Source organism: Buttiauxella sp. BIGb0552 (genome assembly GCF_004366275.1).
GTDB classification, from domain to species: Bacteria; Pseudomonadota; Gammaproteobacteria; order Enterobacterales; family Enterobacteriaceae; genus Buttiauxella; species Buttiauxella gaviniae.
Map to the genome: position 1 here is coordinate 518,579 of NZ_SODY01000001.1, position 57,671 is coordinate 576,249.

The 57,671-nt window shown below is 50.7% G+C and carries 50 protein-coding genes and 1 pseudogene (2 of these 51 running past the window's edge); 18 read left to right on the plus strand and 33 right to left on the minus strand.

The genetic code is table 11. The features are described from left to right. The 3 genes in view from EDF88_RS02450 to EDF88_RS02460 are tightly spaced (each overlapping or abutting the next) and all read right to left on the minus strand, a layout consistent with a single transcriptional unit that may run on beyond the window. A protein-coding gene (locus EDF88_RS02450) for an ABC transporter ATP-binding protein (RefSeq protein ID WP_134182656.1) crosses the window boundary here: on the minus strand, nucleotides 1-735 show its 5' portion. 18 nt of this gene lie to the left of the window's left edge; only the first 735 of its 753 coding nucleotides appear in the window; its start codon is at nucleotides 733-735; its stop codon lies off the left edge, out of view. After that, nucleotides 732-1,736, minus strand: a complete 1,005-nt coding sequence (locus tag EDF88_RS02455) for an iron ABC transporter permease (protein ID WP_134182658.1) — start codon at nucleotides 1,734-1,736, stop codon at nucleotides 732-734. Before EDF88_RS02455 ends, EDF88_RS02450 begins: the two co-directional genes overlap by 4 nt. Beyond that, complete coding sequence (locus EDF88_RS02460; RefSeq protein WP_166671940.1) at nucleotides 1,726-2,778, minus strand: ABC transporter substrate-binding protein; 1,053 nt, start codon at nucleotides 2,776-2,778, stop codon at nucleotides 1,726-1,728. Before EDF88_RS02460 ends, EDF88_RS02455 begins: the two co-directional genes overlap by 11 nt. A gap of 143 nt (nucleotides 2,779-2,921) precedes the next feature. On the opposite strand from EDF88_RS02460, the gene EDF88_RS02465 reads away from it, so the two are divergent. The 3 genes from EDF88_RS02465 to EDF88_RS02475 all read left to right on the plus strand — a co-directional run bounded on the left by EDF88_RS02465 (nucleotide 2,922) and on the right by EDF88_RS02475 (nucleotide 5,906). After that, entirely contained in the window at nucleotides 2,922-3,713 is a 792-nt protein-coding gene (locus EDF88_RS02465; RefSeq protein WP_134182662.1) for an ABC transporter ATP-binding protein, read from the plus strand. 232 nt (nucleotides 3,714-3,945) lie between these two features. Continuing rightward, complete coding sequence (locus EDF88_RS02470; RefSeq protein ID WP_134182664.1) at nucleotides 3,946-4,902, plus strand: ABC transporter substrate-binding protein; 957 nt, start codon at nucleotides 3,946-3,948, stop codon at nucleotides 4,900-4,902. Continuing rightward, complete coding sequence (locus EDF88_RS02475) at nucleotides 4,902-5,906, plus strand: iron ABC transporter permease (protein ID WP_064518840.1); 1,005 nt, start codon at nucleotides 4,902-4,904, stop codon at nucleotides 5,904-5,906. Before EDF88_RS02470 ends, EDF88_RS02475 begins: the two co-directional genes overlap by 1 nt. Nucleotides 5,907-5,909: 3 nt before the next feature. Here EDF88_RS02475 and EDF88_RS02480 read toward each other — a convergent pair whose 3' ends face one another. Further along, nucleotides 5,910-6,419, minus strand: a complete 510-nt coding sequence (locus tag EDF88_RS02480; RefSeq protein ID WP_034455602.1) for an Rrf2 family transcriptional regulator — start codon at nucleotides 6,417-6,419, stop codon at nucleotides 5,910-5,912. A gap of 224 nt (nucleotides 6,420-6,643) precedes the next feature. Between EDF88_RS02480 and EDF88_RS02485 the strand changes: the two genes are divergently transcribed. Then, nucleotides 6,644-7,843, plus strand: a complete 1,200-nt coding sequence (locus tag EDF88_RS02485; RefSeq protein ID WP_134182666.1) for an FAD-dependent oxidoreductase — start codon at nucleotides 6,644-6,646, stop codon at nucleotides 7,841-7,843. Here the strand turns inward: EDF88_RS02485 and EDF88_RS02490 are convergent. Both EDF88_RS02490 and EDF88_RS02495 read right to left on the minus strand, forming a co-directional pair. Next, nucleotides 7,840-8,628 carry a phosphotransferase gene (locus tag EDF88_RS02490; RefSeq protein ID WP_134182668.1) on the minus strand — a complete coding sequence of 263 codons (789 nt, stop codon included), beginning with the start codon at nucleotides 8,626-8,628 and terminating at the stop codon, nucleotides 7,840-7,842. The genes EDF88_RS02485 and EDF88_RS02490 overlap by 4 nt on opposite strands. Nucleotides 8,629-8,650: 22 nt before the next feature. After that, complete coding sequence (locus EDF88_RS02495) at nucleotides 8,651-8,941, minus strand: VF530 family protein (protein ID WP_134182670.1); 291 nt, start codon at nucleotides 8,939-8,941, stop codon at nucleotides 8,651-8,653. Nucleotides 8,942-9,086: 145 nt separating this feature from the next. Between EDF88_RS02495 and dsbG the strand changes: the two genes are divergently transcribed. Further along, a complete protein-coding gene (dsbG, locus tag EDF88_RS02500) occupies nucleotides 9,087-9,851 on the plus strand; it encodes a thiol:disulfide interchange protein DsbG (RefSeq protein WP_134182672.1) in 765 nt (254 codons plus the stop codon). Nucleotides 9,852-9,982: 131 nt separating this feature from the next. On the opposite strand, the gene EDF88_RS02505 is transcribed toward dsbG, so the two are convergent. The 5 genes from EDF88_RS02505 to EDF88_RS02525 form a co-directional block, all read right to left on the minus strand. After that, entirely contained in the window at nucleotides 9,983-11,434 is a 1,452-nt protein-coding gene (locus EDF88_RS02505) for a tagaturonate reductase (protein WP_134182674.1), read from the minus strand. A gap of 155 nt (nucleotides 11,435-11,589) precedes the next feature. Further along, entirely contained in the window at nucleotides 11,590-13,029 is a 1,440-nt protein-coding gene (locus EDF88_RS02510; protein ID WP_134182676.1) for a GGDEF domain-containing protein, read from the minus strand. A gap of 171 nt (nucleotides 13,030-13,200) precedes the next feature. After that, the gene (gene glsB / locus EDF88_RS02515) at nucleotides 13,201-14,127 is read right to left on the minus strand and encodes a glutaminase B (protein ID WP_134182678.1); all 927 of its coding nucleotides are present in this window, start codon (nucleotides 14,125-14,127) and stop codon (nucleotides 13,201-13,203) included. Between the two features lie 118 nt (nucleotides 14,128-14,245). Further along, nucleotides 14,246-15,040: a PhzF family phenazine biosynthesis protein gene (locus tag EDF88_RS02520; RefSeq protein WP_134182680.1), complete on the minus strand. Its 795-nt coding sequence runs from the start codon at nucleotides 15,038-15,040 to the stop codon at nucleotides 14,246-14,248. A 38-nt stretch (nucleotides 15,041-15,078) separates the two neighbouring features. Next, nucleotides 15,079-15,888: a PhzF family phenazine biosynthesis protein gene (locus tag EDF88_RS02525; RefSeq protein WP_134182682.1), complete on the minus strand. Its 810-nt coding sequence runs from the start codon at nucleotides 15,886-15,888 to the stop codon at nucleotides 15,079-15,081. A gap of 166 nt (nucleotides 15,889-16,054) precedes the next feature. Here EDF88_RS02525 and EDF88_RS02530 point away from each other — a divergent pair, with 166 nt between their 5' ends. Further along, nucleotides 16,055-17,248: a sugar transporter gene (locus tag EDF88_RS02530; RefSeq protein ID WP_064518830.1), complete on the plus strand. Its 1,194-nt coding sequence runs from the start codon at nucleotides 16,055-16,057 to the stop codon at nucleotides 17,246-17,248. 43 nt (nucleotides 17,249-17,291) lie between these two features. Here EDF88_RS02530 and EDF88_RS02535 read toward each other — a convergent pair whose 3' ends face one another. Beyond that, on the minus strand, nucleotides 17,292-17,963 hold the full coding sequence (locus EDF88_RS02535) for a MarC family NAAT transporter (RefSeq protein WP_134182684.1): 672 nt from the start codon (nucleotides 17,961-17,963) through the stop codon (nucleotides 17,292-17,294). 200 nt (nucleotides 17,964-18,163) lie between these two features. Between EDF88_RS02535 and marR the strand changes: the two genes are divergently transcribed. From marR to marB, 3 genes are read left to right on the plus strand one after another with little or no spacing between them, the layout of a single operon-like run. Continuing rightward, a complete protein-coding gene (marR, locus tag EDF88_RS02540; protein WP_064518793.1) occupies nucleotides 18,164-18,598 on the plus strand; it encodes a multiple antibiotic resistance transcriptional regulator MarR in 435 nt (144 codons plus the stop codon). Between the two features lie 21 nt (nucleotides 18,599-18,619). After that, entirely contained in the window at nucleotides 18,620-18,994 is a 375-nt protein-coding gene (marA, locus tag EDF88_RS02545) for an MDR efflux pump AcrAB transcriptional activator MarA (RefSeq protein WP_064518792.1), read from the plus strand. 52 nt (nucleotides 18,995-19,046) lie between these two features. Continuing rightward, nucleotides 19,047-19,262 (plus strand): multiple antibiotic resistance regulatory protein MarB, encoded by a 216-nt coding sequence (gene marB / locus EDF88_RS02550; protein WP_064518791.1) that lies wholly within the window; start codon nucleotides 19,047-19,049, stop codon nucleotides 19,260-19,262. A gap of 45 nt (nucleotides 19,263-19,307) precedes the next feature. On the opposite strand, the gene eamA is transcribed toward marB, so the two are convergent. Beyond that, on the minus strand, nucleotides 19,308-20,201 hold the full coding sequence (gene eamA, locus EDF88_RS02555; protein ID WP_134182686.1) for an O-acetylserine/cysteine exporter: 894 nt from the start codon (nucleotides 20,199-20,201) through the stop codon (nucleotides 19,308-19,310). 188 nt (nucleotides 20,202-20,389) lie between these two features. On the opposite strand from eamA, the gene ydeE reads away from it, so the two are divergent. Beyond that, nucleotides 20,390-21,592, plus strand: a complete 1,203-nt coding sequence (ydeE, locus tag EDF88_RS02560; protein ID WP_134183242.1) for an efflux MFS transporter YdeE — start codon at nucleotides 20,390-20,392, stop codon at nucleotides 21,590-21,592. A gap of 40 nt (nucleotides 21,593-21,632) precedes the next feature. On the opposite strand, the gene EDF88_RS02565 is transcribed toward ydeE, so the two are convergent. The 9 genes from EDF88_RS02565 to atzF form a co-directional block, all read right to left on the minus strand. Further along, on the minus strand, nucleotides 21,633-22,802 hold the full coding sequence (locus EDF88_RS02565) for a GNAT family N-acetyltransferase (RefSeq protein ID WP_243839568.1): 1,170 nt from the start codon (nucleotides 22,800-22,802) through the stop codon (nucleotides 21,633-21,635). A gap of 103 nt (nucleotides 22,803-22,905) precedes the next feature. Beyond that, nucleotides 22,906-23,604 (minus strand): urea ABC transporter ATP-binding subunit UrtE, encoded by a 699-nt coding sequence (gene urtE, locus EDF88_RS02570; RefSeq protein WP_134182690.1) that lies wholly within the window; start codon nucleotides 23,602-23,604, stop codon nucleotides 22,906-22,908. A gap of 1 nt (nucleotide 23,605) precedes the next feature. Beyond that, nucleotides 23,606-24,403, minus strand: a complete 798-nt coding sequence (gene urtD / locus EDF88_RS02575; protein WP_064518787.1) for an urea ABC transporter ATP-binding protein UrtD — start codon at nucleotides 24,401-24,403, stop codon at nucleotides 23,606-23,608. After that, nucleotides 24,403-25,476, minus strand: a complete 1,074-nt coding sequence (urtC, locus tag EDF88_RS02580; RefSeq protein WP_064518786.1) for an urea ABC transporter permease subunit UrtC — start codon at nucleotides 25,474-25,476, stop codon at nucleotides 24,403-24,405. The genes urtD and urtC overlap by 1 nt, the downstream gene beginning before the upstream one ends. Further along, nucleotides 25,476-27,041 carry an urea ABC transporter permease subunit UrtB gene (gene urtB / locus EDF88_RS02585; RefSeq protein ID WP_134182692.1) on the minus strand — a complete coding sequence of 522 codons (1,566 nt, stop codon included), beginning with the start codon at nucleotides 27,039-27,041 and terminating at the stop codon, nucleotides 25,476-25,478. The genes urtC and urtB overlap by 1 nt, the downstream gene beginning before the upstream one ends. A 104-nt stretch (nucleotides 27,042-27,145) precedes the next feature. Then, nucleotides 27,146-28,417, minus strand: a complete 1,272-nt coding sequence (urtA, locus tag EDF88_RS02590) for an urea ABC transporter substrate-binding protein (protein ID WP_064518784.1) — start codon at nucleotides 28,415-28,417, stop codon at nucleotides 27,146-27,148. A 28-nt stretch (nucleotides 28,418-28,445) separates the two neighbouring features. Next, nucleotides 28,446-29,126, minus strand: a complete 681-nt coding sequence (locus EDF88_RS02595) for a GntR family transcriptional regulator (RefSeq protein WP_134182694.1) — start codon at nucleotides 29,124-29,126, stop codon at nucleotides 28,446-28,448. Next, nucleotides 29,123-32,743, minus strand: coding sequence for an urea carboxylase (uca, locus tag EDF88_RS02600; RefSeq protein WP_134182696.1), 3,621 nt, complete (start codon nucleotides 32,741-32,743; stop codon nucleotides 29,123-29,125). The genes EDF88_RS02595 and uca overlap by 4 nt, the downstream gene beginning before the upstream one ends. A 10-nt stretch (nucleotides 32,744-32,753) precedes the next feature. Next, nucleotides 32,754-34,550 (minus strand): allophanate hydrolase, encoded by a 1,797-nt coding sequence (gene atzF / locus EDF88_RS02605; RefSeq protein WP_134182698.1) that lies wholly within the window; start codon nucleotides 34,548-34,550, stop codon nucleotides 32,754-32,756. A gap of 449 nt (nucleotides 34,551-34,999) precedes the next feature. Between atzF and dtpB the strand changes: the two genes are divergently transcribed. After that, complete coding sequence (gene dtpB, locus EDF88_RS02610) at nucleotides 35,000-36,478, plus strand: dipeptide/tripeptide permease DtpB (RefSeq protein WP_064546835.1); 1,479 nt, start codon at nucleotides 35,000-35,002, stop codon at nucleotides 36,476-36,478. 68 nt (nucleotides 36,479-36,546) lie between these two features. Here the strand turns inward: dtpB and EDF88_RS02615 are convergent, their stop codons facing one another. From EDF88_RS02615 to EDF88_RS02635, 5 genes are all read right to left on the minus strand, one after another. Beyond that, on the minus strand, nucleotides 36,547-36,780 hold the full coding sequence (locus tag EDF88_RS02615; protein WP_064518779.1) for a DUF2526 family protein: 234 nt from the start codon (nucleotides 36,778-36,780) through the stop codon (nucleotides 36,547-36,549). 122 nt (nucleotides 36,781-36,902) lie between these two features. After that, on the minus strand, nucleotides 36,903-37,658 hold the full coding sequence (locus EDF88_RS02620; protein WP_134182700.1) for an alpha/beta hydrolase: 756 nt from the start codon (nucleotides 37,656-37,658) through the stop codon (nucleotides 36,903-36,905). A gap of 4 nt (nucleotides 37,659-37,662) precedes the next feature. Further along, nucleotides 37,663-38,163: a GNAT family N-acetyltransferase gene (locus EDF88_RS02625; RefSeq protein WP_134182702.1), complete on the minus strand. Its 501-nt coding sequence runs from the start codon at nucleotides 38,161-38,163 to the stop codon at nucleotides 37,663-37,665. Between the two features lie 72 nt (nucleotides 38,164-38,235). Further along, entirely contained in the window at nucleotides 38,236-39,834 is a 1,599-nt protein-coding gene (locus EDF88_RS02630; RefSeq protein WP_134182704.1) for an ABC transporter substrate-binding protein, read from the minus strand. A 172-nt stretch (nucleotides 39,835-40,006) separates the two neighbouring features. Next, nucleotides 40,007-40,720, minus strand: coding sequence for a glutamine amidotransferase (locus EDF88_RS02635; protein WP_134182706.1), 714 nt, complete (start codon nucleotides 40,718-40,720; stop codon nucleotides 40,007-40,009). Between the two features lie 197 nt (nucleotides 40,721-40,917). Between EDF88_RS02635 and EDF88_RS02640 the strand changes: the two genes are divergently transcribed. Genes EDF88_RS02640 through EDF88_RS02650 form a run of 3 tightly spaced genes read left to right on the plus strand, consistent with a single transcriptional unit; the run spans nucleotide 40,918 to nucleotide 47,354 of the window. Beyond that, nucleotides 40,918-42,246: an SrfA family protein gene (locus EDF88_RS02640; protein WP_134182707.1), complete on the plus strand. Its 1,329-nt coding sequence runs from the start codon at nucleotides 40,918-40,920 to the stop codon at nucleotides 42,244-42,246. Nucleotides 42,247-42,249: 3 nt separating this feature from the next. Next, the gene (locus EDF88_RS02645) at nucleotides 42,250-45,222 is read left to right on the plus strand and encodes a virulence factor SrfB (RefSeq protein WP_134182709.1); all 2,973 of its coding nucleotides are present in this window, start codon (nucleotides 42,250-42,252) and stop codon (nucleotides 45,220-45,222) included. Beyond that, nucleotides 45,219-47,354 (plus strand): virulence factor SrfC family protein, encoded by a 2,136-nt coding sequence (locus EDF88_RS02650; protein WP_134182711.1) that lies wholly within the window; start codon nucleotides 45,219-45,221, stop codon nucleotides 47,352-47,354. The genes EDF88_RS02645 and EDF88_RS02650 overlap by 4 nt, the downstream gene beginning before the upstream one ends. A gap of 48 nt (nucleotides 47,355-47,402) precedes the next feature. Here EDF88_RS02650 and EDF88_RS02655 read toward each other — a convergent pair whose 3' ends face one another. Further along, nucleotides 47,403-47,786 carry a tautomerase family protein gene (locus tag EDF88_RS02655; RefSeq protein WP_064518771.1) on the minus strand — a complete coding sequence of 128 codons (384 nt, stop codon included), beginning with the start codon at nucleotides 47,784-47,786 and terminating at the stop codon, nucleotides 47,403-47,405. After that, on the minus strand, nucleotides 47,786-48,094 hold the full coding sequence (locus EDF88_RS02660) for a carboxymuconolactone decarboxylase family protein (protein ID WP_134182713.1): 309 nt from the start codon (nucleotides 48,092-48,094) through the stop codon (nucleotides 47,786-47,788). Before EDF88_RS02660 ends, EDF88_RS02655 begins: the two co-directional genes overlap by 1 nt. Nucleotides 48,095-48,194: 100 nt before the next feature. Here EDF88_RS02660 and EDF88_RS02665 point away from each other — a divergent pair, with 100 nt between their 5' ends. After that, a complete protein-coding gene (locus EDF88_RS02665) occupies nucleotides 48,195-49,082 on the plus strand; it encodes a LysR substrate-binding domain-containing protein (RefSeq protein WP_134182715.1) in 888 nt (295 codons plus the stop codon). Here EDF88_RS02665 and EDF88_RS02670 read toward each other — a convergent pair. Beyond that, nucleotides 49,072-50,037 carry an NmrA/HSCARG family protein gene (locus EDF88_RS02670; protein ID WP_134182717.1) on the minus strand — a complete coding sequence of 322 codons (966 nt, stop codon included), beginning with the start codon at nucleotides 50,035-50,037 and terminating at the stop codon, nucleotides 49,072-49,074. The two genes, EDF88_RS02665 and EDF88_RS02670, sit on opposite strands and share 11 nt — an antisense overlap. A gap of 97 nt (nucleotides 50,038-50,134) precedes the next feature. Here EDF88_RS02670 and EDF88_RS02675 point away from each other — a divergent pair, with 97 nt between their 5' ends. Beyond that, nucleotides 50,135-51,037 (plus strand): LysR family transcriptional regulator, encoded by a 903-nt coding sequence (locus tag EDF88_RS02675; protein ID WP_134182719.1) that lies wholly within the window; start codon nucleotides 50,135-50,137, stop codon nucleotides 51,035-51,037. A gap of 83 nt (nucleotides 51,038-51,120) precedes the next feature. Next, nucleotides 51,121-52,587 (plus strand): aldehyde dehydrogenase, encoded by a 1,467-nt coding sequence (locus EDF88_RS02680; protein ID WP_134182721.1) that lies wholly within the window; start codon nucleotides 51,121-51,123, stop codon nucleotides 52,585-52,587. Nucleotides 52,588-52,615: 28 nt separating this feature from the next. Here EDF88_RS02680 and EDF88_RS02685 read toward each other — a convergent pair. Further along, a pseudogene (locus EDF88_RS02685) lies at nucleotides 52,616-52,768 on the minus strand (helix-turn-helix domain-containing protein); the annotation flags it as partial. Between the two features lie 32 nt (nucleotides 52,769-52,800). Further along, nucleotides 52,801-54,057, minus strand: a complete 1,257-nt coding sequence (locus EDF88_RS02690) for a putative acyl-CoA thioester hydrolase (RefSeq protein WP_134182723.1) — start codon at nucleotides 54,055-54,057, stop codon at nucleotides 52,801-52,803. 395 nt (nucleotides 54,058-54,452) lie between these two features. Between EDF88_RS02690 and EDF88_RS02695 the strand changes: the two genes are divergently transcribed. After that, nucleotides 54,453-56,183 carry an ABC-F family ATP-binding cassette domain-containing protein gene (locus EDF88_RS02695; protein WP_134182725.1) on the plus strand — a complete coding sequence of 577 codons (1,731 nt, stop codon included), beginning with the start codon at nucleotides 54,453-54,455 and terminating at the stop codon, nucleotides 56,181-56,183. A gap of 225 nt (nucleotides 56,184-56,408) precedes the next feature. On the opposite strand, the gene EDF88_RS02700 is transcribed toward EDF88_RS02695, so the two are convergent. After that, a protein-coding gene (locus tag EDF88_RS02700; RefSeq protein ID WP_134182727.1) for a methyl-accepting chemotaxis protein crosses the window boundary here: on the minus strand, nucleotides 56,409-57,671 show its 3' portion. The gene runs 429 nt beyond the window's last position; only the last 1,263 of its 1,692 coding nucleotides appear in the window; its start codon lies beyond the right edge, outside the window — the gene reads right to left on this strand; its stop codon occupies nucleotides 56,409-56,411.

Genomic DNA, 57,671 nt, shown 5'->3' on the forward strand with positions numbered 1-57,671 from the left:
GAGTGGCGCAACAAACGGGGTGGCATAGTTGTCCATCCTGATTTTCCGCAACGTTAAACCATAAGCTTGAGACAGATTCTCTTCAGAAGCGATGGTATCGGTCGCGCCGGCCAACCATTTCCCTCCAGGCAAAAGCAGCAGCGTATGGGTTGCAACCTGCAATGCATGAACTGGATCATGGGTGGTAAAAATGATGCCGCGATGCTGGCGGTGAGCCAGATCGCTAATCAGTTGTAACACCACCTGTTGGTTGGCTAAATCCAACGCTGAACAAGGTTCATCCAACAATAAGATTTGGCTGGCAGTCACAAGCGCGCGGGCAATCATCACTAATTGCTGCTGCCCGCCAGAGAGAGAAGTAAAAGGTGTTGAAACCAACTGTGCAATATTTAACTGCTCCAGCGCCTCGATAACTTTCTGCTTATCCGCACTGCCCGGTTGTGAAAATAGCTTCACATGCTGCGCCCTTCCCATCAGCACCACATCGCTTACCGAGTACGGAAAGGGCAAGTGCGAATGTTGCGCAACAATACCAATGCCACCCTCATTTTCTATATTCCCAGCGAGGGGTTTTAATGTACCTGTCAGCGTGTCTAGCAAAGTGCTTTTCCCCAAACCGTTGCGTCCGAGAACTGCCCAAACCTCCCCTTGCTGGCAGTGAAAGCTGAGCGGTTCAAACAACGGCTCTTTATGTCCGTATAACAGTTGCTGAACACGTAATTCACCCGTTTTCATCGACGGCCTCTACGGCTTGAGTGTATTAGCAAAAAGGTAAACAGCGGTGCACCCAATAAAGCGGTGATGATTCCCAATGGAATTTCGGCTTGCATTAACGTGCGGGCAATATCATCAACGACAATCATAAAGCCGCCCCCCATCCAGAATGCTGTCGGGAGTAAACGGCGATGGTCAACCCCCACCAGAAGACGCGCCAGATGAGGAATGACTAATCCCACCCATGCGATACTGCCACTGACAGCGACCTGTGCTGCGACCAAAAATGCACAGCAAACCAATACGCTGCGTCGAAGTGGTACCACGGAAATACCCAACGCCTGCGCGTCTTTATCGTTAAGTGACAATAGGTTAATGCGCCAACGTAACTGGAACAAAATCGCGGTAGAAATCATGACCGGAACAGTCAGCATCAAAACTTTATGCCAGTTGGCGGTTGCGAAACTCCCCAACAACCAAAAAACGATGTTAGGTAAAACTTCTTCTGTATCGGCCTGATATTGAATAAGGCTTACCAGGGCTGCAAAAAAACCACTCAGAATGATACCGGAGAGAATCAGCACCAATGCGTTTTCTCGCCCCTGCAAAGCGGCAATCGCATAGACCAGAATCAATGCGCTCAGTCCGAAGAAAAATGTCGACCCCATCATCATTAATGGTTCAAGACCAAGCAGAATCGCCAGCGTGCCACCAAAGGCTGCGCCTGACGTCACACCGATGATATGTGGATCAACCAGCGGGTTATGGAAAACCCCTTGCAGTGTTGCTCCACATAAACCCAGCGCACCACCGGCAAGCAAAGCCATCAGAATACGCGGTAGTCTTACCGTCCAGATGACCTGGTTGGCAATGTTTTGCGTATCGGAGAAATGAGTTAGCTGATGGAGAACTTCACTTAGCGTAAGTGAATATTGACCTAAGCAAAGTGAAGCAACTCCCAGCAACAGCACTGAGATAATCAGTACCAGTTGCTGGGGAATAAATGACTCACTACTTAGCATCGGGCTGCCAGTTCACACGATAAAAGTTCTGGTAGTAATCTTGCGCCTGGGCATCGACATCGACGTTTTTATAGGCATCCGGATAGAGTTTTTTCGCCATCCACAACTCGCCAATCGCCATGGCTTCCGGCATTGGGTAACCCCAGGCTTTCGCATATTCCGGCATTAACCAGACACGATGGTTTTTCACGGCATCAATACCCTGCCAGTTCGGGTCATTCAGAATTTCAGTCACCACCTGCGGATAGCGATCCTGCACGAAGATAACTTGTGGATTCCACTGTAATACCTGTTCCAGAGAAACCTGGCGCGCGCCTTTTACGCTGGCTGCGGCGACGTTCAACGCACCTGCATGCTTCATCATAAGCCCAGTGTATTTACCTGAGCCATAAGTCATCAAATCAGGGTTCGCCATGTAGACACGCACTTTCTGCGTATCAGGGATATTTGCAACCGGAGCGTTAAATTTCTCACGCGCCGTAAAGGTATACTTGATGAGTGCTTCACCCTCAGGTTTGCGCCCCACCACATCTGCAATGAGACGGATACCTTGTTTTAGCCCTTCGTTGTAGGCCAGCTCTTCATCCGCCATCGTCGGATTCATTTTATCCTGTTGCCCGTCAGCATCCTTTCTCAAAGAGACTGCCACGACAGGGATTCCAGCACTCTGAATCTGCTGAATCATCTCAGGGGGTGCATAGTTGGCGACGAATACCACTTGCGGGTGAATGGCCAACAAGCTTTCGATATTTACCGAGGTGAGATCACCCGGAGTCGGCAGCGAGGTAATCTTAGGCATAAAGCGTGAAAACTCAGGGCCAAGCTGTTTTTTCCAGCTGGTCATCACACCTGCTATTTCATTTTGTGCATTAAGCTGAACCAATAGATTCAAGGTCTGATGCTGTAACACCACCACTTTTTCAACATGATCAGGAATAGTGACCTGGTGACCAAGTTGGTCAGCGATGATTCTGTCTGCCTGAGCGTTCAATGCGAAAAACATACTGGCAAGAACCAGTACGATATTACGAAGGATTAACATAGTTGCCATCTGGGAAAGGAGTAAATTCGATATATATTAAATTATATAGCGATGGCATTAGCAACTGATTATCGATCCTTACTGCTTGCCTGGCAAAACATGGCTGCTATCCTAAGCGCCATTTTCAGCTAATGATATTGCCAATGAACGCGCCTGAAAGCCTACTATCTGTTCGTGACCTAACCCACTGCTTTGCCGGTAAAACACCACAGGTGAATGCGGTGTCATTTGATATTTATCCCGGTGAATTTGTTTCGATAATAGGGCCAAATGGTAGCGGGAAATCGACTGTGTTACGGCTTATCATCAGCGAGCTGCTACCCGCTCACGGCGAGATTGTGATTCAGGGTAAAGCGTTAAGCACCATGAAACCCATTGAACGCGCGCGCTCTGTCGCTCTACTGACCCAGCATGACAATGCAGATTTACGTCTAACAGTGCGTGAATATGTGGCATTGGGGCGCATTCCTTGGCAGGCCGAATATCCAAATGTTGAACATGAAAACGCCATTACCGAGGCGATTAACGATGTTGGCATCACGCATCTACAACAGGTTTCGTTGGGGAAATTATCCGGTGGTGAGCGTCAGCGAGCAGGTTTAGCCCGTGTTCTGGCCCAACAACCCGCTTTGCTGTTGTTGGATGAACCGACCAATCATCTCGATCCACTCGCCCGTCATCAGTTGCTTAGCCTCGTCAGACACAAAAACATCACCACCATTGCGGTGTTGCATGATCTTGAATTGATTCAACCTTTTTCAGACCAGGTTCTGATGATGAACCAGGGGCAACTGATTTGCCGAGGTACGCCGGCGCAGGTTCTGGACTCACCCTGGCTTGCAAAAATATTCGGTATGCAGAGCCTGCATGTTACACATCCCAACAGTGGCAAAACACTACGCATCTTCGAAGCCCTGCCATCACAATTTGATTGAAATACAAATAACTAAGCATTGTTTGATCTGACCAGACCTATTCACCCAATCAATTCCTGTATGGTGCGGCGGTTTATCAGGAAGCGAGAGTTTCGCTTTCGGTTCTGCCGTTTTAGCGCACGTCGCTATCCGGGATAGTGTGCTCAGGTGAGGTTCCATTCTGGACACCCTGTCCCCGCTATTCATGTCCGCAAGGTCAATCATTTGCGGCAATAGTGAATCAGGAGTATGTGTGAAAAAATTAATTCTAGCGGCGTTACTGACCGTGATTTCTGGCGGCGCGGTTGCCTCTGGCTTCCCGGTCACCGTCGATAACTGTGGTAAACCAATGACGTTTACCGAGGCGCCTAAGCGCATGGTCGTTCATGACATCAATATGTCTGAAATGGCCTTCGCTCTACATCTGCAACCAAAAATCGTAGGCGTCAGTGGCATTTCTGGCTGGTATAAAAATATCCCGGCATTTACTCGTTTGCAGGGTTCTATCCCGGAAATTGCGCCGAAATACCCGTCGATGGAAACGTTACTGGCGGCAAAGCCCGACCTGTTCTTCGCCGGCTGGAACTATGGTTTACGTGGCGATGTCACGCCCCATGCACTGGCGAAATTTAATATAAAAACGCTGGTCCTGACCGAAAGCTGTATTCATGTAGATAGCCATCGCCCACGCGCCAGTATGGATTTGCTGTATAGCGATATGATGCGACTGGGTAAAGTATTCGGCAAAGAAGAAGATGCCGTTAAGTTGGTCGATAGCTGGAAAAGACACGTTGCGAACTTAACCCAAAAGATTGCCGGGCATAAACCAGTGCGCGTTTTCCTCTACGATTCTGGCGAAGATAAGCCTTTCACCAGCGGTGCGTATGCCATGCCAACGGCAATTATCGAAGCTGCCGGCGGTAAAAACGTCATGGATACGATGGATAAAAGCTGGGCCGCGACCAATTGGGAAAGTGTTGCCGCCGCGGAGCCTGAGTTTATTATTCTGATGGACTATCAGTCTGACTATAACGGTGGTGCTGATGGGTTACGGCGTTTCCTGGAACAACATCCGTTGATGAAGAATACGCCAGCGGTGCTTCATCATCGCTATCTGAAACTGAAGTATCAGGAACTGACACCAGGGCCTGCCAATATCACAGCGATTACTAAACTTGCCCGCGCGTTTTATCCGGCAGCATTTAACTAATGTTCGCTAACAAGCGTTTTTTGCTGGTGTGGCTAGTCGCCCCGCTGTTGCTTGCGGGGCTCGCTCTGGCAAGTGTTGCGAATGGCAGCGTAGCACTCTCTTTTTCACAAGTGTTGACCTCCCTCGGCCTGGTGCATGGTGAGGTTGCCCCGATGATAAAAAGCATCGTGCTCGAATTACGGTTGCCGCGCACGATACTGGGCATAATTGCCGGTGCCGGGTTGGCCCTGGTCGGTTCCTTGCTGCAAACCACCACGCGCAACGATTTAGCCGACCCCTTTTTATTCGGCCTATCTTCGGGTGCTTCTGCAGGCGTGGTGCTGGTGATAACCCGTCTTGGCGATAGTCTGGGTTCGTGGACATTGCCCATAGCCGCATTTGTCGGTGGGATGCTGTCTGCCGCTGCCGTGATGATTATCTTTATGTCTCAATCACATAAAGGAACTGAAAAGCTGATTATATGCGGGCTGGCGGTGTCATTTTTATTTGGGGCGTTGACCAACTTCCTGATTTTTTCCGGCGATCAGCGGGCCGCCAGCAATGCACTTTTTTGGGCGCTTGGCGGTTTAGGTTTTGCACGCTGGGAAAATCTCGGATTTGCCGCGACCGCACTGATCATTCTCATTGTGCTTATATCCCGACGCTGGCGAGCCCTCGATGCCCTGTTGGCAGGCGAGCAAACCGCCTGGTCACTGGGTATTAACGTCAATCGCTTACGAACCGAGGTTTTCCTCTGCTGTTCTATGGCCACCGCAATCCTGGTTTCACTAACCGGGGTGATTGGTTTTGTTGGGTTGATGGTGCCCCATCTGGCGCGACCATTTGCTGGTGTGCGTCACCGGAAATTATTGCCACTAGTGGGAATAATGGGGGCAATACTTCTCTCTGCGGGCGACATTCTTAGTAGAACACTCACCGCCCCTCAGGAGCTGCCAATTGGGATTATCACAGCCGGTGTGGGCGGCGTGTTTGTTCTGGTGATACTGCTACGCCGCGTCAGCTAAATACTAAGCGTCGCTACGGCGACGGCCTATCCACTCTTCAATTTGGATAGGCAGCGCTTCCGGCGCTTTTCTAAACATTCTGCGCGCCAAATCCAGCACGGTGTGCTGAGCAAGAGCTTCTTCCATACGTTGCTGCGCAACCTGCATCACATGGCGCACACCACACACGCCTTCACATGCCCATGCGGGAGCTGGCTCATCAAAGATAGCCATGCGCTGGCGAATTTCTTTACAGTCAAAAATCGATTTTTCACCATCGATAGCCGCGACTATATCCAGCACTGTTATCTGATCGGCAGGTTTCGCCAGGCGAAATCCCCCACCTTTTCCTTCGGTACTTTCAACCAACTGAGCTTTGGAGAGCTTGGTAAAAATCTTCGCCAGATAGTCGTACGGAACGTTTTGTAGCTCAGCAATTTCCCGCACGCTCATCTCGCGGCCATCACCTTTGCTATCAACCAGACACATCAGGCTATGGATACCGTACTCCACGCCAGAACTGTAAAATGCCATAAATGCTCCGCTCCGTTTATTCTGAGTTAAATAATAAATCCTTCCTTGTTTTGAAGCAATTCCTGTCAGTTACCATTATTAATTTGTTTTTAAATATCAATTAATTTCAAATGATTAAGACGTAAATCATTTCTGACCACCCTAAAGCCCTTGAAAATCTTAACTACGACAAATATGATCGTAGTTAAGATTTTCAATGACCGCAGAAAAACCAGGGATAAATTATGAAACAACAAATTCTTATTTTAGGCGCAGGGTTTGCCGGAATGTGGGCAGCGTTGAGCGCTGCACGTTTAACCGATCTTCACGATCGCAACGATATTGAGATAACAGTCCTCGCACCGCAACCAGAGCTCCGTATTCGCCCACGCTTTTATGAGGCGGGAGTTGAAAATTTTGCAGCGCCTCTATTACCGCTGTTTGCTGCTACAGGAGTGAAGTTTATTGCCGGGTCCGCCAGTGAGATTGACGTCGCGAGCAAACAAGTGTGGTATCACACCGCGCAAGACCAGTTGGCGGCGCTTCACTATGACCGCCTGGTATTAGCCACCGGCAGTCAAATCAACCCAATTTTCCCTGGCGCAAATGAGCATGCTTTTGATGTCGATAAACTTGAAAGCGCGGCTCATCTTGAAAAACACCTTCACCAGTTAGCGGAGCAACCCGATAGCCATGCGCGTAATACTGTTGTGGTTTGTGGCGGTGGTTTCACGGGCATTGAACTGGCAACCGAGCTCCCTGCTCGTTTACGTACGATTTTGGGAAATGAAACTCCGGTGCGTGTGATTATTGCAGACCGAAGCCAAGTAGTTGGCGGCCGTTACAGCGAAGAGTTGTGTGAGGTTATCAAACAAGCAAGCGACGAACTTGGCATTGAATGGAGGCTTGAAGCAGAAATTACTGCTATCAATGAACATGGCGTTAAGTTTAAGAACGGTGATTTTATTGCTTCCAACACAGTGATTATGACTATGGGCGTACAGGCCAGCCCACTTACCGCGCAAATTCCAGCCACGCGCGATGCACAAGGTCGCCTGCATGTAGATCAAAACCTGAAAGTAGTTGGTCATGAAGATATTTATGCGACCGGTGATGTGGCTTATGCCCGTACCGATGATACAGGCAACACTGCCCTGATGACCTGCCAGCACGCGATCATGCTCGGACGTTTTGTGGGCAACAACGTTGCAGCAGACATCATCGGCGTGGCTCCCCATCCTTATAGCCAGGTCAACTACGTCACCTGCCTGGATTTAGGTGAATGGGGTGCGGTTTACACCGAGGGATGGGATCAGGTGGTGAAATCTACCCGCGCGGATGGCAAGAAAATTAAAATCGCTATCACTAGCGAACTGATTTATCCGCCTAAACCGGAGAAAGAAATCGCCTTTGCGGCAGCCGACCCATTAGCGCCGTTTGTTTAACCTAAGAATTGCCGTATCTGAGTTAGCCATGTTGGCAAATGGCTGCGATACCAATCGATATATTTGCTGAGATCGGCCTTATGGTTGCGAGAAAGAATATCGAGGACTTCGGTGACTATCCATAATTTGCAGATAGCAATCTCCTGAGCCAGCGCAGCGGCATCAGTGGATGGTGAAACTTCCTGATATCGTTTTGCGATATGAATGTAATCAGAGATGTTTCCCATTCCTTTAATTAAGGGGGCGAGGTCAATTGCCGGGCTGCCGGTACTGAATCGCTCCCAGTCATATAACACCACATCTCCCTGTTCTCTTATTCCCCAATTACCTGCATTGGTATCACCAGAGATAAGCGTTTGTGGGCTAAACAGACATGAGCCATATTTTTCAATATCGAGAACAATCGCAACAGACTCACTCGGTAACTTCAGTAGATCAAGCGCGTTTGTAGTTTTGTTCTGCATCCAATGGTGGTTTTTAAAAGCCCATTGCTTATCGACGGGATATTGATGAATACGTGTAATTGTCGTCAACACGTCGCGGCGCTCCGCTGACTCATGTTGACTCATAGCGTGGGGAATATATTCCAGCGTTAATGTCTGGGTTTCGGCATCACATGCTAACAACTCGGGGATAGCGATACCAGCGGAGCGAAATACCGGAGCAACATATTGATAGAATTGAAACTCGACTGTACTGCTCGGGCTTTTTTCAATGCATTCGATACCATGGAATGACGTTCGACGAACACGGGCAGCCCCCATTTTTGCCAGACAATCACTCATCACTTCACCCCGCTATTGGTTACTACTCCTGGTCTTTCTTGCTCTGCCAGTTGGCCCACGGGCTATCAGCTGGAAGGTCTTGTGACGCCTCGTTTGTGGTCTCTACCATATCGATATACAGATCTTCGACTTCTTTACGTGCCCATGGCGTGCGGCGCAAAAATTTGAGGCTGGACTTCACGCTTGGGTCGCTTTTGAAACAATTGATATTGATAAGTTTTGCTAGTTTTTCCCAGCCGAAATGTGCAACTAACGCATTCACAATAGTTTCAAGCGTCACACCGTGCAGAGGGTCTTTTGATGAGTGGGTCATAATGCGTCCAGTAGATCTAAATAATTGCGCATAAGATAACAAAATAACGCGGCCTCATCTTTCTAAACGAGAACTTTCCTTACAAGCGTACGACATGTAGCCTACCCGGGCATACATTCATCAAGAGAATGATAAGGAATACGTAATGAAACATGCAGTATGGACCCTGTCGCTTGCCCTGCTAACCAGCACTTCCGCGCTGGCAACTGAGGCTAAACTCCCTGCCCCAATTACCGCCTTACAGCAGCAAGGATTTGAACTCAAAGGTGAATTTAAAGGCCCCGGCGACCTACCAGGCTACGTGATGCAATTCCAGGGGCAAGGCACAACAGTGTTCCTGACCCCGGATAAACAGCATGCAATTATGGGTAATCTGGTTGATGCCACCGGGAAAAACCTCAGCGATGCGCAAGTCGAGAAATGGGTTTATGCGCCCATGGCCAAAGAGATGTGGCAGAAACTTGAGAAAAATCACTGGATAGCAGCAGGAAAAGCAGATGCCCCGCAAATTGTCTACGCGTTTGCCGACCCATACTGCCCGTACTGCACTCAATTTTGGCAGAATGCGCAACCCTGGCTGAATTCAGGAAAGGTACAGCTACGCGTCTTAATGGTTGGGATGTTACGCCCGGACAGTGGGCAAAAAGCCGCAGCCATCATGATGGCTGACGATCCGGCTAAAACATTGGCTGAATATGAGAGTAGCAAAGGGAAATTGGCATTAAAAATCCCGGCAACCATCAAACCAGAAATCACGAAAGCGCTGGAAGATAACCTGGCGTTAATGGATGAACTGGGCGGGACGGCCACTCCTTCTATTTATTACCTCAATAAAGATGGGCGTCTGCAACAACATCAGGGCCTGCCAGATGAAGAGACCATGAAAACGATCATGGGTGGCGATAAGTAACCATTTATGGGTGACGTTGTCACGTAACATCGCCAAAACTGGCGGAACCAGAGTGCATAATTGTGCATAAAAAAAGTGCCTCTAAGCTAAGCCTGGAGGCACTATATCAAGGTTTTCTACCGGTTTGGCACTTAGCAGTAACGAGCTACTGCGGCACGCATACCCTGAGTCAGAATAACCTGCAAATCTTCGCTAACTTTAGCAACCAGACCTGGAACCTGAGTCAAATCCTGGCCCCAATGGTCGCTATCGCACAGTACCGCTTCAACCAACTGCTGCTCGGTGATCTGTTTGTCGCCAAGTGAAGTCCACAGTTGCTGATAACGTACCAACCAATGCTCGTCATCCTGTAACGGATAGCTTTCGTTGTTACGCTCGCCTTTGTAGAAGGCAATCAGTGCTGCCAGTGCGAAAGTCAGACGCGCAGGTAAAGTACCGTTAGCCTGCTGGCCTGCCAGCAATTGCGGCAAAATACGGGTACGGAACTTGGTCATGCCGTTCAACGCGATAGACAGCAGTTGGTGCTGAATATACGGGTTCTGGAAACGGCTGGTTACCGCTTGTGCGAATGACTGTAATTCGTCACGTGGCAGATCCAGTACTGGGATGATTTCTTCAGCGATGGTCTTTTCTACGAAGCCACAAACTTCGGCATCGTTCATCGACTCGCCAACAGTGTTCAAACCAGCCAGATAAGCAACCGGAACTAACGCAGTGTGAGCACCGTTCAGGATTGCAACCTTACGTTCTTTATAAGGTTTGATGTCATCAACGATCAGCACGTTAAGCGGATATTTATCCAGACGCAGTTCTTGTGCCAGTGACGCAGGCCCCTGAATAACAAACAGGTAGAAGTGCTCGGCAGCGGCCAGGAAGCTATCTTTGTAGCCCAAAGATTTTTCAATGTCGGCAGCTTCGTCACGCGGATAACCAGTAACGATACGGTCCACCAGCGTAGAACAGAATGTGTTAGCGTCGTTCAGCCATTGGATGAATGCTGCAGGCAGCTCCCACTCTTGTGCATAACGCAGAACCAGTTCTTGCAGTGCGTCACCGTTGTAGTCGATCAATTCGCAAGGAATGATAACCCAACCTTTATCCGCAGCACCGTTGAAGTGGGTAAAGCGTTCGAACAGCAAACGGGTCAGTTTAGCCGGGTAGCTTACCGCTGGCGCATCTTCAAACTTATCGCCTGCGTGGTAGCTAATGCCCGCTTCGGTGGTGTTAGAGAATACGAAACGCATGTCTGGGTTATGTGCCAGTTTCAGGTAAGTTTCATATTCTTGATAGACGTTGATTTCACGGGTAACGGAGCGAATCAGACGCGAGTCACTTACCGCTTCGCCCTGCTCGTTCAGACCACGGATAACCGTAGTATATAGCCCATCCTGGGTAGATAACGACGGCGGGAATGCGCTGTCGATAGGACGTACGATAACAACGCCCGCATTTAAGTCCGTGTGTTCATTAAGAAGATCGACTTGCCAGTCGATGAAAGCACGCAGGAAGTTGCCTTCACCAAACTGGATAATACGTTCAGGGTATTGGGCGCCAGGGAATTCTTGACGATTAAGTGTTTTCACTATGTTGTTCCTTGGTGTGTACAGGATGAGCGACCATAAAAATCCTGTCCAAATTACCAGAACTCAACGAAGTGAAACCCCGTTTTGATCAAGTTAGAGTTGTTATACCAATTATTTTTACACCCATTTTTGGTAGAACAACTCTCTATCTGTGACTAACTATTGATAGCCAGTTCTTTAAAGGTGGCGGTGCTTGTTTGGTTGCGGCCATTGCGCTTGGATAAATAGAGGTATTTATCTGCCTCTGCCAACAGCGAGTTAAACACATCAAGCAGCGGCTCATTTTTAGGTGTTGCGACAGCAAGGCCAATACTGACAGTAATAAACAGAGTTTGTTGCTGATAACGAAACGCCATGAGTTCTACGCTCTGGCGAATCTTCTCCGCAATCTTATATCCTTCATCTTCGTAGTTAGTGCTACAAGCCACTACAAACTCCTCGCCGCCCAGACGGGCCACCAGCCCCTCTTCACCCACAACCTTTCTTAATTGCCCGGCAAACGCGCTTAATACGACATCCCCACATTCATGACCATAGTTGTCATTAATACGTTTGAAATAATCGATATCCAGCAGCATCACAGACAATTTTTGCCCGGGTTTATGCATTAACGGCGCGTTGATTTTCAGCGCTTCATAAAGACCTGAACGAGAATGCACACCGGTAAGATAGTCATAATCGGCCCGCAGCGAGGTCTGTTTAATCAGGCGGTTAATGGCATCTACACTCACCGACACAATCAGCGGGCAAATCGCCATAGTGGCAATACCCAGACGTGCAGAGAACATCTCATTCACCACCAGCGGCTGGCTATGGTGAAAGACCACTATTGAGTTGGCAACCAGAACAATCTCCATACCGCCCGTTAAAAACGTAACCAACGCAGTAATCGGCAATGGGTAGCGGATCGCACACCAGATAAGGGCTGGCAGCGGGAACGCAAGACTCCCTGCACCTCCAATCACTACTGAGGCAATCACCGAAATGATAACGCCCAGCAGCGGGTAGAGTTTCGAAAAATGAAAAGCGGGCATCTTCCCCCACTGCGGCCATTTAGCCATAAGCAAAAATGGCATCATCAGAACCCCGGTAGAGAATTGCTCACTAAACCAATCGCCAAACAATGGAAGAAGCTGACGATAGTCTGATGAAGGGCCAAGGGAGCCCAAAGATCCTAATAAAGAACTGAGCAGCGAACCAATAAGGCAAAAATAGAAAAGTTTAAAGGCATTAATGGCCCAATTATTTTCATCTTCATCTCGGGAATAACGGAGTAATAGCAGGGCTACAATGATAATAAACACCATATTGGAGAGATTTATTATCGCTGATTGCCAACCCCAATGCGTGGTAAAAGCGTCGTAAACCACCATCGCGCTATAACAGAGGAAATAATATACAGGGCGATTCAGGAACGGGTTGCGCACAAACACGGCAGCCAGCACGGCATTCAGCGGCCAGAACAAAGACAGCTCATCAATCAGGCGAAGTGAAGCCCCAAAGAAGTAAAACAATGTAGTAATAAAAAATATATTTATGGCGTTAGCCAGCCATTTTTCAGGCGAAAAGATCTTAAATTTATTTTGATTAGACATGCTGTTTTAACTCATATTTATGCATGCACTGCTTAATAAAATAATACAACGAGATGAGTGCAAAAAATGAATTTTAGCTTAGCATATTTTATCTGGTACGACCTGCGGCCAACGAGATAAAACTTATAAGCCTGATCCATTAGGCTCTAATATGCCTGGCTTACGAAAATCTTAGAAAATTGAGCGGCCAATTCGCTGCGCCAGAATCTCAAGTGCTGCCGTTCCCGCAAGCGAGTTCCCCGAAGCATCCAATTCCGGGCACCAGACAGCAATCGACATCTCATGCGGCACAACGGCAATGATTCCCCCGCCGACACCCGACTTACCCGGCATCCCGACACGATAGGCAAACTCACCGGCACCATCATACATTCCGCTGGTGACCATCAATGCATTAATCTGCCGGGCTTGTTGAGCCGTAATAACGGGATCAGCAAGATGCAATGCGCGCCCCTGGTTTGCCAAAAACAGGAAGGTTTTTGCCAACTCAGTACAGCTCATTTTCAACGCGCAGTAGTGGAAGTAATTTTGCAGGACGGTTATGACGTCATTGTCGAAATTGCCGAATGATTTCATAAGCCAGGCAATAGCCGCGTTACGGGCAGAATGTTCAAACTCAGATTTCGCTACGCGTGAGTCATAAGCCAGGTCGGGTTGCTCCGCAAGCAAACGCACCACTTCCAGCATACGTTGCTTCGGCGCACTCAAGCGAGTCTGCAACATATCGCATACCACTAACGCGCCGGCATTAATAAACGGATTACGGGGTTTACCTTGTTCAAGCTCCAACTGGAGTAAGGAATTGAATGGTTGCCCTGATGGCTCTTTACCCACGCGTTGCCAGATTTCGTGCTCGTCATAGCGCGCCATTGCCAATGCCAGACTCAGTACTTTAGAGATCGACTGAATGGAGAAGCGCTCTGTCGCATCCCCTGCGCTAAATACCTCACCGTCTACAGTGCAAACTGCAATCCCGAGCTTATCTCCTGGAATTTCCGCCAGTGCAGGAATGTAATCCGCCACTTTACCGCGACCAATTAATGGCCGTACCTGTGTGAGAATATCTTCCAGCAATTGATTATCTAACAGACCTGGCACTGCAAACTCCTGATTGGCGGGTATTTTACGCCCGCCATTATATCAGACCACCGCCACGTCAGGCAGATGAAAACGCGCAACAGCGCTTTCCAGCCGATGCGTTTCAAGTGAAAATAACTCAGCTGCGCAGGAATACTTTCCCAATCAAATAAGTTGCTGCTTTACCCGCTATAAGCACTCTGTCGCCAACGAGTTGACATCGCAAATCACCACCACGTTGGGATACCTGGCGAGCGAGCATCTGCGTTTTACCTAAGCGGTCCGCCCAGTATGGAATGAGCATGCTATGTGTTGAACCTGTCACCGGATCTTCCGGTACCGATTCACCTGGGCAGAAGAAGCGGCTGACAAAATCATATTCGCCGTCACCCGGGGCAGTAATACAGACCATTTTTTCGAGCGGTATCATCGCATTGATATTTGGACAAACAGCCTCTACCTGTTGCTGATTCTCCAGCACAACCATGTAGTCCCGTGCGACACGCACTTCCTGGCATTGCGTAATACCTAACGTTTCCAGTAGCAACGGAAGCGCCATAACGGGTTCAGATTCCCAGGCCGGGAAATCAAGCGTCAACCAATCCCCGTTACGTGTCACCGACAACGGGCCAACAAAGCGTGTATCGAAGTGAATCGTGGTTTCCGGGTGATTGAGATATTCAAAAATCACATGTGCCGCTGCAAGGGTTGCATGGCCACAGAGATTAATCTCCCCTTGCGTGGTGAACCAACGTAACTCGTAACCACTATCGGTGGTAATAAAAAAGGCCGTTTCGGATTGATTATGCTGGCGAGACATTGCCAGCAGAGTTTCATCAGGCAGCCATTCAGTAAGCGGGCATACTGCTGCCGCATTGCCGCCAAAAGTGGTATCGCTAAACGCATCTACCATATAAAAATCAATTTGTTGCATAGCCTCTCCTCCCGGATAACTCAATAATGCGCGTTAAATCATAACGTTGGCTGGCTGCGCAGTAATACTTTGCCGACCAGATAAGTCACCGCCTTGCCCGACATCAACACCCTATCACCGACCAGTTGGCAGCGAATATCGCCTCCACGGCTGGAAACCTGACGAGCCAACATCTGTGTTTTGCCTAAGCGGGCCGCCCAGTAAGGAATCAACATGGTGTGAGTTGACCCGGTAACCGGATCTTCGGTAATTGCCGCAGCAGGTGAGAAGAAACGGCTGACAAAATCGTAACCTTCAATTTCGGCAGGTGCCGTGATGCAGACCTTTTGGTTGAGCTTGAGCATCAATTGAATATCAGGATTTACCGCTTCAACCTGCCGTTGATTCTCAAGCAGCACGGTATATGTGCGCCCAAGTCTGACTTCCTGGTAATCACTAATCGCCAGGCAATCGAGCAGTAATTGTGGCGGCTCAACAGGCTCGCTGTCGGTTGCCGGGAAATCCAGCGTTAACCAGTCACCATTACGCGTAACAGTCAGTGGGCCAACGAAACGGGTTGTAAAGTGGATTGTGGCCTCAGGGTAATTGAGAGACTCAAAAATCACATGCGCCGTTGCAAGCGTTGCGTGGCCACAGAGATTAATTTCCCCCTGCGTGGTGAACCAGCGCAATTCAAAGCCATCATCTGTAGTAATAAAAAAAGCTGTTTCTGACTGGTTATGCTGGCGAGCCATTGCCAGCAGGGCTTCATCAGGTAACCACTCAGTAAGCGGACACACCGCCGCTGCGTTGCCACCAAAAGTGGTATCGGTAAAGGCATCTACCATATAAAAATCAATTTGCTGCATCGCTTTCACTCCACCACATATCCCAATTACATACCATGCCATGAGAGTCAGGTTTAACAGCACAATTAAATGAGACTTAAATCACAAAATGGGTTGTATGGCTGGATCGATGGTTTTATGATCACCGCCTCTCCTAACAGTTCATTTATCAGCGCGAAACCAATCTATGACAATAAGTAATGTCTCACGTAAAACGGCATGGTTACGCGTCGTAACACTCGCGGTTGCGGCCTTCATTTTTAACACCACTGAATTTGTTCCCGTCGGTTTGCTTTCCGATATCGCCAGTAGTTTTGGAATGCAAACTGCAGAAGTCGGGATCATGCTCACTATCTACGCATGGGTCGTTGCGCTGATGTCACTGCCATTTATGTTATTGACCAGCCAGGTTGAGCGTAAACGGCTACTGATTGGCATCTTTACCTTGTTTATCGCAAGCCATGTGCTGTCTTTCGTGGCCTGGAACTTCACCGTGCTGGTAATAAGCCGCATTGGTATCGCGTTTGCTCACGCTATTTTCTGGTCGATAACCGCATCTCTGGCGATACGCATGGCACCTGCGGGTAAAAAAGCCCAGGCTCTGAGTTTGATTGCAACCGGCACAGCGCTGGCGATGGTTCTAGGTTTGCCGCTTGGGCGCGTGGTCGGTCAGTATTTCGGCTGGCGCACCACCTTCTTCGCCATCGGCGTGATAGCCGCCCTGACACTATTTTGCGTTATCAAGCTGCTGCCTAAATTACCAAGCGAACATTCTGGCTCACTGAAAAGTTTGCCACTGCTGTTCAAACGCCCGGCGTTAATGAGTCTGTATGTGCTGGTAGCCGTAGTCGTAACCGCGCATTACACCGCCTATAGCTACATTGAGCCGTTTGTACAAACGGTGGCAGGCCTTAGCGCCAACGTGGCCACCTTCTTGTTGTTGGTTCTTGGTGGTGCCGGGATTATTGGTAGTGTTATGTTTGGCAAGTTGGGCAACCGCCATTCATCAATGCTGGTTAGCGGCTCAATCGGCTTGTTAGTTCTTTGCCTTGCATTGCTCTTACCCGCAGCACAAAGCACAGTGAACCTGACGATATTAAGCCTGTTCTGGGGCATCGCTATTATGATTATTACGCTGGGTATGCAGGTGAAAGTATTGGCGCTGGCTCCGGATGCAACAGACGTCTCGATGGCGCTATTCTCAGGGATTTTTAATCTTGGGATTGGTGCGGGCGCGTTGGTTGGAAACCAGGTCAGCCTGCATTTTGATATGTCGAGTATCGGGTTGGTCGGTGCGGTTCCAGCCCTGGCAGCACTTATCTGGTCGGTGTTGATATTCCGTCGCTGGCCCGTGTCGCTGGAAGAACAGCAAAGCCACTAAGTGAGTTAAGGGCAACGGTCTGCTACCGCGGCCCTTATTAAACTTACTGCGCCGGGAAGTGGGTAATAATTTCCAGCACGCCGTTAATAATAAATTGCACACCCATACAAACCAGCAAGAAGCCCATCAGACGGGAAATTGCCTCAATACCGCTTTTGCCTACCAGACGCATAATCGCGCCAGAACTGCGCAAACTGCCCCATAAAATTATTCCCACCAGCGCAAAAATTATCGGTGGCGCCACCAACACAACCCAATTAGAGAAATTGACGCCGTGTTCAATCGTTGACGATGAACTGATAATCATCGCAATGGTACCAGGACCTGCGGTGCTTGGCATCGCAAGCGGCACAAACGCGATATTGGTATCCGGCTCTTGTTCCAGTTCCTCAGCTTTCGAGTGTGCTTCGGGGGACTCATGTGCCTTTTGTTGCGGAAATAGCATCCTGAAGCCAATAAACGCAACAATCAAACCACCCGCAATACGCAGACCGGGTATCGAAATACCGAACGTATTCATCACAACTTGCCCAGCGTAATACGCAACCATCATGATGATGAAGACGTTGACTGACGCCATCAACGCGGTTTTATCACGCGCTTTTTTGTTCATATCTCCGGCAAGGCCGAGGAACAATGCCACAGTGGTCAATGGGTTAGCCAGCGGCAGTAGCACCACTAATCCAAACCCTATGGCCTTAACCAATTCCATCATCTTTTACCCTTTCATTCGGTTGCTTTATGCGCTGCTGAGTATAGCAGCCAACCTTCTGCGTTTACGTTATCGGATTTGTATCAATGTTAAAAACTGAACCGTTTTAGCTATTCGTGTCATCGCAGAACCATCACGTTGACTTATGGTTGCCTGAGCAATAATATCTGCCGTGATTAAATATACTTGCCTGGGCAATCATAGTGAAAAGCACCAACGATCTGTTTAACGAAGTCATTCCTTTGGGGCGCCTTATCCATATGGTTAACCAGCATAAGGATCGCCTGCTAAACGATCACCTTTCCCCTCTCGATATCACCGCTACGCAATTTAAGGTGCTTTGCAGCATTTATTGCGAAGGGTGTTTGCAACCGGTGGAATTGAAGAAAGCGTTGTCGGTAGACCTCGGTGCGCTCACGCGCATGTTAGATCGCCTACTGTCCAAAGGATGGATCGAACGCTTGCCCAACCCAAACGACAAACGCGGTGTGCTGGTACGACTGACTCCAGAAGGGAAAACGTTGTGCGAAAAATGCCACCAGCTTGTGGGGCAAAACCTGCATCAAGAGCTAACTAAAAACCTGACAGATGACGAAGTGAACACACTTTATCAACTGCTGACAAAAGTATTACCGTAAAACCTGAAAAGAGGTGAAACGATGTCCAGACGGAACAATGATGCCATAACAATTCAAAGCATTTTGGACTGGATAGAAGAGAATCTGGAAAACCCTCTGTCACTTGAGAAGGTTTCACAGCGTTCTGGCTACTCGAAGTGGCACCTGCAAAGGATGTTTAAAAAAGAGACTGGTCATTCATTAGGCCAATACATCCGTAATCGCAAATTGACCGAGATCGCCCTCATGCTTAAAGAAAGCAACGAGCCGATTCTCTATTTAGCAGAGCGTTATGGGTTTGAGTCACAACAGACACTCACCCGCACGTTCAAGAATTACTTCTCTGTGCCACCTCACAGATACCGCGTTGCGTGTTCAGGTGGCGAAGGAAAGTTTATTCACCCGCTAAATCATTAAAAAATTAACAAACACTATGCAACCGTCTGGTTAAAACAGACACCGAGGATTTATGAAACGTTTTATCGGCGCTGTAAGCCTGGTACTGATTCTGGCTTCCGCTAACGCTCTGGCGGAGCAGCCCGGCAGTTTTAACGCCACCCAAAGCAATCACGGCGGGATGATTCTCCCTCCTTCTGACAGCCATACCAATTGCAGTTCCCACGAAACAATTGGTGATAAATCAGAGTTATTGGGTACGCCTTACTACCACGAAAGCACGCGCTAATTTCCGCATCTGGCGGGCGCACTTACGCTAGCCCGCCAGATGAAATTAACTCACTATCGCTCGTCTAATCCGCAAGCCAAAAACGTTAATATACAAGCCGCCCATAATCAGTAACGCCCCAGCCAACTGCGTGAACGACAGTGTTTCATCCAGTAACCACACAGCACTCGCCATCCCCACAACGGGCACCAGCAATGACAATGGCGCAACTCGCCAGGTTTCATAGCGCCCCAATAAACTTCCCCAAATGCCATAACCGACTATCGTCGCCACAAAGGCCAGATATACCAGCGACAAAATCGTCGTCATATCAATGGCAATCAGGCTTTGCCACATCACGTTTGGGCCATCAAGCAAGTAACTGGCGGCAAAGAACGGCAGTACTGGTATTAATGCGCTCCACACCACCAAAGACATAATGGGTGGACGAGGTTCAAGCTGCATGATTTTCTTATTGAAGATATTCCCACATGCCCAGCTAAGTGCCGCCGCTAACGTCAACATAAAACCGAGCAAAGCAACATGCTGCCCACCGAGACTACCCTCAATCAACACCAGCACCCCGATCACCGCGAGCGTTATTCCCGCCAACTGTTTACCTTGCAGGCGCTCCTGAAACACAAACGCACCAAGGATAATGGTGAAAAATGCCTGCGCCTGCAGCACCAGTGAAGCAAGTCCAGCGGGCATACCAAACTTGATAGCGCTAAACAGGAACGCAAACTGCCCAAAACTGATAGTCAGCCCGTAAGCGGCAAGCAGGCGAAAGGGAATTTTAGGACGCGCGACAAACAGCAATGCGGGAAAGGCAACCAGCAGAAAGCGCAAACCAGCCAGTAACAGCGGCGGCATATTGTGTAATCCCATCTTAATGACTACAAAATTAAGCCCCCACACGACAACCACCAGCATCGCCAGTAGCCCATCTTTACGCGTCATACCCTGCCCTCGTTTTATTGCAATTTTGTTAAAATTTAAGGCTATATCCAATCTGAAAACAGATACAGATCGCACTTTTAAGCATAAGCACAGAAAGCATTCCATGATAAACGCCATCTATACTTTGCCGATTCTTCATGCTAAATGTGAAACACATCTTCGTGAACATACTAAAAACACACAACAAAATGGTTTCTTTAGCGGCGCGTTTTTCTGGTAAGCAACTCTCCATCAGCGTTTTACTGCTCTCTTCGCTACTACTCACTGTAGGGCGCGGTCTGACACTGCCATTTATGACCATTTATCTTTCCCGGCAGTACGGCATGCCGTTAAGCGAAATTGGTATGGCGCTGACTATCGCGCTAACGGCGGGTGTGGTATTTAGCCTGTGGTTTGGCATTCTCGCGGATAAATTCGACAAGAAAATATACATGCTGTTGTCGATAGTGATTTTCCTCGGCGGCTTTATCGCTATTCCGTTGGTAAATAGCGCCGTTCTGGTGGTGGTGTTCTATTCGCTCATAAACTGCGCGTATTCGGTATTTGCCACGGTGCTGAAAGGGTATTTTTCTGACACGTTAGAAATTCATCAAAAGCCGAAAATATTCTCGCTTAATTACACCTTCGCCAATATCGGCTGGACGGTCGGCCCACCAATTGGCACGCTGGCGGTGCTCTACAGCACCAACCTGCCATTTTGGCTTTCAGCCCTAACTGCAATAATCCCGTTTATCGTGATTAGCCGCTATGTGCACAGTGTACCGGTTGCTCCTTCACGTTCTACCGATGGGGTAGTACTTTCCCCGCGTCAGATGCTTAAAGACAAGGCATTGATGTATTTCACCTTGTCCGCATTTCTTGGTTCGCTGGTGTTTGGCTCTTTTGCTGCCTGTTTATCGCAATACGCGATTGCTATTTCTGATTCAGATTTGGCGCAAAAAGTGGTGGGAGTGGTACTGCCGGTGAATGCTTTTGTGGTGGTAGTTTTCCAGTATATGGTCGGCAAACGCATTCGCCCGGACAACATCAAAAAACTGATGGGCTACGGTACGCTGTTTTTCATAGTGGGTCTGGCAGGTTTTATGATTTCAGGCGATAACCTGCTGTTATGGGGAGTTTCTGCGGCAGTGTTTACACTCGGTGAGCTAATCTTTGCGCCAGGTGAATATATGTTGGTTGATAACATTGCACCTGAAGGGCTTAAAGCGAGCTACTTTTCGGCGCAGCAGTTAGGTTGGTTAGGCGGTGCATGTACTCCACTGTTCACCGGCTTGATGCTGACGTGGTTCCCGCCATCAATGTTATTCGTAGCGCTGATGGTGGCAATTGCACTGGCCTATCTGATGATTGTGAAAGGAATGGCGGTGAAACCGCAGTTGGCACTCAATTAAATGGTGGATGTCGCTTCGCTAATCCACCCGAAATAACTGGCTATAAATTTTTGCGATACTGAATAAACCCAGGCTTATCCGCCAACTTGTCGTATAACGCCTGGCCTGCCGCATTGGTTTCATGAGTATGCCAATACACTCGACCGCAACCTTTCGATTGCGCATGCTGATAAACACCTTCAATCAGTGCCCGGCCAACCCCTTTGCCACGCGAATCTGGCGCGGTAAACAGATCTTCAAGATAGCAATGATCCTCAGCCGACCAGGTGCCACGGTGATAAACCATATGCACAATACCAACCATTTTACCCTGCTCATCGAACGCGCCGAGCGCATACATAGGCTCGATGGCATCAAGCATTCGCTGCCATGTTAATTTCGTGACAACGTCACTAATTTGTGAGTTGTAAAACGTGAGATATCCCTGCCATAACGCAGCCCAGTGTGTGTAATCGCTTTGAACCAGAGCGCGCACCTGCACCGCATGCGTGGCATGGATTGGGCGATTGCTCATCAGATTTGCACGAATCCTTGCCAGCCCCTGCTTCTGCACACCGCCAGCCATATTTTCAACACTTAGCCACACTTCAAACGCCTGCTGAATTTGCGGCCATTCGCTATCGAGAATTGAAAACCACGCAGTATCTCGAGTGCGCTGTTTATACACTACGGCCTGGCGGAATAGACCTTCATAACGGAAGCCCAGGCGAATAGCCGCATGGCGCGATGGGCCATTCAGGCTGTCACACTTCCACTCATAACGACGGTAACCCAGCTCAAAGGCGTATTTCATTAACAGGTATTGAGCTTCGGTTGCCTGAACGGTGCGCTGTAATAATGGAGAGTACATAACGAAACCGACTTCTATCACACCATTTGCCGGGTCGATGCGCATTAGAGACAGAGTGCCCAGCGCGTCGCCGCTTTGGGTATCAACTACTGCGTAATGCATGGGATCATGGCTTTGCGCCGCAGTCGCTATGAAATCGGCAAATTGCTGAAGCCCCGCAAAGGGGCCAACACTCAAATACGTCCAGCCGCTGTTGTCTTTTGCCGTATTCCACGCAGCCCAAAGTGAAGCGGTATGAGAAGGTGCCAGCGGTTCAAGGCGGCAGTAACGCCCTTCCAACACCACACGCTGTGGGCGCGGGCAAGGCTGCCAGTCAGGAAGTGCATGGCCAACCGGTTGTTGATGTTCATTTATAGTCAATTCAGGCCTCCACGGGCGCAATAATGATAAGTTACCTGAATATAAACAAGTTATGGCATAACAAACAGAGCCATAACTTTTGTGATAAACCAGACCATAATATCTAAATCGCCACCAGCCCCCTGACCCCATCTGTTTCCATATTGGTACCCTTGCCACGCTGGATAATCGAGCCACGCGACATCACCAAATAGTTATCGGCAAGCTGCGCGGCAAAATCATAAAACTGTTCCACCAGCAAAATAGCCATATCACCTTTGGCGGCAAGGCTGCCAATAACCTGACCGATCTCCTTAATTACCGATGGCTGAATCCCCTCTGTTGGTTCGTCCAGAATCAATAACTGTGGTTTACATGCCAGCGCACGACCTATTGCCAGCTGCTGCTGTTGGCCACCCGAGAGATCGCCACCGCGCCGTTGTTTCATCTCTTTAAGCACAGGGAAAAGCTGGTAAATTTCTTCCGGTACCTGCCTTGCATCTCGCCCTGCAAAGCGTGAAAGCCCCATCAGCAGGTTTTCCTCCACCGTCAGACGCGGGAATATTTCGCGCCCTTGCGGCACATAGGCAATTCCCGCCTGCACACGCTGGTGCGGTTTACGGCTGGTGATGTTGTTCTGCTGCCAATTTACGCTGCCTGATTTTGCCGGGATCAGCCCCATCAGGCATTTCAACAGCGTACTTTTCCCCACCCCATTGCGCCCCAGCAGGCAGGTGACTTCACCAATTTTTGCTTCAAACGAGACGCCGCGCAAAATATGACTGCCACCGTAGTATTGGTTTAGATCGTTGACCTGTAACATTTCATCTCCCCAGATACACTTCAATCACCTGCTCGTTGGCCTGCACTTCACGAAGCGATCCTTCTGCCAGCACCTGGCCCTGATGCAGTACCGTAACGTGATCGGCAATGGTTTCCACAAAGCCCATATCATGTTCCACCACCATCAGCGAATGCTTACCTGCCAGCCCGCGAAAAAGCTCGGCGGTATACTCGGTTTCGGCATCCGTCATGCCTGCTGCGGGTTCATCAAGCAGCAGCAAATGCGGCTCCTGCACGAGTAGCATGCCGATTTCGAGAAACTGTTTTTGCCCGTGGGAAAGCAGCCCGGCTTTACGATGGCGTTCCGCGCCAAGTCGCAGCGTCACCAGCATTTCGTCAATGCGATCCCGTTGTTCAGAGTTGAGTTTCGCCCGCAGGCTCGCCCACACCGATTTATCTGTTTTCTGCGCAATCTCCAGGTTTTCAAACACCGTCAGGGCCTCGAAAACCGTCGGCTTCTGGAATTTACGTCCGATACCACGTTGCGCGATATCCGCCGGTTCTAAACGCAGTAAATCGGTCGATTGATCGTAAAAAGCTCGCCCGCTTTGCGGTTTGGTTTTCCCGGTAATCACATCCATCAATGTCGTTTTCCCGGCACCATTAGGGCCAATCACGCAGCGCAATTCGCCAACGCCAATATTGAGTGAAAGATCGGTCAGTGCCTTAAAACCGTCAAAACTGACATTAATGTTTTCCAGCATCAGCACCGGATCGGTTTGATCGCGGAATCGGTCTGCCTCGTACTGCCGAGTAAATAGCGGTTCTCCTGGTAGCATTATTTTTCTCCCTTACGCAGCAAGCCGATCACGCCACGCGGTAAAAACAGGGTTACGACGATAAAAATCAGCCCAAGGAACAGCTGCCAGTATTCCGGCACCGCCATGGTGAAATAGCTTTTCGCCCCGTTAACCAGCCCTGCGCCAAGGATTGGGCCAATCAACGTACCGCGTCCACCCAACGCCACCCAAATAGCGGCTTCGATAGAGTTGGTTGGCGACATTTCGCCAGGGTTGATGATGCCAACCTGCGGCACATACAATGCCCCTGCCAACCCGCAAAGTACCGCAGATAAGGTCCACACCAGCAGCTTGAATCCTTTAGGGTCGTAACCGCAGAATACCAGGCGGTTTTCTGCATCGCGTACCGCTGTCAGCACACGGCCAAACTTACTGCGCGCGAGTGCAAAACCTATCCCAAGGCTTGCCAGCAGTAATAAAACCGTGGCGATAAACAACCCGATGCGCGTGCTCGTGGCGGTAATTTGCATGCCTAAAATAGTGGTGAAACCGGTGAAACCGTTATTACCGCCAAAGCCAGTTTCATTACGAAAGAACAGCAGCATTCCGGCGTAGGTCAGCGCCTGGGTCATTATCGAGAAATAGACGCCTTTGATTTTTGAGCGAAAGGCAAAGAAGCCAAACACCAGCGCCAATAGACCTGGTACCAATACAATCAGGGCCAGCGCCCAGGCAAAATGCTGGGTTCCCCACCAGAACCACGGCAGTTGATCCCAGGAAAGGAACGACATAAACGCGGGCAGCCCGTCGCCTGCGGCCTGGCGCATCAGATACATTCCCATCGCGTAGCCGCCAAGGGCAAAGAAAATGCCGTGTCCAAGAGACAACAGTCCGGCGTAGCCCCACACCAAATCCAGCGCAACGGCTACCGTGGCATAACAGAGGATTTTGCCGACCAGCGTCAGCGTGTAAGTCGAAAGGCTCAGTGGATGGCTGGCTGGCAACAGCGTTAAAAACGGCAATGTCAGCATCAGCACCACAATCAGTGAACCCAGTACCAGAGAAATGCGTGGCGCTTTGCGGGTGAGTGTTAACGTTAGCGGCTGGCTCATTAGTCAATAACCCTCCCTTTCAGGGCGAACAGACCTTGCGGGCGTTTCTGGATAAACAGAATAATCAGCACCAGGATGAGGATTTTGCCTAGCACCGCGCCAATTTGCGGTTCGAGGATTTTATTGAAGATACCAAGACCGAATGCCGCAGCCACGGTTCCCGCCAGTTGGCCCACACCGCCGAGTACCACCACAAGGAAGGAGTCGATAATGTAGCCTTGTCCCAGCTCGGGGCCGACATTGCCAAGCTGCGAGAGCGCTACGCCGCCAAGACCTGCAATGCCTGAACCCAGCCCAAACGCCAGCATATCCACACGTCCGGTTGGCACGCCGCAGCAGGCGGCCATGGCACGGTTTTGCGTCACGGCTCGCACATTCATGCCAAGACGAGTTTTGTTCAGCAGCAACCAGGTAAACAGCAATACCAGCATCACAAAGCCAATCACAACGAGGCGGTTCCACGGCAAAATCAGGTTCGGCAGCACTTGTATGCCACCAGACAACCACGAAGGGTTAGCGACCTCCATGTTTTGCGCACCAAACACCATGCGCACAATTTGGATAAGCATCAGGCTGATGCCCCATGTCGCCAACAATGTTTCCAGCGGGCGACCGTACAAATGGCGAATCACCGTACGCTCCAGCGCCATACCGATTCCAGCGGTGATAGCAAAGGCGACGGGCAAGGCGACAATCGGGTAAAACGTCAGCAATGATGGCGCATAATGCTGAAATACGCTTTGCACCAGCCACGCGGAGTAAGCTCCCAACATCAACATTTCGCCGTGTGCCATATTAATCACGCCCAGCAAACCGTAGGTGATCGCAAGCCCCAGGGCGGCCAGCAGCAAAATGGAACCCAGCGAGATCCCCATAAATGCCTGGCCGAGGATGTCGCCCAGCATTAAACGGTGCTGAATTTTTTGCAGTCCTTCATTGGCGGCTTTGCGCACCTGCGCATCGGGTTCGGTCTGCGCATCACTCAGCGGTTTGAGTAATGCTTGCGTATCGGGGTCAGCAGAATGGCTAAGTAACTCCACCGCATTCAGGCGCACTTTTGCGTCGCTGCTGGTGAGTTGTAGTTGTGCCACAACACCCTCAAGCTCGCTGCGAACATCTTCGTTTGTTTCGGCTTTAAGTCTTTGTTGTAACAGTGGCAGCAAATCAGGCTGCGCATCGCGTTGCAGGGTCTTTGCCGCTTGCATACGTTCAGTGACATTGTCACTTATTAGTCGATGACTGGCGAGTGCACTGCCCGCAAGAATGCGTAAACGATTAGTCAGCCGGACTTTTTTAACCTCACCCGTTGGCGCTTTTGCATCACCCAACGGTGTGAGTGTGGAACTGTTTTGCACAAAAGCATGATGTTGTTCGTCAACCACCAGACTTTCAGCCCCGAGGGCACTTAATAGCGGTAAACGTTTTGCATCCGGTGCCGCCGCCCAGGTTTGCAGCAGTTTCGCCTGTTGCGTGCGGTTCGCCGCGGCAAAATCTTCGGCATCTCCGGCGCGGGCGAAGCACGGCAGCAGCCAGACCATGATTAACAGCCAGCGTACATATTTCATGGGCGTCTCCTGGAATTTTTGGTCGATGACGCTGCGCTTATCCCCCCAACAAAATCCAAACCTGCGTCGGATAAGCGCTAGCGTCATCCGACGCAGGTTTTACTTTAGTTACTCGCCATTTTCACAGGCTCTTCAGACTTCTTATCGTTGCCTGCAATGAACGGGCTCCACGGCTGAGCGCGTACTGGTGCATCGGTCTGCCACACCACGTTGAACTGGCCGTTGCCTTCAATTTCACCAATCATCACCGGCTTATGCAGATGGTGGTTGGTGGCGTCCATGGTGAGCGTAAAGCCAGACGGCGCTTTGTAGGTTTGCCCTGCCATCGCCGCGCGTACTTTGTCCACATCCGTAGTTCCGGCTTTTTCCACCGCCTGTGCCCACATATGGATGCCAACGTAGGTTGCTTCCATCGGGTCGTTGGTGACAACGGTGTCAGCATTCGGCAGTTTGTGGGCTTTGGCGTACGCTTTCCATTCGGCGACAAACGCTTTGTTGGTTGGGTTATCAACCGATTCAAAGTAGTTCCACGCCGCCAAGTTGCCGACCAGTGGTTTAGTGTCAATCCCGCGCAACTCTTCTTCACCGACCGAGAACGCCACCACCGGCACATCGGTTGCTTTCAGGCCTTGGTTGGCGAGTTCTTTGTAGAACGGCACGTTGGAGTCACCATTAATGGTGGAGATAACCGCGGTTTTGCCGCCTGCGGAGAATTTCTTGATGTTGGAAACAATGGTCTGGTAATCGCTATAGCCAAACGGGGTATAAACTTCTTCGATGTCTTTATCCTGCACGCCTTTGGAATGCAGGAAAGCGCGCAGAATCTTGTTGGTGGTGCGCGGATAAACGTAATCGGTGCCCAGCAGGAAGTAGCGTTTCGCCGCTCCGCCATCTTCGCTCATCAGGTATTCCACTGCCGGAATTGCCTGCTGATTAGGTGCAGCCCCCGTGTAGAACACGTTTGGCGACATCTCTTCACCTTCGTACTGCACCGGGTAGAACAGCAGCCCGTTCAGCTCTTCAAATACCGGCAACACAGATTTGCGCGATACCGATGTCCAACAACCAAACACCACCGCCGCTTTATCCTGGCTTAACAGTTGGCGCGCTTTTTCAGCGAACAGCGGCCAGTTTGACGCCGGATCAACCACCACCGGTTCAAGCTGTTTACCCAGTACGCCGCCTTTGGCGTTAATGTCAGCGATGGTCATCAGCGCCACATCTTTGAGCGGCGTTTCAGAGATAGCCATAGTGCCGGACAGCGAGTGCATGATGCCCACTTTGATGGTGTCGGCAGCTTGTGCGCTGAAGGCCAGCCCCATGCTGACTACCGATGCGGAGAGCGCGAAAGCTTTAATGAAGGTGCGACGTTGCATAGTGTGTATACCCCAGATTTAACCCGAATTAGCGAATAACCCCATGCTTCGCCTGATGAAGCATATGGAGAGTAATTTGACGGACCTCTTTCTGACTTGCGGCTATATGGTCGTGTAAGCGGGTCTGCGCCTCCTGAAGTTGACGGTTCAAAATGGCGAGCAAAATCTGTCCATGCTCGAGATATGTGGCACTTACGCGCGGACGTTTGGTGAAATCCAGTCGCCGCACAATACGAATTTTTTCGGTGATTTCGCGATGGACCCGCGCCATTTCCGGGTTTCCTGTGGCCTCAACCAGCGTCATATGGAACACCTCGTCGTGGCTGGCAACTTCAGCACCATCGGCCAGTTGTGGCGCATCAATCCAGAACTGTTTCAGCGCCTGAAGCGGCAGCGGACGCACCTCTGTGGGCAACATACACAGACGTTTTACGGCTTCGAGCTCCAGTACAATGCGCAGATCGTAGAGCGACTCCAGATGATCGAAATCCACCGCTTTTATCTGCCAACCGCTGCGTGGCTGTACCTCGACATACCCTTCTTGCTCAAGGGCATACAATGCCTGGCGCACCGGAGTTCGGCTCGCGGCCATGCGCACCGCAATGTCGTTCTCACTAAACCTATCGCCGGGCAGCAACTGGAAATCAAAAATTTCCTGCTTCAACAAGCGGTAGATACGCTCGGCGATGCCTTCGGGTTTCTTATTCACACCGCATCCAGCCACAGCAATGCATCACCCGGCCCTACCTGGCGACCCTGCTGGCAACTGATACGAATAACGGTGCCATCGCAAGGTGCGCTCACCATCAGCTCCATTTTCATGGCTTCCACCACGATCAACGGCTCGCCCTGCTTCACAGCCTGTCCTGGCTCCACAAGGATCTTCCAGATATTGCCGTTGAGATCCGCGCTCACCAGCTGACCTGGCTGATCTTCAACCAACTCTTCTTGCGCAAGCATCGCGCTCTCGACCGCAGCACTTTCCTGCTCCTTCCAGTGCGCCACTTCACTGACAAACGCACGCTGTTGGCGCGAGCGGAAATCAGCAATGTCGTCGGCGTTGTCGGCAAGAAAGGTGGTGTAAGCGGCAAAATCGAACTCGACCTGTTCAACACGCACCTCGGCACGTCCTTCACGGAAGGCGCTACGAAATTCAGTCAGTTCGTCTTCGCTGACCGGATAGAAACGCACCTGGTCGAAGAACTTCAGCAGCCATGGCTCATCACCAAACTGTTCGTTCTTAAGGAATTTGTTCCAGATTGGCAACGTACGCCCAACCAACTGGTAGCCACCCGGCGAATCCATTCCGTAGATGCACATATACATACCGCCAATACCGACGGTGCCTTCGGCAGTCCAGGTGCGGGCCGGGTTATATTTCGAGCTAAGCAGGCGATGGCGCGGGTCGAGTGGCACCGCGCAAGGGGCGCCGAGATATACATCCCCCAATCCCAGAATCAAATAACTGGCGTTAAAGATGATGTCCCGTACTTCGTCACGGTGCGCCAGGCCATTGGTGCGCTGAATGAAATCGACGTTATTGGGCAGCCATGGCGCTTCGGCGCGCACGGTTTCTTTGTAACGTTCAACCGCCGCAAGCGTGGCGCTGTCTTCAAAGGCCATCGGCAGATGCACAATACGCGACGGAATTTTGAGTTTCGTGACATCGCCCAGCTGTTTTTCCAGACCCAGCAGTAAAGTCAGTAATTGCGACTGGGAAATATGCTGGCTGTCATAACGCACTTGCAGCGAACGCACACCCGGCGAAAGCTCTTCAATACCGGAAACTCCGGCCTGTTTGATGGCTTTCATCAGCAGATAAATACGCAGGCGCAGCGCCAGATCCAGCACGTTGTCGCCGTATTCGATCAGCACATAGTTGTCGCCCGCCTGGCGGTAAACCACGGCAGGTAAATCACTCTGAGCATCCAGTTCTGCGAGAATTGCCGCACTTGAGGTGGTGGTCGGTGTAATCGACGGGTGCAAATCCGGCAGATTTAACACATGTAGCAAATTAGTAACTGCCACATCTTGTGCAATTTCCAGCGACTGCGCATGTTCAAAGGTGATCGCGTGGAAACGAATGCGGTCGCCCGGCTTCACCTGCCCGACTTTCCACAGTTCTGCTTTGGCAATGGTCACCGGGCAGACAAACCCGCCCAGACTTGGGCCATCACGCGTCAGGATCACCGGGAAGTCGCCGGTAAAGTTCACCGCGCCAATCGCGTATTCACAATCATGAACGTTGGAAGGATGAAGCCCCGCTTCGCCACCATCAGCCCGCGTCCATTCAGGTTTAGGGCCGACCAAACGCACGCCGAGGCGGTTTGAGTTGTAGTGAACCTGCCACTCGGCTTCAAAGAACGTCTGCATGGATTCAGGGGTGAAGAAATCAGGTGCACCATGCGGCCCGTACAACACGCCAATTTCCCAGACATCGCTGTATTGCGGGATAACTGCCGGTTCCGGCGTTTGCGGCAGTGAAATCGGCGCAGGCGTGGTGCACGCCGGTAAGCACGGTTGGGAAATCGCCAGCACATCTGCCACGCGCAAAGTGCGCCCGGCATGACCGCCGAACTGCCCGAGGGCAAATGTAGAACGGCTGCCGAGATAAACCGGCACGTCGAAACCATTGCGTACCGCCAGATAAGTGCGACAACCCGAGGTTGCACGCCCCAGTTTTAACGTCTGCCCCGCCTTGACGATCACCGGCTGCCAATATGGGACTTCTTCGTCATCAAGCGTTGCTGGGCAATCTGCACCGGTTAACGCGATAGTTGCGGCGCTATGGAAACGCAGCGTCGGCCCCTGCAAGGTAAATTCAAGACCTGCGGCAGACGGATGGTTGCCAACAATGCGGTTGGCAAGACGGAACGCAAAATCATCCATTGGGCCGGACGGCGGCACGCCAATATCCCAGTAACCCAGGCGGCCAGGACTGTCCTGCACGCTGCTCCAGGTGCCGGGTTCCAGCACTTCAATGGCATGAGCCTGGTAAACCACGTCATCCAGCAGGCGGGTCCACATCACTCCAGCTTTAAATTCCGCCAGTTGCACAATTTGACGCAGGTAATCGAGGTTGGTCGCAATACCGTGTAAACGCGTGGCGGCAAGTGCCGTGTTCAGTTTACTTAACGCCTGCTGACGATCGCCACCGTAAACGATCACTTTGGCGATCATCGGATCGTAAAACGCACTGACTTCACTGCCGGTACTGACCCAACCATCGACCCGCACATCCTGCGGGAAGTAAACGTCAGTCAACACGCCAGGACTTGGCTGGAAGTTTTTCAGCGCATCTTCGGCGTAAATACGCACTTCGATGGCGGCCCCTTTTGGCGGCTGCGCTAAACGCTGCCAGTCAAGCATGACGCCTGCGGCGACGTTAATCATGCATTCGATAAGATCCAGCCCGGTGACCATTTCGGTGACCGGATGCTCGACCTGCAAACGGGTGTTCACTTCGAGGAAATAGAACGCATCACGGGCGGCGTCGTAGATAAATTCCACGGTGCCGGCGCTGCGGTAATTAACTGATTCACCGAGTGCCACGGCTGCGGCATGAATCGCTTCACGCGTGGCTTGCGGCAAGTTGGGTGCCGGGGTTTCTTCCACCACTTTCTGGTTGCGACGTTGCAACGAACAATCACGTTCGCCCAGCGCGACCACCTTGCCTTTGCCATCGCCAAAAATCTGCACTTCAAGATGGCGCGCACGGTCGACAAAGCGCTCGATAAACACGCCATCATCGCTGAAAAACTGCTGGCCCATACGTTTTACGCTCGACCAGGCATCAATCAGGCTCGCTTCATCCTCGCAACGTGTAAGACCAATTCCCCCGCCACCTGCGGTGGTTTTCAGCATCACCGGGTAGCCAATTTCAGCCGCCGCCAGCTGCGCTTCTTTCAGGGTCAGCAACAAGCCCGTTCCCGGTGTCATCGGCACATCAGCTTTAAAAGCCAGTTCACGAGCGCGGTGTTTCAGGCCGAAATCCCGAATTTGTTCGGCGGTTGGGCCGATGAACACCAGCCCGTTATCAGCACAGGCCTGGGCAAACTCCGCGCGTTCCGATAAAAAACCGTAGCCCGGGAATATCGCCTGCGCACCGCTCGCTTTAGCAGCGGCAACGATCTTCTCAATATCGAGGTAACTGTCCGCTGCTTTTTCGCCACCGAGCGCAATCGCCACATCGGCATCAATCACATGCTGCGCGTTAGCATCAGGGTCGGAGTAAACAGCAACACTGCCGATACCCATTTTTTTGAGCGTTTTAATTGCCCGAACGGCAATTTCACCGCGGTTAGCTATCAATACAGAGCTAAACATTGTCGTCTCCTTAAGCGCTATGGTGGCGGGCAAGCCAGGCTTTCCAGCCGCCCCACGCGGTGATATCCGTGGCATCTGAGAGTACTGCGGGTTCGCAGATAAACCCTTTCACGTTGCGACCATCTTCAAGCGTCAATGTGCCGATCCCCAGTGGAGCCGGGATTTCCGCCACAAACTCGCCAAAGCGCGCCAGCGGGATATCCCACAGCTCAACTGCAATCGGTTGCCCTTCGGAACTGCGTGCAAGGCCCGGTTTCGGCGGCTGAGTATTAGCCAGCGCGTAAAGGCGGTAATTGGCGGCAGTAAAGGATTCTTCGATAAACACCGCATTACGGGTGGTGAGCTGGTGGTTGAGCGGCATTCCGCGCAGATGTGCGCCCACGACAGCAACGCGAACGTGATTGGCTGATGGTTTTTCGGCATTACTCGCAGGCAGCGTTTTATCGGTGGCGCCTAATGGCAAATTCAATGCCTGCTGCCAGCTGTTCCCGAAGTGACTCAACGCCTGGTCATGCCATGCGGGTGCGATAAGCGTTATCCCGGCAGGGATTCCATCGGCGCGGAAATCACCCGGCAGTGCTAAAGCACAAAGGTCAGCCAGGTTCGTAAAGTTGGTGTAAGTGCCAAATTGCGAGTTGTAGCGCACCGGTTCTTGCGCCATTTCAGCAAGGGTATGAATGGTCGGTGACGTTGGCACCACCAGCGCGTCAAACTCGCTGAGCTGTGCGTTAATTTTTTGCGCCAGCTCAGCACGGGTGTATTCCGCCTGCCAGGCATCGCAAGCCGTGTAATTCAGACCGTTTGCCACAATACCGCGCACGGTGGGGTCCATCGCTTCAGGCTTGTTTTTAAAAATCTCGCCAACCGCCACGGTGCGCTCTGCCACCCACGCGCCGTAATAAAGCTGCTCGGCCAACTGGTTAAAGGCCGTGAAATCAATCGGCACCAGTTCCGCGCCCTGCTGCTGCAAACGCAGCAAGGTTTTGGCGAATGCGTTTTCGCTTAAGGTGTCACCGAAAAATTCAAGACGGTCGGGAATGGCAAAACGGAGTTTTTCACTAAAGCGTGCCGGTGCAGTTTGCGGGTTTGAACGGGAGTACGGATCTTGTGGATCGTAACCACCAGCAACGGCGGCTACGGTTTGTGCATCTTCAACGGTTAGCGCGAACACCGAAACACAGTCATTCAGGCGACATGCAGGGACGACGCCTGTGGTAGAAATCCAGCCTTTGGTGGGTTTCAGGCCAACAATATTGTTAAACCCGGCCGGGACGCGCCCGGAGCCTGCGGTATCGGTTCCCAGCGAGAAGCACACCAGTCCACGCGCCACCACCGATGCGGAGCCAGAGCTTGAGCCACCGCTGACATATTCCGGGTTAAAGGTATTTTTCACCGCACCAAATGGTGAGCGTGTGCCAACTAACCCGGTCGCGAACTGATCGAGGTTAGTTTTACCTACCACAATTGCACCAGCCGCTTTCAGACGAGCGATTACCGTTGCATCTTTTTCTGGTGTATAGGTAAAAGCAGGACATGCGGCGCTGGTGGGCATTCCGGTGACATCAATATTATCTTTCGCCGCAAAAGGAACGCCTAATAAAGGAAAATCGGTCGCTTGTTTTTCACCAGAATTAATCGCCTGAAAAATTGTGGTTAATTGCGCATAGATTTCGTCATGCGTCGCAATATATATCCAGGCGTTATCATCACGGGATAAATCTGCATCTAATTGCTGATATGCCGCCACAAGTTGTTGCGGATGCTGGCGGTAACTGGCTACCCATTCAGACAAAGTCGCTACTGACATAAACTGGAATCCCATCTGGTATACAAGATGAGATGAATAAAGCATTTAGCGTGCCAGGTATTTACAGCGCTGATAATCAAGAGATTTAAATATACCTAAGAACGCATCATTCATTTTTCGCACTCTTATAGAGCGAAGGATTCAGTTATTTATCCAGAAAGGTGCAAATAAACAATGTCATAATATTTTCTTATGCTTATTAATAAATCGGTCGTTTTGTAGAGTAGATAACCGCGGCACACATAAAAAATGTCATGCTCATGATTTGATAGTGTGATCAACCACCAGGAAAGCAAATTAACCATACAATACCCTAAGTATCGGCTTAGATATGGCATTAACACCGCATGCGAATGCGCAGAATAGAATACGATTCCATCACAGATCGAACTTAGGTATAGCGCCAATAGCTGCTTATACTTCCTTAAAATGTCTAAAGGCAAACGAAAATGAATAAGCCCGCCCCTACCGGTTTATTGCAGCAACCTAAACCGTTTTTTATGATTTTTTTTGTTGAGTTATGGGAGCGTTTTGGATACTACGGCGTGCAAGGTATTCTGGCCGTTTTCTTCGTTAAAGAGCTCGGTTTTTCACAGGAACAGGCCTTTGTTACCTTTGGTGCCTTTGCCGCTCTGGTTTACGGGCTGATCTCAATCGGTGGTTACGTTGGCGATCATTTATTAGGAACAAAACGCACGATGGTTCTTGGTGCCGTGGTACTGGCGCTGGGCTACTTTATGACCGGTTTGTCGCTGCATAATCCTGATATGATCTTTATTGCCCTGGGCACCATTGCGGTGGGCAACGGGCTATTTAAAGCCAACCCGGCCAGTCTGCTTTCGAAATGTTATCCGCCAAAAGATCCCCGTCTGGACGGCGCATTCACCCTCTTTTACATGTCTATCAACATCGGTTCTTTGTTGTCTTTGTCTCTTGCTCCCGTCATTGCCAACAAATATGGCTACGCCGTTACCTACAACCTGTGCGGCATTGGCTTAGTCTTCGCATTGCTGGTTTATTTCTGCTGCCGTGGCATGGTGCGCGACATTGGCTCGGAACCCGATAGCAAGCCGATGAGCTACAAAAACTTACTGCTGGTTTTAGCGGGAACTGTGCTGATGATTTACGTTTGTGCCTGGCTGATGCATAACGTAAAAGTGGCCAATATTGTGTTAATTGTGCTGTCCATCATCGTGATTTTCCTCTTCTTCCGTGAGGCCGCGAAGCAAAACAAAAGCGATCGCAACCGCATGTACGTCGCTTTTGTGCTGATGATTGAAGCGGTACTGTTTTACATTCTGTATGCCCAGATGCCGACGTCGCTGAACTTCTTTGCTATCAATAACGTGCGCCATGAAATTCTCGGTTTTACTATTAACCCCGTCAGTTTTCAGGCTCTGAACCCATTCTGGGTGGTGGTCGCCAGCCCCATTCTGGCTTCGCTGTATACCCGTTTTGGTGCCAAAGGCAAAGATCTGACGATGCCGGCCAAATTCACTCTTGGCATGTTCCTGTGTTCGTTAGGTTTTTTAACTGCCGCCGCTGCTGGCATGTGGTTTGCTGATGCGCAAGGACTGACCTCACCCTGGTTTATCGTGCTGGTGTATTTGTTCCAGAGTTTGGGTGAACTGATGATAAGCGCGTTAGGTTTAGCAATGGTTGCAGCGCTGGTGCCGCAAACTATGATGGGCTTTATTCTCGGGATGTGGTTCCTGACCCAGGCTGCGGCCTTCCTGCTCGGCGGCTACGTTGCCACCTTCACGGCAGTGCCAGAATCCCTTAACGATCCGCTGCAAACGCTGCCGATTTATACTGGTGTGTTCAGCAAAATTGGCATCACAACCTTTGTTATCGCGCTGATTATGGCCGCAATGGTGCCGTGGCTAAACCGTATGATGAATATGCAACCGGAAGTGAAAACCGCTTAACTTCTTCGTCTTTGTTTCTTATCACGCCGCCTTCAACGAAGGCGGTTTGTGATAACACTTTCTGAAACTTAAATAATGGTGCCGCCTTTAGTTAAATCATCACGGCGCTGTTCCACTTCCGCTTTGTGATGATGGCCCTTCTGCGCAATGGCGTTACGTAAACGCTGTTGCTGTGCGTAACGGTCTTCGCGGGTTAATTCAGCATCGTCGCTCAGTTCAATCAGCAACTCATTCATATGCTCAATCACATTTTCAGTTACCGCTGCGTCTACGCGGGCAATTACGTCTTCAAGGTGCGCCATAACAATCTCCTTAATTTTTGTACCGACACCCTAACCTTTTCAGGTGAGGAATCAATAAATTTATCTCTATCGCTATGACTCGGCAGCAATTTTTCAAGCATAAGTATCACCGTCCTGCCCATTCACTCATGCATTTTGCAGAATGCATCCAGAGCATCGGACAACGCAGACGGATTTTCCCACGACATTGAATGCCCGCAGTCTGGTAATACTGTAGTCGTGATTTTCAGGGTTTGAACTTTAGTGAAATCGCTATCGGGCAAGGAGCTTTCACCGAATATTAAGTTTTTTGGTATCTTCAGATGCGCGAAAATTTCAAACCAGTTACTCCCGGTTATCAGGCTATCGGCCCCTCGCCAAACAGCCCAAGGTGCGGCAACCGATAAACTTCCTGCCCAAGGGCCCGTTTCGTCGGCAACCAAAGATGTATGGATGCGTGCGACATAATTATCTTCTGTATAGCTGCATATTTGTTTGCTGAAAAACCCACCTCCTGGATGAAAGTTGGGTTCAGAAACAATCAACGCGCACAGACCTTCAGCTAATCGTTGAGAAGCCTCAATACAGATACTGCCGCCCATGCTATGACCATAGAGAAAGAACTTTTTCAAACTGAGATGGGAAATCAGTTCGGCAACGACTGCAGCCTGCTCGGTAATGGAATAACTGAAATCTTTGGGTTTCTCGCTGTAGCCGTAACCGGGGAGGTCGATAAGAATCGCCCTTCGTCCAGCAAAATTTTTATCAGCAACGACGCGAGGATATTCATAAGATGAGGCGCAACCGAGGCCATGAACAAACACCAATGGCGTTCCACTTCCGGGCAAGTCCAGCCAGCGAACGCGGCAGTTTGCGATAGAAGAGAAAAACGATTCCATACCATTAATCTTCAGAAGCAGTATGGGAAGAAACACCCAATATTTTGTTCATATTGATACCGGTGACAGCAAAACCGTTAGTTTCATAGACCTGTCTGGCTCTGCGGTTATCAGCAGCCACCCGAAGTTTGATCTGGTTATAGCCTTGCTGAATTAGCCGCTCTTCCAGACTTTTCATCGCCTCACTACCCAGCCCCAGGCCACGAAACTGAGGAAAAAGATAAAAGTCGTTGATGTAAACAGATTTTAGTTCTGAGTCCGGCTTATACCATAGATAGCCAATATGCTGTTCTTCACCCAAATGGGTTTGTGTAATGCATAACACGACCTGCCCGGCACTCTTTTCACCGTCCGGGAAACTTGCCTCTGTCTCACGTCGCGCCTGTAACAAAGCATCCGCTTCGGATAGTCGATAACTACTGGCTATCTCACTTGCATAATCCACAACGAAGTAATCAACAAAGGCCAGAAAATCATGGCGTAACATAGGTCTGAACGTAACCATTTTTCATCCTTGTTTGTGTATTTACCGAGTCCAAAATATGACGCTTCCCAAATCAGGAAGCGTCCGTCGAGATTAATTCAATTTCGCTTTCGAGAAATCACTGCCATTCAGGCTAACGCTATAACCCGTCACATTACTGCGTGTTGCGTAGAAAGTTTTACCGTTTGCCAGTGGGATCCACGGCGCTTGTTGATAGAACACTTCTTGCGCCTGCTCATAGAGTTTAGCGCGCGCAGCCGGGTCGCTGATCAGTTTCGCTTTTTGCGTTAACGCATCGTAATCTTTGTCGCACCAGCGTGCGGCGTTAGAACCACTCTTGATGCTGCCACAACCAAGCAGAGTATCTGCGAAGTTATCCGGGTCGCCGTTATCACTCATCCAGCCAAACAGTGCGGAGGAGTGCTCACCCTTACGCATGCCTGAAAGGTATTCGCCCCACTCAAAGGTGACGATTTTCGCGTTCACACCCACTTTTGCCCAGTCATGCTGAATCATCTCGGCGATACGACGGGAGTTCGGGTTATATGGACGCTGCACCGGCATTGACCACAAATCCGTATCGAAGCCCTTCTCAAGTCCTGCTTGTTTTAACAGTGCTTTGGCCTTTTCAGGATTATAGGTGCGATCGTTGAGATCTTTATTGAAACCCAACATTGTTGGCGGGATTGGAGATTTAGCAATCGTACCCGACCCCATAAACACTGCATTGATAATAGCTTGTTTATCTACGGCGTAATTCAACGCCTGGCGTACCAACACGTTATCAAATGGCTTTTTGGTGGTGTTAAACGCCAGATAACCGACGTTCAGGCCATCTACCGTGTGTAAAGTCAGATCTTTGTTGGCTTTAATGGCATCAAATTGCACCGGAGCCGGGGCTGGAATAATCTGGCATTCGTTCTTCTGCAATTTCGCCATACGCGTCTGGACGTTTGGTGTAATGGAGAAGATCAGATGTTTGGTTGGCACTTCACCATTCCAGTAGTTCGGGTTCGCAACATAGCGAATCAACGAATCTACTTTATATTCCTGCAACGCAAACGGCCCTGTGCCGATTGGCGCAGTATCCACTTTTTCAGGTGTGCCCGCTTTTAGCATCGCATCAGCATATTCTGCGGAAAGAATTGAAGCGAAATCCATACCCCAGTCTGCAAGAAATGCCGCGTTAGGTTCGCTCAGGGTGAACTGAACGTGGTTATCATCAAGTTTTTTAACTTCGGTTATCAGCTTATCGAGCCCGACATCATTGAAGTATTCGTAAGTCGCCTGCGACACGTTGTGGTACGGGTTTTTCGGGTCCTTCTGGCGCATGACTGAGAAAACGACATCGTCAGCATTGAAATCGCGGGTCGGCTTAAACTCTTTATTGCTATTGAACTTCACGCCTTTCCGCAGGGTAAAAGTATACGTTTTACCATCCGGGCTGATTTTCCATTCGGTAGCCAATGACGGTACCGGTAAGTTATCGCTTGGGCGAAATTCAACCAGGCGGTTATAGAGCGTCTGCGAACTGGCAACAAACGTAGGGCCGGAGCTGGCAATTTGTGGGTTGAAGGATTCTGGTGAGGCCTCTGAACAATAAACTAGCGTGTTATTCGCTGCAGCCAATGCAGCCGTTGCGGGTAAGAAACTGCTGAGCAACAGTGTGAGAAGTGTTTTCCCTGTCGACATAGTTGTGCCTTTTGTATGCTTGCCAAATGAAAAGTGAACTTATAATTTTGAGCGTCAATAACACCATAGCTCTTATATTCTGACAAATAACAAAAGGCTCTCAGGTTATTCATTAATAGTGATATTCGTGCGTTTTTACGCCACCGGCAGCACAATACACCACCACACTCATTTACAATGACGCAACAAACCGCTGTAAGATCGCTCGCGAAAAAGGCGTATCGCTCACTGCGGCTAATAAGGCATCACGGTCCTTGCCTTTCATCGCCACTCTTTCACTACGGCTGGTAATGATTTTATTCATCACTGGCGCACTAAATTCTGGGTGGAATTGCACCGAAAGTGCAGTCGATGAATAGCGGATAATCTGGTGCGGATCGTGACTGGATGCTGCAAGTACCACGGCACATGACGGTAGCGTGAGCACGCTTTGCTCGTGGCTTAAAAACGTATCAAAAGATGTTGGCAAACCTTCAAGTAACGGGTCATGACGTGCTGCATCATTCAAGCTGACGGCAATTTGCCCCACTTCGCTGCCTTGCGGATGGTAATCCACTTTTCCACCCAGCGCGTAAGCCATTAACTGGTGCCCGTAACAGACACCTAATACCGGAACTCCCGCGTCGATAATCTCACGCAACCAGTTGGCCGTACGCTCACTCCACTCTTCATGGTCGGTGACCATCGCCCATGAACCCGAAATCACCGCACCGCTAAACGTACCCGCCGCTGGCAGTCGTTCACCTTCGAAGGGGCAAACAACTTTAATTGGGCCAACATCACCTAACGCGGTTTTAAACCAGTCAGGCTGTTCGCCAACAGCCGTGCGAATATCAGCGGGAGGATGGCCCATTTGAACTAGCAATAACGGTAGTGTTTCTGACATTGATTGAACGCCCTATTGATTTTGGGATGACTTTAATCAGTAGCACAAAACCTGCGAACGCCCCAAAGACTTAAGTGCAATCGCCCGATAATTAGAAAAAAGTGCCATCTCTTCCGCCGTTTGCCTGTGCCAGGAATCCGTAAAATGGAAAGTGTGAAAATGGCTCAAGCGGAGCTGAAAACAGCAGGATTGATGACGTGGCAAAAACATTATTGCGCAGCGGATGCTTAGATGACTTCCTTTCGCTTGGCGAAAACGGGCAAACGGTTTTCGACTCAGCACTACAAATTCGCGAAACATTACGCTTACGCAAACAGCAAGCAGTGGTCGATAGCCTGGCGATCCCTCAGCCAAACGATGAAGGCGATCGTGTTGACTGGTACGCCCCCTTTGAAGGTAGCGTTGTCAGTTGGGCTGCCGCCAGTGATGAGCAACGCAAAAAAGCCCTGCGCTATCTCGATAACTGCCAGGCCAACATCGCCTCGCTGATTCAGCGTTGCCAACAGGCGGAAAAAACGTCCATCCAACTTTTTGGCTCGTTACTCGCCAATACATTGCAGTTTCCGGGTAGCCAGCATGTTTATCTGGTAGACGGGAAGCCAGTCATCACTTTTTGGGGCTTTGTGACGCTAAATAGTAGTGCCCGCCCTGATCCACTGGATTGCTTACGCATTGCTGAAGAACACGAGCCGGTTATTGAATTCCTGCCAGAACCGGCGCCTGCTGCGCCACCTGTCATGGTGTTAAGCGAACCCGATGAACCCCTCTATTCCGTGGCGGCACTCACTTCTGTGGCACCCCAAAATGATGAGCCATTGGTATCAGCGCCAGAGCCTGAAGTCGTGCGTGAAACTCCCGTCACGAAAAAGCCGAAGCGTTGGTTGCTACCTGTTGCAGCCGCCATCATCGCCTGTATCGCCGCCCCGCTCTCTTATTATCTGGTATCGGCACCACATGCCGAACCTTTAGCCCAGAAACAAGCGGAAGTTAAACCTCAGACCATCGCTCCGGCAGCCATTAAGGCAGCACCTGTGGCCCATGTTTCAACGTTGCCTGTCGCACAGGCTGCAGTCGTTGAACCACCAGCAGCGGAACCAGAACCTGCTGTAGTGGCAACAACTACACCGGCAGCTGAGATACCTAAAGGCACGCTGGTATTACCAGCTGATTCGCTAAAAATTGGCTCGACTAAATTCCTCAACGGTAACTGGCGTGTGGCCATCAACGTTAAAGATTCCATCACCGGCAAACCGCCTACGCTGCGTTATCAAATTGCTAACAACAAAGGCAATGTGCGGCTGGTGCATGGCGACAATATTGTCTGCAAAGCAGAAGTATTCTCAGGGCTTATGCAGTCCGGTACGTTGATGATTAAAACCCGTGGCAATGCGCGTTGTAGCGATGGCTCACGCTATCCGCTGCCGGAAATATCCTGCAAACCTGGCGAGAATGATGTCGCCGAGTGCAGTGGGCGCTACGAGGAGGACACCGTGGTTCCTGTGACATTTAAAAAAGTGGGTGATTAATCAATGTTTGCCACTCTGTATCCCTATAAGTCGAGCGTTACGCTCATTAAAGACAGCGGCATTCAGTTTCTGGATTTCGGCCTTGCTCCGCAGCCTAATGCTCCGCATACCGGGCGCTTTGTGCGTAAAACGGCGAACGGCCCGCTTTTACGCCTTGATTACGATGTGATACCGGGCAAATTTACTCTGCCAGGCACGCAAGGCTCGGCTCCTGAAGTAGTGAAACCGGAAAGCACCATTACACTTGGCCATTCCCTGAAACTGCTCGATAAAACCTGGCTGCCGCTGCCGTTCCTGCGTTTTAACCCACCACGTACTTTTGTGGGCGGCCCGGATAACTGGGCACGAGTGCAGATTCGTTGCCTTGAAACACCTGATTCAGCTGGAAACACCGTACGCATTACCATCGCACTGGATACAAAAATTCTGGCCGATGATAACCCTGCGGCCCATTTGGCTCCCACGCAAAATGATGTCCGTAACGGAGCCCGTTTTGCCCTTGCGTGGCACAACGAAGAGATTAACGACTTTATCGATCAAACCTGGGTTGATGGCTGGCTGCGTGAAGTGTTCACGCAATTCACCACCCGCCACGAATCCAGAACAGAGCGTGAGATCAGCAACGCGCTGAAAACCTTCGAGTACCAGGCGCACTATCTCAATATTATCGAGATGCTCGGCGCACAGCTTTCGGTGCCAGAAGTTAAAATTGTCACCGCAACGCTGCAAGCCCCGGCGATCCCTGTCGATCTGGTGCTGGATGTCGGCAATACCCACACCTGCGGCGTATTAATTGAAGACCACGGCGAAGCCAATGACGGCCTGCGTCAGACTGCCGAACTGCAAATTCGCTCGCTCAGCGAACCGCAAACCATCAACGAAGCGATGTTTACCAGCCGCCTCGAATTCTCAGAAGCCAAATTCGGCAAACAGCATTTCTCGGTGGAAAGTGGCCGCGATGATGCGTTTGTCTGGCCGTCGATTGCCCGCGTTGGCGATGAAGCTCGCAGTATGGCTTCTGCCCGTTTGGGGACCGATGGCGCAAGTGGTATTTCCAGCCCGCGCCGTTATCTATGGGATGAAACTCCGGCCAACCAGGATTGGCGTTTTAGCCAAATGGGGGTGAAAACCCAGCGTGAACCACTGGCGACCGCTTATCCCCTGATGAACCTGATGAATGACGACGGGCAACCGCTCTATTCATTACCGCTGGAAGACCGGCTGCCGGTGTTTTCGCCACAGTACAGCCGCAGTTCGTTAATGACGCTGATGCTGTGTGAATTGTTGGCGCAGGCGCTGATGCAGATTAACAGCGTCGGCTCACGCCAGAGCATGGGGCACCTTAATGCGCCACGTCAGCTACGCCATCTGATCCTGACACTGCCCTCAGCGATGCCAAAACAGGAGCGTGAGATTTTCCGCCAGCGGATGCAGGAAGCGGTAGGTCTGGTGTGGAAAGCAATGGAATGGCACCCGACAGACGATGGTTTCACCAGCGAGCGTGATTTCCAGAAAAGTGTCGTCCCGGTCCCAGATGTGCAGATGGAATGGGACGAAGCCACCTGCGGGCAACTGGTTTGGCTGTATAACGAAGCTCTGGTCAACTATGCCGGGCAAACGGGCAACTTCTTTAAAAGCCTCGCTCGCCCTGACCGCGAGTTAACCGCTGATGAACTACCGGGTAAAACGCTGCGCGTCGCATCCATTGATATCGGTGGTGGCACAACCGATATGGCTATCACCCAGTATCATCTTGATGATGGTGTCGGTAGCAATGTGAAAATTGCTCCGCGTCTACTGTTCCGCGAAGGCTTTAAAGTCGCGGGTGATGACATTTTGCTGGATGTTATCCAGCGCTGTGTGCTCCCTGCATTACAGGCTCAAATTCATCAGGCAGGTGTGGTTGATACCACCGGCCTGATGACCACGTTGTTTGGTGAGTCCGGGCGCATGGACACGCGAGGTACGCTGCGCCAGCAAACCGCGCTGCAACTGTTTATCCCTCTTGGGCATGCAGTGCTGTCTTACTGGGAAAATAGCGATCCCGACGATCACCACGCAACACTCGAAGCGACATTTGGCGAACTGTTGGCCCAACGCCCAACAGATAACGTGATTAATTATGTTCAACAGGCTGTGCAGCACGCACTGCCTGCTGATGCACCGGCGTTTGATCTGTTCAGCGTGCCATTACAGGTTGAACTGGCATCGCTACAAGAGGCGTTACTTGCAGGGCAGTTCACTCTGAGCGCCCCGCTTCAGGCGCTGTGTGAAGTGATAAGCCACTATTGCTGCGATGTGCTGTTGGTGACCGGACGCCCGGCCTGCTTACCAGGCGTGCAGGCATTATTGCGCTACCAACAACCGGTACCAGTGAACCGCATCGTCTGGTTGGATAATTATCAGACTCATGAATGGTATCCATTTAGCCAGCAAGGCCGTATTGGCAACCCGAAATCTACCGCCGCTGTTGGTGCCATGCTGTGCAGCCTGGCGATGGACTTGCGCCTGCCGGGCTTTAACTTCAAAGCCTCTGACATTCAGGCTTACTCCACTGTGCGCTATCTGGGCATGCTCGATGGCAACAATACATTAGTTGAGAAAAACGTCTGGTATCGCGATATCGATCTCGACGATCCGAAATCAACGCTTGATACCCGTCTGCATTTCCCACTGCGCGGCAATGCTTGTCTCGGTTTCCGCCAGCTTGATGATGCCCGCTGGCCTGCCACGCCGCTGTATACACTGGCGATTAACTCACCACAGTTGGCAAAAGAGATAGCCGGTGAAGGTGTGCTAAATGTACGCCTGCAACAGACTCGCGAAGCCGATGCTTTTGTGCTGGCGGAAGCCTGGTTGCAGGATGGCAGCAAAGTGCCACTTAACCAGCTCAGTTTTAAATTGAATACACTGGCTGGAAGCTACAGCGGAGCCAGCCATTACTGGATTGACAGCGGGAGCGTGTATCAAAAATGAATCAAATAACCTCTACGCTGCACCCTTTAGTGGACTGGGTACAACAGACTCGCCATACTGTTCCCCTGGTGGAAAATGAAGCCAATGGCCTGCTGCATAAACTGGCCACACTCCAGCAGCGTCAGCATCAGCTTGACTTACAGGCGGAGCAACCGCTAACAATTGGCTTATATGGCCACTCTGTCGCGGGCAAGCATCACCTACTGACCACGCTACTGGGCGATAATCATGAACGTATCGAGATTATGCTCGGCGGAAAAGTGCTGGATTATCTGACGCACATTAACCCGGGGCATGCGCCCGGTATTGCCGTGCGTTTTACTCGCCGCGAACTGCCGGTTGCGGAACATTACCCGTTGCTCATCACGCTGTGCAGTACAAGTACGCTTGCTCAGCGTATGATTCGCCAGTATCACGCCAATAGTGCTACCCGTTTTGCGCAGCCTGAGGTGATCGCATTAAAGCTCAAAGAGTTACAGTCTCGCCGCCAGGCACAACCGATGCCTGGGCTGACACCGCTGCAATTCTCTGATATTGCACAAACTTACCAGCAAGTGGTTCGCCGCCAACATCATCTGGATAATACGTTGTGGCAGCAAATGGCCGATCTTCTGCCGTGGCTAAGCTGCGCCGATCAAGCCACATTGCTGGCACCACTCTGGGGAGATAACGCCACTATTACCGCTCAATGGCAGCATCTTGCGCAGACGTTGAATCATTTAGGTTACGCCCATCAGGTTTTAGCTCCCGCCAGTCTGTTGGTGGATACCTTCCTGATTCCGGTAGAAGGCTTTTTGATCCCCACCACGCCTGACGAACCAGAAATGAACGCGGATGTTCTGGTTTGCCCTCTGGTCAATCAACAAGCCGGGACACATACCAGCCTGGCTCAGCATGATTTACAGCAGTTGAGCGCTGAAATTACGCTTTCGCTTAACTACCAGCCACGACTGGCGCAGGTTGAAGTGGTCGATATTCCCCTCGCGCAGCTTGATGATTACGCACAATATCTACAGCCCGATAAATTAGTGGTATGCAATGCGGCAGCCGAGCGTCGGGGAGTAAATGCAGCAGGTAAAATGCTGGCGCGTTGGGTCGATAAAACCCAGGCCAGTAATGCCACAACACCAGGTCTGATTTGGGCGATTACACCGCGCGATGCCCGTTTTAGCGGCGCAAACCTTGATGAAGGCGTGCAACGTGTTATAGGTCTGCCGGGTAAACGTTGGGGGACTTTGCAAGCACTGGATAGCCGTAATATGCACCGTTTGCTGGAGTGGCTTGCCGATGCGCTGGTTCCGGCACAGCGGACACTGCGTATTGAGATGTTGCAGGCTGCGCTGAATGCGGAAGTCAGCGCCCTATTCACCCATATGATTGAAGACGAAAACCTCACACCGGAACACGCACGTTCTCAGGCTGAAGGTCTGGTGCGCGCGCTGCAATCCCACGCGGCCCTTCATGGTGAACTACTGGCAAGCCTGCTGCCGGAGCGCCATGTCTTACAGCAACGTTGGGTAAGTCATCAGCAATTACGTAGCCAACAGCCGGCGGGTTTCCATCTGGATATCGATCTGTTTGCAGAAGTAGACAGCAGTGAAACGCAAACGCGCAGCCCCGACAGTTTTGCCAACATAGTACATCTGTTGTGGATTAATCATTTGCGTCAGTTGGCGACGCGCCGCGAGGTTGCTCATCTTTCCGGGCTTGATAACACTCAACTCCAGGCACTTTGCCAGTTGTTGATTGTCGCCAGTTATCGCCTGAAATTACCTGAACAGCTTGAGTCGGCATTGCGCCACGGTGATGGCAGCATGGCGCAGGAAATCACCTGTGTCACAGCCGTATTAGGCGATTTTGTTAGCTGGTTGGGTTATGCCCATGTCGATCCAGCTTTGCGCCCGGCAAGTCGGGTGAATAAAGGCTCACCTGTGTTTGCACCACAAAAACAGGCGACAGCCAGCAACCGCCTGGTGCGCTTGGGCGAGCAACCCGCGCGCGGCAACACGCTTTATGTCTATGACTGGTTGGTGGCGCTATATACCCGCGCGGTGGAAAACATCGGCTATCGCCATCCGCTGGATGTGAGCGATGCTCAGAAAGCGAAACTGAAAGCGTTGTTGAATTTGTAACCCTGCAACGGGTGGATAATTTTTGCGCTTATCCACCCGACAGAACCATCATAGCGGGCAATACATCTGACCGTTGCTAAAACTCCAGTCATCAGTCTGATTAAATTGAATAACTACCATCACATCATCAGGATGGATAGCTAATTCCTGATGCAAACGCTCGCTAAGTTGGTGGTAAAAGCTCTGCTTTTGTTCGCTAGTACGTGCTTTCCCGGCAGTTATCTGGAACAAAATAAAGTTATCACTGCGTTTACCGCTCAGATATTCACGGTCAAATACGCGCTGGCTGATGGGCAATCGCTCGAAAACCTGAAATTTATCTTTTAGCGGTACCGCAAATTGCCCAGTCAAGCTCTGATGCAAAATCTCAGAAATATTTGCCAGTTGTTCATCATCATAATGTTCACCAAGGGTGATTCGGGTAAAAGGCATCAGTGAGTCTCCTCATCCATACAACTAAGTGCGGACACCGCAGCAGGCCAACCTGCGTAAAATGCCAGGTGGGTGAAAACTTCCGTCAGTTCCTCATTGGTCAACCCATTTTGCCGGGCAAAGTTCAGATGCCATGGCAATTGTTGCATGCGCCCAAGAGCGATCAGAGTTGCCACAGTGATTAAGCTGCGATCGCGTGGCGACAGTTGTTCGCGCGTCCATATATCATCAAAAAGCACGTTATTGCTCAGCTCAGCAAGCTTCGGAGAGAGGCGGGAAAGCGTATTTTTATCGAGTGTTTTGCTCATGTTGTTCGCTCCTGATTGACAGTGAACTCATCATGGCGCAATAGTTACGTCCACAAAATCGCATAATTCAAAACTAACCATCCCGATTTTAAGGACAATAATGAACAAACTGGCCCCGACTCTCGATCTGGATGCACTACGAAGTTTTGTTACCGGCATTGAGTCAGGCAGTTTTGCTCAGGCGGCGACTCAATTGTCACGTTCAACTTCGGCAGTTAGCGCGCAATTGAAAAAACTGGAACGACAGTGTGATGCCGCTCTGGTGGTAAAAAAAGGACGGCACCTTGAACTCACCCGTCATGGCGAAATGTTGATGGGCTACGCGCGGCGAATTCTGGAGCTTAACGATGAAACTCTGCGCGCCCTGAAAGATGAATTGCTGAAGGGTGAAATTCGCATTGGGATGCAGGAAGATTTTGGTGAATCACTGATGCCAGGAATACTTGGCCAGTTCAAACGCCATCATCCCGGTGTCAGGATTGTGGCAAAAGTCGACCGCAACCAAGCCCTACAGACTGCACTTGATAACAGCCAACTCGATATGGCGCTGATGTGGCAGCCTGCAACAGCATCCAGCCAGGGCAAGCTTCTTGGGCAGTGCAAACTGGAATGGATCCATCATCCGGACTTAGACATTTCCGCACTGCTGGCAAGTGGTGAACCCTTGCCGCTAGTGATGTTTGAAAACCCATGTCTGATGCGTTCAAGAGCAACCGAATGTCTTGACCTGGCGGGTATTGCCTGGCGGGTTATATTTGTCAGCCATAGCCTCAGTGGTATTTGGGCGGCAGTTCAGGCCGGACTTGGGTTGACGGTACGGACCCACATTGGTATGCCCAGCAATCTACATAAGACATCTCATCTTCTGCCTTCACCAGGATCGCTGGGTATCACGCTTAAACAGCTGAAAATATCAGGCGTCGATAACAGTGTACAAACTCGCCTCGCACAGTTAATGGAAGAGGCGTTATCTACGCTCAGCTATTGAAAGAGCACCCATCACCCTGCCAGCCGGTAGTTTTTAGGAATTGCTCCCACGTCAACGCGTGTGGGTTAGTCTGCCTGCTCCACAAGAGATCGCGGTCCGGGCGGTAATAACCCTGTTCAACGGCGTATTCTGCCATTCCAATAACCTCTTCTACCAACCCGCCCATTTGTGCAAATGCCGGGAAATGGTTTAGCAGTTCCTCACGCGTCACAGCCGAGCTATACACCGCCTTTTTTCCCGTGACACGGATAAAGGTTTCGACCATCTCAGCAGGCGTGAGCATTTCACCAATCACCGGCAAAGTACGGCCTGCGTATTTGTCATGATTATCAAAAACCTCCAGTACCGCCGGGCCTGTTGCAGTCAGTGGATCGACAAAAGGCGCACGAAAATCTTCCGGTAAATAGATGGGGAAAATTAACGTATCGTCGGCCTTACGCGGCTGGTAATACTCAAGCAGATTGGTATAGAAAAACGCCATCATAATAAATGAGCTGGAAATAGGCAGCGTACGGATGTACTCCTCAACCTGGCCTTTATCGGTAAAGTGCGGCACCCATTTTTTACCCTCAGTAATTTTCCCGACGTTTTCCAGACTGCTGAAGACGAGGTGTTTCACCCCAGCTTCAACAGCGGCATCGGCAATTTCTTTGCCTAATGCGGTTTCATGCGTCTGGGCGTTTACCGCCTCGGGGGTGATGCCCGGCGTCAGCATAAACACCCCATGTGCGCCTTTAAAAGCCTGAATAAACTCGTCTTTGTGCCCCAAATCCAGCGGCACATTAATGAGCTCAGCCCCTAAATGCGCGAGCTCCTGTGCTTGCGGTGAATCTACCCGCCGGGTTAATGCACGCACCTGATAGCGCTTGCTTTCCAGCAACGTGCGCACAACGCTGCGCCCTTGTTTGCTCAACGCGCCTACCACGGTGATTAATGGTTTGTTCTTTACTGACATGGCCCTTCTCCTGATCATTCTTACGTGTCTGGCTTGAATTATCAGGACATCTGAGGGATAAGAGAAATCGAATGATTTATATTAAGGAATCCACCCGATGGATACCACACGCATAGATTTGAACTTACTGCTCACACTTGAAGCGCTACTTGCCGAACAGAATGTGACCAAAGCGGCTGTACGACTGCATCTCAGCCAGCCTGCGGTTAGCGCGCAACTTAACCGCCTGCGCGATCTGTTTGATGACCCGCTGCTGATTCCTGCCAGGCGAGGAATGACACCGACGGCCAAGGCGCTTGAGTTGATTATCCCTGTGCGCGAGTCCCTCGAACAATTGCGGCACACGCTGCAATCGCACAAAGATTTTCACCCTGAACGCGCGAACCTGACCGTCACGATTAGCTGCACCGATTACACCCAGGCCGCAATTGTGATGCCGCTGGTACTGGCTCTGCGGCAACAGGCTCCAGGTGTGCGTATTGCCGTGCGTGCCTATAATCCTGCGCAATTTGAACAACAGTTGGCGAGCGGTGAAGTTGATATCGCCATTGCGTCACAGGATGATTCGAAACCGCACCTGCGTTCGTACCATTTGTTTGATGAAATTTACGTGTTGATTGGGCGGCGCGACCATCCGGCACTGAAAGAAAACCTGACCATCGAGGAGTTTGTCGAGCTGGAACATGTGGTTGTGTCACCCACCGGAGGCAGTTTTACGACTCCTGTTGATGACGCGCTAGCAACCTTCGGGCACAAAAGAAATGTGGTTATGTCGGCGGCAACCTTTATGTTCGTACCGCAAATCGTCTCGGTGACTGACTTGGTGGCTTTGGTTCCGCGCCGCTTATTACTAACGCAGCCGCAAGAATTGAGGGTCACTGAATTACCATGGCTTGCAGAGCAGTTTGACGTGAGTCTGGTCTGGCACGAACGCAATCACGGGCACGCTGGTCATCGCTGGGTTAGAGAGTTGATTGCACAGATCATATCGCCCACGTAACCACGTTAAATTGCTGGGAAATGCATTTAATCCTCACTACACTCGATGACACCTTAACATTTAAATAACAAAAGAGGTGTCATATGCCACGAACATCCCCTGTCTCTATTTCGATGCTGATCAATGGACTGTCCGTTGATGCACAAAACCAGGCAACTTTTGAACGCCGCAATCCGCTAGATGAACACGTCGCGACTATCGCGCCTGCTGCCACCGTCAATGACGCTCGCGCAGCAGTCGAAGCCGCAAGCCTGGCATTTGTCGCCTGGTCACAAACTCCGCCAAACCAGCGCCGGGCTTTGCTTTTCAAAGCCGCTGATGCGCTGGAAGCCAAACAAGCCGCATTTGTCGCCGCGATGGCGGCCGAGACAGGTGCTACCGCTCAGTGGGCTGAATTTAATGTGCATTTAGGCGCCGGGATTCTGCGTGAAGCCGCAGCTCTCACCACGCAAATTAATGGTGAAGTTATCCCATCAGATGTGCCAGGAAACCTGGCAATGGCAATACGCCAACCTGCGGGTGTGGTGCTGGGCATGGCACCGTGGAATGCGCCCGTGATCCTTGGCGTGCGGGCTATTGCCACACCTCTGGCCTGCGGTAACTGCGTAGTACTGAAGGGTTCCGAAATCTCCCCCGCAACACATGGTTTGATTATTGATGCACTCAATGAAGCCGGATTCCCGGCGGGTGTAGTCAATTTTGTCACCAATGCGCCACAAGATGCGGGAACCGTAGTGGAGACGATGATTGCTCATCCCGCAGTGCGCCGAGTGAACTTCACCGGTTCAACGCACGTCGGAAGAATTATCGCGCAAACTTGTGCTCGTTATCTCAAACCTGTGGTTTTAGAGCTGGGCGGCAAAGCACCTTTGCTGGTTCTGCATGATGCTGACATTGATTTGGCGGTGAACTGTGCGGCGTTCGGAGCCTTCGCCAATTCTGGGCAAATCTGCATGTCAACCGAGCGCATTATCGTTGACGAACGGATAGCCGATGAATTTGTAGCAAAATTTGCAGCTAAAGCGACGAGTTTGCCATGCAGCGACCCACGCCTTGGCCCTACCGTGTTGGGTTCAGTTGTCGATGTACAGACGGTTTCGCGCTGCAATGATTTGATTGATGACGCATTGGCAAAAGGTGCAAAACTGGTTGCCGGTGGCAAAGCGGATTCCACCCTCATGCCCGCTACAGTGCTGGATTTTGTCACTAATGAAATGCGCATTTACCACGAAGAATCCTTCGGGCCGGTAAAAGGGATTATTCGTGCAAAAGGTGATGAAGATGCGCTGGCTATCGCCAATGACAACGATCTTGGCTTGTCTGCTGCGGTATTCAGTCGCGATACCGCTCGCGCATGGAATATTGCCAGCCGCATTCAAAGCGGAATCTGCCACATCAATAGCCCAACGGTGCACGACGAAGCGCAGATGCCATTCGGCGGGGTTAAAGACTCAGGTTACGGACGTTTTGGTGGGCAGGCAGGGGTACGAGAGTTTACCGAACTGCGCTGGATCACCATGCAAACCCAGCCACGACCGTTACCATTCTGATGCGGTAAGAAACGTACGTTAACCTATTCTAGCGTACGTTTTTCGGCAAACAGCCGTAATGCTGCTGAAATCGGGCTGTAAATCGTGAACTTGAAAGATACCCGCTGCGTGAGGCAATTTCGCCAATCGGCAACGCGGTGGTTTGCAACTGAGACAGCGCATACGACATGCGCACCTCTTTGTGCCCTTATGATTTCATTTTGTGCCAAACGCTCAGTGATTATTAAATTCCCACAAGCGGTTGAAATTTACATCATTCAAATTTCTGTCGGCGGCATTATTACCGTTAAATGGCCGTGCGGTCGTGGCAGCACTTCCCCACGGCGACAGAGAATCATAACCGCTATCAATCGTTGAGTTCATCACCACCACCTGACTGTTCGAGGTTTTACCCGGCAAATATCCGGTCGTTTTGGCCCCTTGATCCCAGGCCCGTCCAAGTTTTGCGAAGTAGCCGTTTTTGAAACCGCCATCGCTGGTAAAGCGGCTGTTTTTCACCAGGAACCCGTAAGGGTTATCCGGCAACGTGTTAGGTGCCAACACAAAGGCTTCCTGCGACTGTCGCGATGAGACAGTATGGAAATGCACGTTATCAAACACTGCATTCGCACGACCAAACACGTAATCCACATCGCCTTCAATGTAGCTGTCTTTGATGAATACGCGGCTGACTCTGTCTGTTACGTAGCGGTTTTTCTCATCGCTGGTATTAACAAAAAAAGTATCCTGGCGGCCAATCAAACGTACATTTTCAATCTGCACTTTGTCGCCATCGGTTCGCAGGGCCACGCCCTGGTGCGCGTTACCATCCACGGTGTCGAGTAAGGAATTAACCACCGTCAGATTGGCAAGCTGGAAACCATGACTTTGCGACCAGAGAACGGCTGCGCACGTGGTGGCGACCACCGGCGTGGTTTTGTTAGCACAGGATTGGTACATCTCCCAGGCCGGATCACCCGGTTGATATTGCCCGCTCGGGTTGACGGTTTTGCGCCAGACTTCCGGTGAAATCATTGAGTCGAGCGCCAGTTGAATCGTTACATGCTGCGGGTTTTCACCTGCGCCAAACAGCGTGACTGGCGGTGCATTCATCGGAATGTAAACCGTACCTTCATAGACGCCTGGCAGGATTTTTATCACAACGCGCTGGTTCGATTTCGTAGCCTTTAATGCGGCATTCACCGCCTGCTGCACTGTGTGGTACGGCGCATCTTTGCCGACAACCCATGGCGTATCAATATCTTTTAAATTCAACGCCTCCGGTTGCCACGGCTCATTTTTCGCCATCGCAATTATTCCGCCACGGGCGAAGACGTTTTGTTCCGTAAAATGAGCCGCCTCGCTCTGGCTAAGAACCGGGCGAGTGCTGCTCCCTGGTGCCTTGTGAGAGGTGAGATTTGGTGAACTGCATCCTTGCAGTACCAGAGGGATACAAAGCACAGCTAGAGCAGAGTAGCGAGGTAATGACATACGTTAAGCCCCTGTCTTTTATTAATGTTTTATTTGAAAAACCAAAGGCCAATTTAAATAAAACATCATTTTAAAAACATGAGGAGCGCGGCATTTTCGCAATTGCTCCCTGGGAAATATCGGTAGCTGGTATTTATTTCTGTTTTCTGCCAGGATTTGCTTATTCATCAACCAACTGAATATATAAGGAGGAACCCATGCTGCTGTTTCGTGAAATTTTGTTTATTTCACATACCTTTGGTGATCGTCATAGCTCAAGCGTTATCGATATCGCACTGCGATAATCCGGCTTGAGCGAAGCAACCAACTGCAATCCCTTCCCTCGGGCTTACCGGGTTATCGTCAGCCATATTTGACGAGGCGTTTTCGCGCCTGTAACTCTTGAGTAAGCAACAATGAGCACATTATTAACCGCACAATCCCTTAGCCTTGATACCGCTTTCGGCCCTCTGCTGGCTGACATCACTTTTACGCTTAAAAAAGGCGATCGCCTGGGCTTAATCGGCCACAACGGCTGTGGTAAAAGCACCGTTCTTAAATTGCTTGATGGCACAATCGAACCCAATAGTGGCAGCGTGACGCGCGCGCATCACTGCTTATTGGCGCGTGTCGAACAGCATTTACCTGAAGATTTACATTCACTCACCTTACTTGAAGCCGTGATAGCGAGACTGAGTGAAGCACAACAACATACCGATGGCTGGCGAGCACAGGCGCTCTTAGCCAGCATGGGTTTTGATGAAAGTGCATGGCAACTCACCGCCGGAACGTTAAGCGGCGGGCAACACACACGTTTATTATTGGCGCGCGCGTTGATCACCGAGCCGGACCTCTTGTTGCTTGATGAACCAAGCAACCACCTCGATTTACCCACGCTACTGTGGCTGGAGCAGTTCTTACGTAACTGGAACGGCAGCTTTGTGCTGGTTTCTCACGATCAACATCTGCTGGATAACGTCACCAACGGAACATGGATCCTGCGTGACCACGGACTCAGTTTCTTCCAGCTACCCTGCTCTGCGGCCCGCGCAGCTCTTGAAGAGCGTGACCGTACCGATGCACACCGCCATCAGTCCGAGCAAAAGGAAATTGACCGCATAGCGGCCAGTGCGAAACGTCTGGCAATTTGGGGCAAAGTCTACGACAACGAAGACCTTGCCCGTAAAGCTAAGCAAATGGAAAAACGCGTCGACAAACTTAAGGACAGCCAAACCGAGTTAAGTGCTGCAAACCTGTGGCAACTGATACTCAAAGGCGAGGCATTACCCGCTAACCGCCTGCTGGAAATGGAAAACCTGTCGGTGAGTCCGGCACCGGATTGTCCTCCACTGTTTAACCTGGCTATGCAGCGCATGAAAAGTGGTGATCGGGTGGCAATAATCGGCAAGAACGGCTGCGGAAAATCATCTTTATTACGCCTGCTGTGGCAGCATTATCAGCAGTCGCAAGATGACTCCACAATCCGCCTGCATCCACGCGTAGAGATGGGTTATTACGACCAGACACTTCATCAGTTACGTGACGGTGACACCTTGCTCGAAGCACTCGAACCTTTTGCGCCGTTATCTGAGCGCGATCGCAAAATGGCGTTAATCAGCGCCGGATTTGCCTGGTTACGCCATGGGCAAACGGTGAGCACTTTGAGCGGAGGCGAACGATCCCGATTGCTATTTGTTGGGCTGACTCTTGCGCGTTATTCGCTGCTACTGCTTGATGAGCCAACCAACCACCTGGATATGGAAGGCAAAGAGGCGCTGGCGGAAACACTGCAAAGTTTTGAGGGTGGCGTGTTGCTGGTTACACACGACCGGACATTAATCGCTAAAAGCTGTAACCGCTTCTGGTTGATTGATAATGGCGAACTCAGCGAGTGGCACTCACTTGAGGGGCTGTATGCGCAGCTGACGAATGACAATGCCGACATTGTGACAACGTCACAGAATGACGAGTCATCAACGGCGGTTCAGGTTCATTCGGAAACTGAAAGCTGGTTTGAACGGCTGGTGGAGCTGGAGGAAAAACTTGCGCAGGATTTAGCCCGCAAGCAAAGCCATCAGAAACCAGCGCTTCAGCAGCAATGGCGGATGGAGATTGCCGCGCTTAATCTCCGGCTGGAACTCGAGTAAACGTTAGCGTCGGATGTCGCTGCGCTAATCCGACCTACGAGGTAACACCATCATTTAAGCTAATGAATTAGGGGAAACGCCGGGATTTGGTTCCCGGAGGGACGCCAAACCCGGTGGTCGCCCCGGATATCTCATTCTTAAACTAACGGTTTTAACCTACGAGGGGCATTTTCTGGGAGTTTATAGGGTGGATTAGCGCAAGCGACATCCACCAATTCACATCATCTAAAATGTTGCCCAGTTATCGTCTTCGTCTACAATAGTTTTAGCAACCTTAGCGGTAGATTTTGGCTTTTCAGGCTGAGTTTTTACAACGTTGGGCTGACGGCTTAAACGAAATGTTCCTACAGCGGTAGTCAGGCGTGCCGCCTGCTCCTCGAGGGAATTCGCCGCAGCGGTTGCTTCTTCAACCAGTGCAGCATTTTGCTGCGTCACATTATCCATCTCGTTTATCGCGATTCCGACCTGCTCAATACCACGGCTTTGCTCATCCGATGCCGCCGCAATTTCTTGCATGATATCGGTGACACGTCGCACCGCGCCGACAATATCCGTCATAGTTTCGCCTGCATGAGCGACCTGGCTTGAGCCACTATCAATGAGCGATACCGATTCGCTAATAAGCCCCTCAATTTCTTTGGCAGCTTGTGCACTGCGCTGTGCCAGGGTGCGTACTTCGGTTGCGACTACCGCAAATCCGCGCCCCTGCTCGCCAGCCCGCGCCGCTTCAACCGCTGCATTGAGCGCCAGGATATTGGTCTGGAAAGCAATGCTGTTGATGACCGCAGTTATCTCGGAAATTTTCTTCGAACTGGTAGAGATATTGGTCATGGTTTTCACAACACTTGAGACAATGCGCCCACCGTCACCGGCTTTGTGGGAGGCTTCTTCGGCAAGCCTGGTCGCGTGATGGGCGTTATCTGCATTCTGTTTCACCGTGGCCGTTAACTGCTCCATACTGGCCGCCGTTTCTTCAAGTGCCGCTACTTGTTGTTCAGTACGCGCCGACAAATCGGTATTACCGGCAGAGATCTCGCTGGTGCCCTGATAAATCGCCTCGGCCCCCATACGCACTTCGCCAACCGTATTCACCAATGAAACCTGCATATCCTGCAAGTTCTGATTCAGTTTGCCGATTTCACTCTTGCCGAAAGATTGCAATGGCTGGGTTAAATCACCTTTGGAGATATGTTCGATGCGCATTGCTGCCTGTTGCAGAGGTTGAATAACCACGCGGCGTAACACGACAAAGGTAAATATCGTCAGAAGCAGCGCGATTGCAAATGCGCATGCCATAACCATCACACTTAAATGTGAGCGGGCCTGGGCTTGCTCATGAAGTGCAACTGCACGCTCGGTACGAATCTTCGCCGCTTGATCTAACACCTTGTTGTAGTCGGCATCCAGCTTGCGGGCCTCTTCATTTTCATGATTGATGATGGCCTCAAACATGCCGTTTTTGGCATATTTCATCATCGGCGCCATACC

Coding starts and splice junctions, on each gene's coding strand:
- EDF88_RS02680 (WP_134182721.1), top strand. CDS start 51,121: ATGCCACGAACATCCCCTGTCTCTATTTCGATGCTGATCAATGGACTG.
- urtB (WP_134182692.1), bottom strand. CDS start 27,041: ATGAAATATGTACGCTGGCTGTTAATCATGGTCTGGCTGCTGCCGTGC.
- EDF88_RS02620 (WP_134182700.1), bottom strand. CDS start 37,658: ATGGAATCGTTTTTCTCTTCTATCGCAAACTGCCGCGTTCGCTGGCTG.
- ydeE (WP_134183242.1), top strand. CDS start 20,390: ATGGTTTCTTTAGCGGCGCGTTTTTCTGGTAAGCAACTCTCCATCAGC.
- EDF88_RS02625 (WP_134182702.1), bottom strand. CDS start 38,163: ATGGTTACGTTCAGACCTATGTTACGCCATGATTTTCTGGCCTTTGTT.
- urtD (WP_064518787.1), bottom strand. CDS start 24,403: ATGCTACCAGGAGAACCGCTATTTACTCGGCAGTACGAGGCAGACCGA.
- EDF88_RS02675 (WP_134182719.1), top strand. CDS start 50,135: ATGGATACCACACGCATAGATTTGAACTTACTGCTCACACTTGAAGCG.
- EDF88_RS02510 (WP_134182676.1), bottom strand. CDS start 13,029: ATGTCTAATCAAAATAAATTTAAGATCTTTTCGCCTGAAAAATGGCTG.
- EDF88_RS02480 (WP_034455602.1), bottom strand. CDS start 6,419: ATGGCATTTTACAGTTCTGGCGTGGAGTACGGTATCCATAGCCTGATG.
- EDF88_RS02455 (WP_134182658.1), bottom strand. CDS start 1,736: ATGCTAAGTAGTGAGTCATTTATTCCCCAGCAACTGGTACTGATTATC.
- EDF88_RS02535 (WP_134182684.1), bottom strand. CDS start 17,963: ATGATGGAATTGGTTAAGGCCATAGGGTTTGGATTAGTGGTGCTACTG.
- EDF88_RS02645 (WP_134182709.1), top strand. CDS start 42,250: ATGTTTGCCACTCTGTATCCCTATAAGTCGAGCGTTACGCTCATTAAA.
- urtE (WP_134182690.1), bottom strand. CDS start 23,604: ATGTTACAGGTCAACGATCTAAACCAATACTACGGTGGCAGTCATATT.
- EDF88_RS02665 (WP_134182715.1), top strand. CDS start 48,195: ATGAACAAACTGGCCCCGACTCTCGATCTGGATGCACTACGAAGTTTT.
- EDF88_RS02485 (WP_134182666.1), top strand. CDS start 6,644: ATGAAACAACAAATTCTTATTTTAGGCGCAGGGTTTGCCGGAATGTGG.
- EDF88_RS02670 (WP_134182717.1), bottom strand. CDS start 50,037: ATGTCAGTAAAGAACAAACCATTAATCACCGTGGTAGGCGCGTTGAGC.
- marB (WP_064518791.1), top strand. CDS start 19,047: ATGAAACGTTTTATCGGCGCTGTAAGCCTGGTACTGATTCTGGCTTCC.
- EDF88_RS02695 (WP_134182725.1), top strand. CDS start 54,453: ATGAGCACATTATTAACCGCACAATCCCTTAGCCTTGATACCGCTTTC.
- EDF88_RS02635 (WP_134182706.1), bottom strand. CDS start 40,720: ATGTCAGAAACACTACCGTTATTGCTAGTTCAAATGGGCCATCCTCCC.
- EDF88_RS02525 (WP_134182682.1), bottom strand. CDS start 15,888: ATGCAGCAAATTGATTTTTATATGGTAGATGCCTTTACCGATACCACT.
- uca (WP_134182696.1), bottom strand. CDS start 32,743: ATGTTTAGCTCTGTATTGATAGCTAACCGCGGTGAAATTGCCGTTCGG.
- urtC (WP_064518786.1), bottom strand. CDS start 25,476: ATGAGCCAGCCGCTAACGTTAACACTCACCCGCAAAGCGCCACGCATT.
- EDF88_RS02465 (WP_134182662.1), top strand. CDS start 2,922: ATGAACGCGCCTGAAAGCCTACTATCTGTTCGTGACCTAACCCACTGC.
- EDF88_RS02495 (WP_134182670.1), bottom strand. CDS start 8,941: ATGACCCACTCATCAAAAGACCCTCTGCACGGTGTGACGCTTGAAACT.
- EDF88_RS02490 (WP_134182668.1), bottom strand. CDS start 8,628: ATGAGTGATTGTCTGGCAAAAATGGGGGCTGCCCGTGTTCGTCGAACG.
- EDF88_RS02530 (WP_064518830.1), top strand. CDS start 16,055: ATGACAATAAGTAATGTCTCACGTAAAACGGCATGGTTACGCGTCGTA.
- EDF88_RS02655 (WP_064518771.1), bottom strand. CDS start 47,786: ATGCCTTTTACCCGAATCACCCTTGGTGAACATTATGATGATGAACAA.
- dsbG (WP_134182672.1), top strand. CDS start 9,087: ATGAAACATGCAGTATGGACCCTGTCGCTTGCCCTGCTAACCAGCACT.
- atzF (WP_134182698.1), bottom strand. CDS start 34,550: ATGTCAGTAGCGACTTTGTCTGAATGGGTAGCCAGTTACCGCCAGCAT.
- marA (WP_064518792.1), top strand. CDS start 18,620: ATGTCCAGACGGAACAATGATGCCATAACAATTCAAAGCATTTTGGAC.
- EDF88_RS02650 (WP_134182711.1), top strand. CDS start 45,219: ATGAATCAAATAACCTCTACGCTGCACCCTTTAGTGGACTGGGTACAA.
- EDF88_RS02460 (WP_166671940.1), bottom strand. CDS start 2,778: ATGTTAATCCTTCGTAATATCGTACTGGTTCTTGCCAGTATGTTTTTC.
- EDF88_RS02690 (WP_134182723.1), bottom strand. CDS start 54,057: ATGTCATTACCTCGCTACTCTGCTCTAGCTGTGCTTTGTATCCCTCTG.
- eamA (WP_134182686.1), bottom strand. CDS start 20,201: ATGACGCGTAAAGATGGGCTACTGGCGATGCTGGTGGTTGTCGTGTGG.
- EDF88_RS02475 (WP_064518840.1), top strand. CDS start 4,902: ATGTTCGCTAACAAGCGTTTTTTGCTGGTGTGGCTAGTCGCCCCGCTG.
- EDF88_RS02630 (WP_134182704.1), bottom strand. CDS start 39,834: ATGTCGACAGGGAAAACACTTCTCACACTGTTGCTCAGCAGTTTCTTA.
- EDF88_RS02660 (WP_134182713.1), bottom strand. CDS start 48,094: ATGAGCAAAACACTCGATAAAAATACGCTTTCCCGCCTCTCTCCGAAG.
- EDF88_RS02520 (WP_134182680.1), bottom strand. CDS start 15,040: ATGCAACAAATTGATTTTTATATGGTAGATGCGTTTAGCGATACCACT.
- urtA (WP_064518784.1), bottom strand. CDS start 28,417: ATGCAACGTCGCACCTTCATTAAAGCTTTCGCGCTCTCCGCATCGGTA.
- dtpB (WP_064546835.1), top strand. CDS start 35,000: ATGAATAAGCCCGCCCCTACCGGTTTATTGCAGCAACCTAAACCGTTT.
- EDF88_RS02615 (WP_064518779.1), bottom strand. CDS start 36,780: ATGGCGCACCTTGAAGACGTAATTGCCCGCGTAGACGCAGCGGTAACT.